This is a genomic window from Rahnella sp. RcJ3, assembly GCF_009498575.1.
Taxonomy (GTDB): Bacteria; Pseudomonadota; Gammaproteobacteria; order Enterobacterales; family Enterobacteriaceae; genus Rahnella; species Rahnella aceris.
Window position 1 is genome coordinate 1 of sequence record NZ_QSNX01000019.1, and the last position, 57,671, is coordinate 57,671.

At 50.5% G+C, this 57,671-nt stretch carries 52 protein-coding genes (1 of these 52 running past the window's edge); 23 read left to right on the plus strand and 29 right to left on the minus strand.

The genetic code is table 11. The features are described from left to right. Positions 1-99: 99 nt before the first annotated feature. Positions 100-633 carry a molybdopterin-guanine dinucleotide biosynthesis protein MobB gene (gene mobB, locus DXU84_RS20355; protein ID WP_013577663.1) on the minus strand — a complete coding sequence of 178 codons (534 nt, stop codon included), beginning with the start codon at positions 631-633 and terminating at the stop codon, positions 100-102. Next, positions 630-1,217 (minus strand): molybdenum cofactor guanylyltransferase MobA, encoded by a 588-nt coding sequence (mobA, locus tag DXU84_RS20360; RefSeq protein ID WP_013577662.1) that lies wholly within the window; start codon positions 1,215-1,217, stop codon positions 630-632. Before mobA ends, mobB begins: the two co-directional genes overlap by 4 nt. A 153-nt stretch (positions 1,218-1,370) precedes the next feature. On the opposite strand from mobA, the gene DXU84_RS20365 reads away from it, so the two are divergent. The 4 genes from DXU84_RS20365 to polA all read left to right on the plus strand — a co-directional run bounded on the left by DXU84_RS20365 (position 1,371) and on the right by polA (position 6,580). After that, complete coding sequence (locus DXU84_RS20365; RefSeq protein ID WP_013577661.1) at positions 1,371-1,640, plus strand: YihD family protein; 270 nt, start codon at positions 1,371-1,373, stop codon at positions 1,638-1,640. Between the two features lie 92 nt (positions 1,641-1,732). Then, positions 1,733-2,719, plus strand: coding sequence for a serine/threonine protein kinase (locus DXU84_RS20370; protein WP_037035574.1), 987 nt, complete (start codon positions 1,733-1,735; stop codon positions 2,717-2,719). 45 nt (positions 2,720-2,764) lie between these two features. After that, positions 2,765-3,388: a thiol:disulfide interchange protein DsbA gene (gene dsbA / locus DXU84_RS20375; protein ID WP_013577659.1), complete on the plus strand. Its 624-nt coding sequence runs from the start codon at positions 2,765-2,767 to the stop codon at positions 3,386-3,388. A 387-nt stretch (positions 3,389-3,775) separates the two neighbouring features. Further along, a complete protein-coding gene (gene polA / locus DXU84_RS20380) occupies positions 3,776-6,580 on the plus strand; it encodes a DNA polymerase I (RefSeq protein ID WP_153376594.1) in 2,805 nt (934 codons plus the stop codon). Between the two features lie 350 nt (positions 6,581-6,930). On the opposite strand, the gene yihA is transcribed toward polA, so the two are convergent. Beyond that, on the minus strand, positions 6,931-7,581 hold the full coding sequence (gene yihA / locus DXU84_RS20385; RefSeq protein WP_013577657.1) for a ribosome biogenesis GTP-binding protein YihA/YsxC: 651 nt from the start codon (positions 7,579-7,581) through the stop codon (positions 6,931-6,933). 579 nt (positions 7,582-8,160) lie between these two features. On the opposite strand from yihA, the gene yihI reads away from it, so the two are divergent. Then, on the plus strand, positions 8,161-8,712 hold the full coding sequence (yihI, locus tag DXU84_RS20390; protein ID WP_013577656.1) for a Der GTPase-activating protein YihI: 552 nt from the start codon (positions 8,161-8,163) through the stop codon (positions 8,710-8,712). A 187-nt stretch (positions 8,713-8,899) separates the two neighbouring features. Beyond that, positions 8,900-10,273, plus strand: a complete 1,374-nt coding sequence (hemN, locus tag DXU84_RS20395) for an oxygen-independent coproporphyrinogen III oxidase (protein ID WP_153376595.1) — start codon at positions 8,900-8,902, stop codon at positions 10,271-10,273. A gap of 64 nt (positions 10,274-10,337) precedes the next feature. Here the strand turns inward: hemN and glnG are convergent, their stop codons facing one another. From glnG to glnA, 3 genes are all read right to left on the minus strand, one after another. Beyond that, positions 10,338-11,750, minus strand: coding sequence for a nitrogen regulation protein NR(I) (gene glnG, locus DXU84_RS20400; RefSeq protein WP_013577654.1), 1,413 nt, complete (start codon positions 11,748-11,750; stop codon positions 10,338-10,340). 7 nt (positions 11,751-11,757) lie between these two features. Next, positions 11,758-12,807 carry a nitrogen regulation protein NR(II) gene (glnL, locus tag DXU84_RS20405; RefSeq protein ID WP_013577653.1) on the minus strand — a complete coding sequence of 350 codons (1,050 nt, stop codon included), beginning with the start codon at positions 12,805-12,807 and terminating at the stop codon, positions 11,758-11,760. 252 nt (positions 12,808-13,059) lie between these two features. Continuing rightward, on the minus strand, positions 13,060-14,469 hold the full coding sequence (gene glnA / locus DXU84_RS20410; RefSeq protein WP_013577652.1) for a glutamate--ammonia ligase: 1,410 nt from the start codon (positions 14,467-14,469) through the stop codon (positions 13,060-13,062). Between the two features lie 471 nt (positions 14,470-14,940). Here glnA and typA point away from each other — a divergent pair, with 471 nt between their 5' ends. The 5 genes from typA (at position 14,941) to fabY (ending at position 19,819) form a co-directional block, all read left to right on the plus strand. After that, positions 14,941-16,764: a ribosome-dependent GTPase TypA gene (gene typA / locus DXU84_RS20415; protein WP_013577651.1), complete on the plus strand. Its 1,824-nt coding sequence runs from the start codon at positions 14,941-14,943 to the stop codon at positions 16,762-16,764. Positions 16,765-16,928: 164 nt separating this feature from the next. After that, positions 16,929-17,516 carry a glucose-1-phosphatase gene (yihX, locus tag DXU84_RS20420; RefSeq protein WP_013577650.1) on the plus strand — a complete coding sequence of 196 codons (588 nt, stop codon included), beginning with the start codon at positions 16,929-16,931 and terminating at the stop codon, positions 17,514-17,516. Positions 17,517-17,527: 11 nt separating this feature from the next. After that, on the plus strand, positions 17,528-18,397 hold the full coding sequence (locus tag DXU84_RS20425; protein ID WP_013577649.1) for a virulence factor BrkB family protein: 870 nt from the start codon (positions 17,528-17,530) through the stop codon (positions 18,395-18,397). A gap of 18 nt (positions 18,398-18,415) precedes the next feature. After that, entirely contained in the window at positions 18,416-18,853 is a 438-nt protein-coding gene (gene dtd, locus DXU84_RS20430; protein ID WP_015699247.1) for a D-aminoacyl-tRNA deacylase, read from the plus strand. Between the two features lie 33 nt (positions 18,854-18,886). Further along, positions 18,887-19,819: a fatty acid biosynthesis protein FabY gene (fabY, locus tag DXU84_RS20435; RefSeq protein ID WP_013577647.1), complete on the plus strand. Its 933-nt coding sequence runs from the start codon at positions 18,887-18,889 to the stop codon at positions 19,817-19,819. A 67-nt stretch (positions 19,820-19,886) separates the two neighbouring features. Here fabY and DXU84_RS20440 read toward each other — a convergent pair whose 3' ends face one another. Continuing rightward, positions 19,887-21,581, minus strand: a complete 1,695-nt coding sequence (locus DXU84_RS20440) for an AsmA family protein (RefSeq protein ID WP_112197357.1) — start codon at positions 21,579-21,581, stop codon at positions 19,887-19,889. 153 nt (positions 21,582-21,734) lie between these two features. Continuing rightward, positions 21,735-23,126 carry an NCS2 family protein gene (locus DXU84_RS20445; RefSeq protein WP_013577645.1) on the minus strand — a complete coding sequence of 464 codons (1,392 nt, stop codon included), beginning with the start codon at positions 23,124-23,126 and terminating at the stop codon, positions 21,735-21,737. A 238-nt stretch (positions 23,127-23,364) separates the two neighbouring features. Here DXU84_RS20445 and gltS point away from each other — a divergent pair, with 238 nt between their 5' ends. Beyond that, a complete protein-coding gene (gene gltS / locus DXU84_RS20450; protein ID WP_037035567.1) occupies positions 23,365-24,576 on the plus strand; it encodes a sodium/glutamate symporter in 1,212 nt (403 codons plus the stop codon). A gap of 54 nt (positions 24,577-24,630) precedes the next feature. On the opposite strand, the gene DXU84_RS20455 is transcribed toward gltS, so the two are convergent. From DXU84_RS20455 to gmk, 6 genes are all read right to left on the minus strand, one after another. After that, positions 24,631-25,956: a PTS sugar transporter subunit IIC gene (locus tag DXU84_RS20455; RefSeq protein WP_037035566.1), complete on the minus strand. Its 1,326-nt coding sequence runs from the start codon at positions 25,954-25,956 to the stop codon at positions 24,631-24,633. Between the two features lie 231 nt (positions 25,957-26,187). Then, the gene (recG, locus tag DXU84_RS20460) at positions 26,188-28,269 is read right to left on the minus strand and encodes an ATP-dependent DNA helicase RecG (RefSeq protein ID WP_153376596.1); all 2,082 of its coding nucleotides are present in this window, start codon (positions 28,267-28,269) and stop codon (positions 26,188-26,190) included. Continuing rightward, positions 28,266-28,964: a tRNA (guanosine(18)-2'-O)-methyltransferase TrmH gene (trmH, locus tag DXU84_RS20465; RefSeq protein WP_013577641.1), complete on the minus strand. Its 699-nt coding sequence runs from the start codon at positions 28,962-28,964 to the stop codon at positions 28,266-28,268. Before trmH ends, recG begins: the two co-directional genes overlap by 4 nt. A gap of 5 nt (positions 28,965-28,969) precedes the next feature. Beyond that, entirely contained in the window at positions 28,970-31,078 is a 2,109-nt protein-coding gene (gene spoT, locus DXU84_RS20470; RefSeq protein WP_013577640.1) for a bifunctional GTP diphosphokinase/guanosine-3',5'-bis pyrophosphate 3'-pyrophosphohydrolase, read from the minus strand. A gap of 19 nt (positions 31,079-31,097) precedes the next feature. Then, positions 31,098-31,373: a DNA-directed RNA polymerase subunit omega gene (gene rpoZ, locus DXU84_RS20475; RefSeq protein WP_013577639.1), complete on the minus strand. Its 276-nt coding sequence runs from the start codon at positions 31,371-31,373 to the stop codon at positions 31,098-31,100. A 54-nt stretch (positions 31,374-31,427) separates the two neighbouring features. After that, complete coding sequence (gene gmk / locus DXU84_RS20480; RefSeq protein ID WP_013577638.1) at positions 31,428-32,051, minus strand: guanylate kinase; 624 nt, start codon at positions 32,049-32,051, stop codon at positions 31,428-31,430. A 278-nt stretch (positions 32,052-32,329) separates the two neighbouring features. Here gmk and ligB point away from each other — a divergent pair, with 278 nt between their 5' ends. Next, a complete protein-coding gene (gene ligB / locus DXU84_RS20485; protein WP_153376597.1) occupies positions 32,330-34,039 on the plus strand; it encodes an NAD-dependent DNA ligase LigB in 1,710 nt (569 codons plus the stop codon). Positions 34,040-34,059: 20 nt separating this feature from the next. On the opposite strand, the gene DXU84_RS20490 is transcribed toward ligB, so the two are convergent. After that, a complete protein-coding gene (locus DXU84_RS20490; RefSeq protein WP_013577636.1) occupies positions 34,060-34,677 on the minus strand; it encodes a trimeric intracellular cation channel family protein in 618 nt (205 codons plus the stop codon). Positions 34,678-35,020: 343 nt separating this feature from the next. Here DXU84_RS20490 and DXU84_RS20495 point away from each other — a divergent pair, with 343 nt between their 5' ends. Further along, entirely contained in the window at positions 35,021-35,641 is a 621-nt protein-coding gene (locus DXU84_RS20495; RefSeq protein ID WP_013577635.1) for a TetR/AcrR family transcriptional regulator, read from the plus strand. A 145-nt stretch (positions 35,642-35,786) separates the two neighbouring features. Beyond that, a complete protein-coding gene (gene fabF / locus DXU84_RS20500; RefSeq protein ID WP_013577634.1) occupies positions 35,787-37,061 on the plus strand; it encodes a beta-ketoacyl-ACP synthase II in 1,275 nt (424 codons plus the stop codon). A 79-nt stretch (positions 37,062-37,140) separates the two neighbouring features. Here fabF and DXU84_RS20505 read toward each other — a convergent pair whose 3' ends face one another. Beyond that, positions 37,141-38,004 (minus strand): YicC/YloC family endoribonuclease, encoded by an 864-nt coding sequence (locus DXU84_RS20505; protein WP_013577633.1) that lies wholly within the window; start codon positions 38,002-38,004, stop codon positions 37,141-37,143. Between the two features lie 248 nt (positions 38,005-38,252). Here DXU84_RS20505 and rph point away from each other — a divergent pair, with 248 nt between their 5' ends. The 4 genes from rph to DXU84_RS20525 all read left to right on the plus strand — a co-directional run bounded on the left by rph (position 38,253) and on the right by DXU84_RS20525 (position 42,456). Then, positions 38,253-38,969 (plus strand): ribonuclease PH, encoded by a 717-nt coding sequence (gene rph, locus DXU84_RS20510; RefSeq protein WP_153376598.1) that lies wholly within the window; start codon positions 38,253-38,255, stop codon positions 38,967-38,969. 83 nt (positions 38,970-39,052) lie between these two features. Then, complete coding sequence (pyrE, locus tag DXU84_RS20515) at positions 39,053-39,694, plus strand: orotate phosphoribosyltransferase (RefSeq protein ID WP_037035354.1); 642 nt, start codon at positions 39,053-39,055, stop codon at positions 39,692-39,694. A 31-nt stretch (positions 39,695-39,725) separates the two neighbouring features. After that, entirely contained in the window at positions 39,726-41,933 is a 2,208-nt protein-coding gene (locus tag DXU84_RS20520) for a DUF2157 domain-containing protein (RefSeq protein WP_153376599.1), read from the plus strand. Next, positions 41,920-42,456, plus strand: a complete 537-nt coding sequence (locus tag DXU84_RS20525) for a GDYXXLXY domain-containing protein (protein ID WP_013577629.1) — start codon at positions 41,920-41,922, stop codon at positions 42,454-42,456. The genes DXU84_RS20520 and DXU84_RS20525 overlap by 14 nt, the downstream gene beginning before the upstream one ends. Before the next feature lie 54 nt (positions 42,457-42,510). Here DXU84_RS20525 and slmA read toward each other — a convergent pair whose 3' ends face one another. The 3 genes from slmA to coaBC form a co-directional block, all read right to left on the minus strand. Beyond that, positions 42,511-43,107 (minus strand): nucleoid occlusion factor SlmA, encoded by a 597-nt coding sequence (gene slmA, locus DXU84_RS20530; protein ID WP_013577628.1) that lies wholly within the window; start codon positions 43,105-43,107, stop codon positions 42,511-42,513. Positions 43,108-43,278: 171 nt separating this feature from the next. Next, on the minus strand, positions 43,279-43,737 hold the full coding sequence (gene dut / locus DXU84_RS20535; RefSeq protein WP_013577627.1) for a dUTP diphosphatase: 459 nt from the start codon (positions 43,735-43,737) through the stop codon (positions 43,279-43,281). Further along, positions 43,715-44,932, minus strand: coding sequence for a bifunctional phosphopantothenoylcysteine decarboxylase/phosphopantothenate--cysteine ligase CoaBC (coaBC, locus tag DXU84_RS20540; RefSeq protein ID WP_013577626.1), 1,218 nt, complete (start codon positions 44,930-44,932; stop codon positions 43,715-43,717). The genes dut and coaBC overlap by 23 nt, the downstream gene beginning before the upstream one ends. A gap of 184 nt (positions 44,933-45,116) precedes the next feature. On the opposite strand from coaBC, the gene radC reads away from it, so the two are divergent. The 4 genes from radC (at position 45,117) to mutM (ending at position 47,429) form a co-directional block, all read left to right on the plus strand. Next, positions 45,117-45,797 carry a DNA repair protein RadC gene (gene radC / locus DXU84_RS20545; RefSeq protein ID WP_013577625.1) on the plus strand — a complete coding sequence of 227 codons (681 nt, stop codon included), beginning with the start codon at positions 45,117-45,119 and terminating at the stop codon, positions 45,795-45,797. 266 nt (positions 45,798-46,063) lie between these two features. Further along, positions 46,064-46,300 carry a 50S ribosomal protein L28 gene (rpmB, locus tag DXU84_RS20550; protein WP_004931195.1) on the plus strand — a complete coding sequence of 79 codons (237 nt, stop codon included), beginning with the start codon at positions 46,064-46,066 and terminating at the stop codon, positions 46,298-46,300. An 11-nt stretch (positions 46,301-46,311) separates the two neighbouring features. Continuing rightward, positions 46,312-46,479, plus strand: coding sequence for a 50S ribosomal protein L33 (gene rpmG / locus DXU84_RS20555; RefSeq protein WP_004392084.1), 168 nt, complete (start codon positions 46,312-46,314; stop codon positions 46,477-46,479). Between the two features lie 140 nt (positions 46,480-46,619). Then, a complete protein-coding gene (gene mutM, locus DXU84_RS20560; RefSeq protein ID WP_013577624.1) occupies positions 46,620-47,429 on the plus strand; it encodes a bifunctional DNA-formamidopyrimidine glycosylase/DNA-(apurinic or apyrimidinic site) lyase in 810 nt (269 codons plus the stop codon). Between the two features lie 8 nt (positions 47,430-47,437). Here mutM and coaD read toward each other — a convergent pair whose 3' ends face one another. From coaD to rfaC, 10 genes are all read right to left on the minus strand, one after another. Continuing rightward, complete coding sequence (gene coaD / locus DXU84_RS20565) at positions 47,438-47,920, minus strand: pantetheine-phosphate adenylyltransferase (RefSeq protein ID WP_013577623.1); 483 nt, start codon at positions 47,918-47,920, stop codon at positions 47,438-47,440. 6 nt (positions 47,921-47,926) lie between these two features. Beyond that, on the minus strand, positions 47,927-48,694 hold the full coding sequence (locus tag DXU84_RS20570) for a glycosyltransferase family 2 protein (RefSeq protein ID WP_112197351.1): 768 nt from the start codon (positions 48,692-48,694) through the stop codon (positions 47,927-47,929). Continuing rightward, positions 48,694-49,968 (minus strand): lipid IV(A) 3-deoxy-D-manno-octulosonic acid transferase, encoded by a 1,275-nt coding sequence (gene waaA / locus DXU84_RS20575; RefSeq protein ID WP_013577621.1) that lies wholly within the window; start codon positions 49,966-49,968, stop codon positions 48,694-48,696. Before waaA ends, DXU84_RS20570 begins: the two co-directional genes overlap by 1 nt. 120 nt (positions 49,969-50,088) lie before the next feature. Beyond that, positions 50,089-51,234, minus strand: coding sequence for a glycosyltransferase family 4 protein (locus DXU84_RS20580; RefSeq protein ID WP_013577620.1), 1,146 nt, complete (start codon positions 51,232-51,234; stop codon positions 50,089-50,091). Further along, complete coding sequence (gene rfaQ, locus DXU84_RS20585; RefSeq protein ID WP_013577619.1) at positions 51,227-52,309, minus strand: putative lipopolysaccharide heptosyltransferase III; 1,083 nt, start codon at positions 52,307-52,309, stop codon at positions 51,227-51,229. Before rfaQ ends, DXU84_RS20580 begins: the two co-directional genes overlap by 8 nt. Positions 52,310-52,469: 160 nt before the next feature. Continuing rightward, positions 52,470-53,477, minus strand: coding sequence for a glycosyltransferase (locus DXU84_RS20590; protein ID WP_126125272.1), 1,008 nt, complete (start codon positions 53,475-53,477; stop codon positions 52,470-52,472). A 69-nt stretch (positions 53,478-53,546) separates the two neighbouring features. Then, on the minus strand, positions 53,547-54,833 hold the full coding sequence (locus DXU84_RS20595) for an O-antigen ligase (protein WP_037035344.1): 1,287 nt from the start codon (positions 54,831-54,833) through the stop codon (positions 53,547-53,549). Further along, complete coding sequence (locus DXU84_RS20600) at positions 54,830-55,834, minus strand: glycosyltransferase family 8 protein (protein WP_126125270.1); 1,005 nt, start codon at positions 55,832-55,834, stop codon at positions 54,830-54,832. The genes DXU84_RS20595 and DXU84_RS20600 overlap by 4 nt, the downstream gene beginning before the upstream one ends. Then, positions 55,827-56,924, minus strand: coding sequence for a glycosyltransferase family 9 protein (locus tag DXU84_RS20605; protein WP_126125269.1), 1,098 nt, complete (start codon positions 56,922-56,924; stop codon positions 55,827-55,829). Before DXU84_RS20605 ends, DXU84_RS20600 begins: the two co-directional genes overlap by 8 nt. 2 nt (positions 56,925-56,926) lie before the next feature. Beyond that, positions 56,927-57,671: the 3' portion of a lipopolysaccharide heptosyltransferase RfaC gene (gene rfaC / locus DXU84_RS20610; protein WP_121020207.1), read on the minus strand. 239 nt of this gene lie beyond the right edge of the window; the window shows 745 of its 984 coding nt (coding positions 240-984); its start codon lies beyond the right edge, outside the window; it ends in the stop codon at positions 56,927-56,929.

Sequence of the window (57,671 nt, forward strand, 5' to 3'; positions counted from 1 at the left end):
GAGTAGGGAACTGCCAGGCATCAAATTAGTGGAAAGCCCCGTACGAAAGTACGGGGCTTTTTGCTATGCGGAATTTGGATAATGGCAGAAGATCGAAAACTACTGTTTTTGCTGATTTTCCAGCCACCTGATAACAAATTCTCCAACGTCTTCTATCTTATTTATATTCAAGACGCTAATTGTCGTTGAAATAGTCTCTGATAGACAATCACTAGCCACAGCAACAGCATGAATATCAATTAACTGTTCCAATATTCCCCCTGTTCCTTCCCTGTGCAGCACAATTTTGTCGATCTCTTCATGCTTGAACCCTTCAACGAAGATCATATCCAGTTTATTGCGGTCAAAACGCGTCGCAAGATAGTCTAGGTTTAGATGATCCTGCTCGGGCATTTCTGTCATTAATGCCCATCGGCTGCTGCTGGCAACCATAGTCTGGTCTGCACCCGCTTTACGTAGCTCAAAGCTATCTTTCCCTGGAGTATCTACATCCACATCATGATGTGTATGCTTTATCAGACCGGTTCGTATACCACGTTGACGCAAATAGGGGATAAGCTGCTTCAGCAATGTTGTTTTTCCTGTTCCGCTGTGAGCGACGATCCCAAGCAAGGGAATTTGTTGATTTATCATATGAAAATATCGTGGTGATTAGCTTTCCAATGTGACACATCTTCAGGCGTGTTGAGATTGGAAAACGCTGTGGATTCGTTGAACAATACTGCTTTTGCGTCAATCTGATGAAAGAAAATCATTAATTTCCTGTCGCCATTTGCGAGATAGGTTTCCAGTACTGGAATCAGATTACGGTTCAGCAGACAAAGTGTCGGATGCCCGCGTTCAGGGTCACAGGCAAAAACTGCCCGTTGCCCGGCCGCGTTGGCTAAAAAGGCTTCGGTAAGATTTAACGGAAAGGCTGGTACGTCACAGGGAACGAACAGTACCCACTCGGTTTTACTGGCAGATAATGCGGCAAGCATTCCTGCAAGGGGGCCCTGAAAATCCTGTGTAATGTCAGGGACCGTCTGGAAATTTCGGCCATATCGTTTCGTGTTTCGGTTACAGCTGATGAGAATATCTCCGACTTGTGGGCGTAATCTTTCGGCAATATGTTCAAATAAGGGTTTACCATTAATTTCGACCAGCCCTTTGTCTTCACCCATCCTGCTCGAACGACCACCCGCTAAAATCACGCCGGTAATGTTATCCTGCCCCATAATATTTACCTGTAAAAATGTCTATATTCCGTTCATTGTAACGCCTTACCTTGCGGTCAGGCAGGTTTAACTGTTACCCGGTCAGCTTGTCCTTTCCCTGAAGAAATAACCCTGTTATTTTTAGGGTCTGCAACTACGTTGAAAGGGAATATCATGAAAGAACATCGCGTAAATGAGTTGATCGAACTGCTGCATCCTGCATGGAAAGAAGATTGCGATCTTAACCTGATGGAGTTTATTCAGAAGCTGGCGACAGAATGTGGTTATCAGGGACCTTTGGGAGAACTGAGTGATGACATGTTGATTTATCACCTGAAAATGCGCGGAACTGACAGCACGACTGAAATCCCAGGCTTAAAGAAAGATTATGAGGATGACTTTAAAACTGCACTTTTACGTGCCCGTGGCGTGATTAAAGATTGATGTAAACTTATGTGAACTTCATGCGAACCGCCAAAAATAGATGATACTATTTCCCATTGTCACTTTTCTGTGCGGCTAACCCGAATGAAGTTATGAACAATTCTGCTTTTAATTTTCAGGCATTGTCGCCGGATCTTATCCTTGATGCGTTAGAGAGTATCGGTCTGATTGCTGAGTCCGGCCTCACTGCCTTAAACAGCTATGAGAATCGTGTCTACCAGTTTCTGGGAGAAGACAGAAAACGTTATGTAGTGAAGTTCTACCGGCCGGAGCGCTGGAGTGAAGAACAAATCCACGAAGAGCACCAGTTTTCTCGTGATATGGCTGATGCTGAAATCCCTGCTGTTGCCCCTCTTTCTATTAATAAAGATACACTTCATCACTACCAGGGTTATATGTTCACCGTATTTCCAAGCGTCGGTGGCCGTCAGTATGAAATAGATAATCTCGATCAGCTGGAATGGGTGGGGCGTTTCCTCGGGCGTATCCATCAGGTTGGCAGTGAAAGTCTCTTCACCGCACGCCCGACAATTGGCCTCGATGAATACCTTTCCCGACCACGTGATGTCCTGGCGCAGTGTCCTCTGATCCCCAAAAGCCTGCGAGAGCCTTTTTTAACTGCGACAGATAAACTGATCACGACGACCCGGGAATTCTGGCATACCGACTGGCAGCCTTTGCGCTTACATGGGGATTGCCATCCGGGGAATATTCTCTGGCGAGATGGCCCGCTGTTTGTGGATATGGATGATGCCCGTAATGGTCCGGCAATCCAGGATCTCTGGATGTTGTTACATGGCGACCAAAGTGAGCAAAGGCTTCAGTTAGATATCTTGCTGGAAGCTTATGGAGAGTTTGCTGATTTAGATACCAGTGAACTGTCTTTGATGGAGCCGCTGCGTGCTATGCGCATGGTTTATTATCTGGCCTGGGTCGCCCGTCGCTGGGACGATCCTGCATTTCCTAAGAGCTTCCCCTGGATGCAGGACGAAGATTTTTGGCGTGGTCAGATAGCGGCTTTCACTGAGCAAATTAAGAAATTACAGGCACCTCCTTTACGGCTGATGCCAATGTATTGAGTCACGATTAACGTTCAAGTTTAATTAAATGGAGATAGGCTTTATATGAAAAAGATATTCCTGGCACTGGTTGGTATGGTTATGGCCTTCAGTGTATCTGCAGCGCAATTTTCTGATGGCGCGCAATACGTTACTTTAGATAAAACCGTAGCTAATGAGCCACAGGTACTCGAGTTTTTCTCATTTTATTGCCCGCACTGCTACCAGTTTGAACAAGTCTGGCATGTCTCTGACAGCATCCGTAAGAACCTGCCAAAAGATGTGAAATACACTAAATACCACGTTGAGTTCCTGGGGCCGTTAGGTAAGCAACTAACTCAGGCATGGGCTGTGGCTATTGCTCTGGGTGTTGAAGAAAAAGTCAGCCCGCTGATGTTTGATGCTGTGCAGAAACAGCAGTCGGTACAAAATGCTGATGATATCCGTAAAGTCTTTATTCAGGCGGGTGTTAAGGGCGAAGATTATGATGCCGCACTTAACAGCTTCGTCGTGAAATCACTGGTTGTTCAGCAGGAAAAAGCCGCTGCTGATTTGGGTCTGCAAGGCGTCCCTTCTGTATTTGTGAATGGGAAATACATGGTTAAAAATGACGGACTTGATACCAGCTCAATGGATATGTATGTCAAACAATATTCTGATGTGATCAATTTCTTAGCGACCAAAAAATAAGAATTCCTGATCTCGGCGCCAGCTTTCGGGCTGGCGTTATATTTTCTGAAAAAAATAACAACCAAAATGAGTACTCTATGAAATATAAATAATTTATGCCCGGAATGTTTCCTGTAAATATTACTATCCACAATAGCTATTAAGCTTCTATTACACGACTATTTCATAAAAAAACCGATAACCTGATGAAACCAGTAGTTAAAATTCTGGAGTATTTTCCAGATATGATCAGATAATAATTTACTATAAAAACTATTCACAAAGTTATCCACAGGATGATCCTTCGAGATCCCTCGCAACTTCGCAATGAATTTCCCTCTCAAGGTTCGTCTTTCCCGCTGGCTATGGCATCCTTAGAGCATGTCTGATCACGAATAAAGAAGAGTTATGGCCCAGATAGCAGAAAACCCCTTAATCCTGGTAGACGGTTCGTCTTACCTTTATCGCGCCTATCATGCGTTTCCTCCGCTGACCAACTCTGCGGGTGAACCGACCGGTGCGATGTACGGTGTGCTTAACATGTTGCGCAGTTTATTGCTGCAATACACACCAAGCCATGTCGCTGTGGTTTTTGACGCGAAAGGCAAAACCTTCCGTGACGAACTTTTCGAACAGTACAAATCTCACCGTCCTCCGATGCCGGATGACCTGCGCTCTCAAATTGAGCCTCTTCACCAAATGGTCAAAGCAATGGGGTTGCCTTTGCTGGTGGTCTCTGGTGTAGAAGCGGACGACGTAATCGGTACGCTGGCACTCGAAGCTGAACAGGCGGGTCATGCTGTTCTGATCAGCACCGGTGATAAAGATATGGCGCAGCTCGTGACACCGGGCGTGACATTAATTAATACCATGAACAACGCGATTCTGGGGCCAGATGAAGTTGTCGAGAAGTACGGTGTTCCGCCTTCGCTGATCATCGATTTCCTCGCCCTGATGGGCGACTCCTCGGACAATATTCCAGGCGTGCCGGGCGTGGGGGAGAAAACCGCACAAGCCTTGTTACAAGGCATTGGTGGTCTTGATGCGTTGTATGCCGATCTTGATAAAGTATCGACACTCAGTTTCCGCGGCGCCAAAACCATGGCCGCCAAACTCGCTGATAATAAAGACGTCGCCTATCTCTCTTACCAGCTGGCGACCATTAAAACTGACGTGAAGCTGGATTTAACCTGTGCAGAGCTGACGGTTTCTGAACCTGATGCTGATGAACTGCACAAGCTTTTTGGTCGCTATGAATTCAAACGCTGGCTGGCTGATGTTGAATCCGGTACCTGGCTGAGCGGTAAAAAATCAGCAGGTAAAGCGCCGGCAGCAGCGAAGAAAAGCGCACAGGCTGAAGACACAACTTCAGCAGCAGTGATCGAACCTAACCAGCTTTCTCAGGACGGTTACGTCACCATTTTGGATCAGGCGACGCTGGATGAATGGATCGGTTATCTGAAAGGCTCTGAGGTGTTTTCATTCGATACAGAAACGGATGGTCTGGATACGCTGACCGCCAATCTGATTGGCTTATCTTTTGCTACAGAAGCAGGTAAAGCAGCCTATTTACCGGTTGCTCATGATTATCTGGATGCGCCGGTACAGTTGGATCGTGATGAAGTATTGAAACAGCTCAAGCCGATACTCGAAGATGAAAAGCAGCTGAAAGTGGGTCAGAACCTGAAATTCGACCGCGGCGTGTTACTGCGTTATGACATCGAATTAAAAGGCATTGCCTTTGATACCATGCTCGAGTCCTATGTGCTCGACAGCGTATCTGGCCGCCATGATATGGACAGCCTGGCCGATCGCTATCTCGGCCATAAGACCGTCAGTTTTGAAGAGATCGCAGGTAAAGGCAAGAACCAGCTGACCTTCAACCAAATCGCGCTGGAGCAAGCGGCGCCCTATGCGGCAGAAGATGCTGATGTCACATTACAATTGCATCAGGCACTGTGGCCTCGGATTGCGGAAAGCGAATCCCTGAAGACTGTTTTCACGGATATCGAAATGCCGCTGGTACCTGTGCTGTCTCATATCGAGCGCACTGGCGTTCTGATTGATCAGAATATCCTCGCCGCCCACTCAAAAGAACTGGCTATCCGTCTGAATGAGCTGGAAAACAAGGCACATGAACTGGCAGAAGAACCTTTCAACCTGTCTTCGACCAAACAATTGCAGGCCATTCTGTATGAAAAACAGAAATTACCGATTCTGAAGAAAACGCCGGGTGGCGCGCCATCGACTAATGAAGAAGTTCTGGCTGAGCTGGCTCTGGATTACCCGCTGCCAAAAGTCATTCTTGAATATCGTGGTCTGGCAAAACTGAAATCGACCTATACCGATAAACTGCCATTGATGATCAATCCGCAGTCCGGACGTGTGCACACGTCTTATCATCAGGCAGTGACTGCAACCGGGCGTCTATCTTCCAGTGATCCAAACCTGCAAAACATTCCGGTGCGTAATGACGAAGGTCGCCGCATCCGTCAGGCGTTTATCGCGCCGAAAGACTACATCATTCTGGCTGCCGACTACTCGCAGATTGAACTGCGTATCATGGCGCATTTATCTAAGGATGAAGGTTTGCTGAAAGCGTTCGCCGAGGGGAAAGATATCCACCGCGCGACTGCCGCAGAAGTCTTCGGTACGCCGCTGGAGAAAGTATCCGGTGAGCAACGCCGCAGTGCGAAAGCGATTAACTTCGGTCTGATTTATGGCATGAGCGCATTTGGTCTGTCGCGCCAGCTAAATATTCCGCGCAAAGAATCCCAGCGTTATATGGATTTGTACTTTGAGCGCTATCCGGGCGTGCTGGAATACATGGAACGCACCCGCACTCAGGCGTCTGAGCAGGGTTACGTTGAAACGCTGGATGGTCGCCGTCTGTATCTGCCAGACATTAAGTCCAGTAACGCCATGCGCCGTAAAGGTGCGGAGCGTGCAGCGATCAACGCCCCGATGCAAGGAACGGCTGCGGATATTATCAAGCGTGCGATGATAAACGTCGCTGACTGGCTGAAACAACCGGATGCGCCGCGTGCTCGCATTATCATGCAAGTACACGATGAACTGGTGTTTGAAGTGCATAAAGATGATGTGGAAGTGGCAAGCGAAAAAATCCGTAATCTTATGGAAGCAAGCATGACGCTGGCCGTTCCACTGAAAGTAGATGTGGGCACTGGCGAAAACTGGGATCAGGCTCACTAAGTGAATAGTTATTAAGCTTTTTTTGTAATTAAGCTACAGGATTATGTGCTCATACCATGAGAGTGATCGCATAATCCGCGATTTTTGTGTAAGTAAACTACAAAAACTTCTTTTTCCCCGTCAGAAAATAGGGTAAAGTTTCTCTCGTAGGGTACAGAGGTAAGATGTTCTATCTTTCAGACCTTTTACTTCACGTAATCGGATTTGGCTGAATATTTTAGCCGCCCCAGGCATTTATGTCTGGGGCGTTTTTTATTGGATTTTTCATAGCGTTATACCCATAAAAAAGGGCAACCTTGCGGTCACCCCTTTCTGTTCTTTACTTACATTTCCCCGTTCCCGGGGCGCTACTATTCGCCTTCGTTAGAAAGCTCTTCTTCCTGCACTTCCGGCGGGATTTCGCTGAACCAGGTGTTCAGTTTGTCACTCAGTTTATCCACGCCCATTTTCTTCGGTGAGGAAAATGCTTCTACCTGAATATCACCCATGAATTCTTTCACCGCTTCACGGACCATTTTTATCTGCGCCTGACGTGCGCCTGAAGCCAGTTTGTCGGCTTTAGTCAGCAGCAACATGACCGGCGTACCCACATCAACTGCCCACTGAATCATTTGTTGATCGAGATCTTTAAGCGGATGGCGGATATCCATCAACACAACCAGACCTTTGAGGGAGTTACGCATTTGCAGATATTCGCCCAGCGCGCGCTGCCATTTACGCTTCATTTCTTCCGGTACTTCCGCGTAGCCATAACCCGGCAAGTCGACCAGGCGGATGCCCGGCTTCACTTCGAACAGGTTGATGAGCTGAGTACGGCCAGGCGTTTTACTGGTACGTGCGAGGCTTTTCTGCTGTGTCAGGGTATTCAGCGCACTGGATTTGCCGGCGTTTGAACGACCAGCAAATGCGACTTCAATGCCTGCGTCAGATGGCAAATGCCGGATATCCGGGGCGCTCATGACGAAATGGGTCATATGATAGTTGTAAGTTTGGCTGGTCAAAGCGTGCGTCTCCGTGAGGCATGAGTATCTGGCTGGCGATTATAACTGCAACACAGCCGAGATGCGTTCGTGTTTTTAAAATCCGAATGATGAGGCGAAGGGACCACAGAGATGAAGGCGGGGGAAATTGCCTTCATGATGTAAGACATTTGCTATTCATGATGCGGGTTATTTCGCTTGTTTTGTCGCCGAATTTTTTAATGTTATTCAATTTCAATAAGATAAAATTGATGTCGTTATGAAATCGACAAGACGGCTGGCGGGTATCTTGAGCCTTTGTGCCAGTCGGGTAAAGTATTTCTTACGCGGTGAAGGCGAGAACGGAAACAGGGACGAAAATTGCATTCAGGGATCACGGGAAATGCATCGCGATTTAAGGATGAACGGAGCCGGAGGCTCTGAAAGGCAAAGGAAAAACCGGGACGTTGATGCTATACAGGGAAAGTATTTGATGAATATCCTTCTGAGGAAGGAAAGAAAAAGGCAGCAAGGTTACCTTGCTGCCTTTTTTCTTTGCCCGCTTTCTGCTAGATTCCGGCGCAAATCTATACTAAATGTACACACCTAAGAGCAGATGCCATGAAACAGCCAGCGAAAGCACCGCGCGCCAATACCGCGACAGCTAAAACGAAGAAGAAAAGTCGTGTCGAGCTTGATATCGAAGCGCGCGAACGCAAGCGTGACAACAAGCGCCGTGGCCATAAAGCAGGCTCACGCGCCAATCCGGATGCGGCCCAGAACCAAAGCGGCGCGGGCACGAAAAAAGCCGATCCGCGTATCGGTAGCAAAAAAGCCGTGCCTTTGATCGTTGAGACCGTTACGAACAATGCAGCGAAAGCTAAAAAAGCCGCACAGCCGAAGCAAGATGCAAAACCTAAGATGACACCGGAAGAAGAACTGACGTTACTCGAAAATGATGAGCGTCTGGATTCTTTGCTGGATCTCATCGACGATGGCAAAGCATTAAGCGCAGAAGATCAGGCTTATGTTGATCAGACACTTGATCGCATCGATGTTCTGATGGAAATCCTCGGCATCGAACTCGGCGAAGATGAAGATGACGAAGAAGAAGTGAAAAACGAAGACATGATGCAGTTGCTCAAGCGCGGAAATCCAAAAGAGGGTTTCTAATCCATGCGCTGGGTCATCCCGGCAATAGCCTTACTCTTTGCATGTTATCTGCTTTGGTTATTCGGTAAACTACGCCGGTTATCGAAAACCAAAGCACGTTTGCGCAGAGCGACCTTTGCACGGCAGGCTCAAAGCCTGCCTGTAAAGCGAACCGGTCGCATCCGACGCCGGAAGGAGTGAGTACCCCATGTCAGAACAGACTACCGTCTGGGATTTAGCGCTGATCCAGAAATACAATTATTCGGGTCCGCGATACACATCCTATCCAACAGCACTTGAGTTCAGTGAACGCTACGATAATACCGCTTTCGAAAATGCGGCTGCCCGTTATCCGGCACGCTCGCTCTCATTGTACGTGCACATTCCTTTCTGCCATAAGCTCTGCTACTTCTGCGGCTGCAATAAACTGGTGACCCGCCAGCAGCATAAAGCCGAAGAATATCTCAACGTGCTTGAAAAAGAGATCAGTCACCGTGCACCGCTCTTTAAAGGTCGTCAGGTCAGTCAGCTGCATTGGGGCGGTGGTACTCCGACTTACCTCGATAAAGCGCAGATAAGCCGTCTGATGGGCCTTCTGAGGGCATACTTTGATATCCTGCCCGACGCAGAAATGTCACTGGAGGTAGATCCACGTGAAATTGAGCTTGATGTGCTTGACCATCTGCGCAGCGAAGGCTTTAACCGCCTGAGTATGGGGGTCCAGGATTTCAACAAAGAAGTGCAGCTTCTGGTTAACCGTGAGCAGGATGAAGATTTCATCTTTGCCCTCATTGCACGCGCCCGGGCGCTGGGTTTCAACTCGACTAATATCGATCTGATTTACGGTCTGCCGAAACAGACGGCAGAAAGTTTTGCTTACACGCTGCAGCGTGTGGCAGAGCTCAACCCTGATCGTCTGAGTGTGTTCAATTATGCGCACATGCCAAAATTGTTCGCCGCTCAGCGCAAAATCAAAGATGCTGATTTGCCTGGTGCGGAAGAGAAATTGAAAATTTTGCAGGAAACCATCGCTTCACTGACCGGTTTCGGCTATCGCTTTATCGGGATGGATCACTTTGCTCGCCCTGATGACGAACTGGCGATCGCCCAGCGCGAAGGCAAATTGCACCGCAATTTCCAGGGCTACACCACGCAGGGCGACAGTGATTTGCTGGGAATGGGCGTTTCGGCCATCAGCATGCTCGGCGATACCTACGCGCAGAACGAAAAAGATATCAAAACCTATTACGCTCATGTGGAAGAGCAGGGACATGCCTTATGGCGCGGTCTGGAAATGACGAATGATGACTGCCTTCGTCGCGATGTCATTAAATCTCTGATCTGCCATTTTGAGCTGAATTTTGCTGATATCGAACAGCGTTACGACATTCGTTTTACCGATTATTTTGCTGATGATCTGGCACTGCTGAAGCCGCTGGCTGAAGACGGGCTGGTTGAGGTGAGTGGCACGCATATTCAGGTGACACCGCGCGGGCGTTTGCTGATCCGTAATATCTGTATGTGCTTTGATATTTATCTGCGACGTCAGGTGCGCCAGCAACAATTCTCCCGCGTTATCTGACAGTCTGCTCTGCAAATAAAAACAGCCGCATAAGCGGCTGTTTTGCTGTCTGGTGCGAGGACTTTTATTCCATGCCCAGTTCTTTCAGTTTGCGGGTCAGGGTATTTCGCCCCCAGCCCAGCAACCGTGCCGCTTCCTGTTTATGTCCCTGTGTATGGCGCAGCGCCGTGGTCAGTAATGTACGTTCCATTTCAGGTTGCGCTTCTGACAGCAGGTTTTGATGACCGGAACGCAGCGCACGGTCTGCCCATTGTGCCAGCAATGTCGCCCAACTGTCTGGCAGACTCTGACCACCGGTTTCAGGGGCCGAGGTCTCAAACAGTTCGCTGGGTAAATCCTGAATCAGCACTTCCTGACCCGCCGCCATGACGGTGAGCCAGCGGCAGGTGTTTTCCAGCTGGCGCACGTTGCCCTGCCATGGCAATCGCGTCAGTGCCGTTTCTGTTTCCGGATGCAGGTTTTTTGCTTCCACACCCAGCTCTTTAGCCGCGACTTGCAGGAAGTAACGCGCCAGACGCGGGATGTCTTCACGACGTTCACGCAGCGGCGGCAGATGGACGCGGATAACGTTCAGGCGGTGGAATAAATCCTCGCGGAATTTCCCTTCCTGAACCCGTAGCTCCAGATTCTGGTGAGTCGCAGCGATAATACGCACGTCCACTTTCACCGGCGCATAACCGCCAACACGATAGAACTGGCCATCTGCCAGCACGCGAAGCAGACGGGTTTGCACATCAAGCGGCATATCCCCGATTTCATCGAGGAACAGCGTGCCGTTATCGGCTTGTTCAAAACGTCCCTGACGGACGGTGTTGGCGCCGGTAAACGCCCCTTTCTCGTGGCCGAATAATTCGGACTCAATCAGGTCTTTCGGGATAGCAGCCATATTCAGCGCGATAAAGGGCGCTTTGGCGCGCGGGCTGTGGCGGTGTAAGGCGTGAGCGACCAGCTCTTTACCGGTACCGGATTCCCCATTAATCAGCACGCTGATTGAAGAACGGGACAAACGGCCGATGATGCGAAATACGTCCTGCATAGCGGGCGCTTCACCGATAATGTCTGCGGTCGGGCCACTCGCAGGCTGGCTGCGTGCCGGTTGCTGTTGTTCCTGATAATGACTGATGGCTCGTTCAACCAGTGCCACGGCTTCATCAATGTCGAACGGTTTTGGCAGATAATCAAACGCACCTTGCTGATAGGCGCTGACTGCAGCATCCAGATCGGAGTGTGCTGTCATTATGATGACCGGAAGCATCGGGTGACGTTGTTTAATCTGCTTTAACAGCGCTAAACCGTCCATCCCGGGCATACGGATATCTGATAACAAAACGTCAGGGGTTTGAGTCGCAATGGCATCAAGCACTTCATTGCCGCTGTCAAACGTGGTGCACGTTAAACCGGCTCCAGTGAGCGCACGTTCAAGTACCCAGCGGATGGAGCTATCGTCATCGACGATCCAGACTATCCCTCGTTGCATAAGAACCTCACTGGCGAATAGGCAGGAATACCGAGAATTCGGTATGTCCTGGCCAACTGTTAAATTCAACTTTACCCGAATGCTGATCAATCAAACTGCGCGCGATGGACAGGCCCAAACCGGTGCCCCCTTCGCGGCCACTGACCATGGGGTAAAAAAGGGTGTCCTGCAAATGCGCCGGTACGCCGGGGCCATCATCTTCAATATCGATACGGGCCACCAGACGATAACGCACGCCGTGTAACGTAATCTGGAAAGCAGTACGCGTGCGTAATGTAATTGTGCCGCCTTCCTCCCCCAGCGCCTGTAATGCGTTGCGGGTGATGTTTAACAAAATCTGTTCTATCTGATCGGGGTCGTGCGCCAGTTCAGGCAGGCTCGGATCATAGTCCCGCACCAGCTGAACGTTATCCGGCTTCTCCATCGAGACCAGTTGGCAAACCCGTTCCGCAACCTGGTGAATACTTTGTGTCACATGCTGGCTCGGACGTTGCGGGCCCAGCAATCTGTCGACCAGATTACGCAGACGGTCAGCCTGCTCAATAATGACTTTCGTATATTCCAGCAAGGCCGGATCGGGCAGCGCTCTGGATAATAATTGTGCTGCGCCACGCAACCCGCCGAGCGGATTCTTGATTTCATGTGCCAGACCGCGGATCAAATCACGCGCAGCAACCTGTTGAGCGTGCTGTAATTGTTCCTGGCTCAGGCGGCGCTGATTATCCATCGGCGCCAGTTCCACCAGAATGAAACCTTCTGGCAGCATCTGTGCGGTCAGCGACAACACATGCGCGCGGCCGTCTACGACCAGCGTCACTTCACTGTCTGTAAAGCCTTGTCCGGCTGTCAGACTTTCACGCATTAATTCGATGTTCAGCGAAAAATATCCCACCAGTTCTGGCAAAGGGGTGCCAAAAAGCTTTCGGGAACTTTGCGCCAGTAACTGCTGAGCTGCCGGATTGGCATAATGCACAGCCAATTCGTCGTCTAACAGCAGAACGCTGTTGATTAAGGAATTCAGGATCTGCCCAGCATCGGGCAGTTTGCCAGTTGCCATACCGCAGTCTCCCGCACCTGATTGGTGCATTTTATCTCGCTACCCGGTGAAATCACGGGTCAGAGGGGTTGAGCAGGAAAGAGTGTGGAGAAAAAAGCCCATCCGGAGATGGGCTGAAAGTTTCCACGGCAACAAATATAAATCGTCTTACTTAATTTTGACGCTGAAGGGTTTGTGAACACAGGCCTTCAGTCGGGTATTACCCTCAGCGCCAGCCCGAAGACGAGCGCTGAGTCCGGTTTAATCGAAAAATTAAACGCTGTAGTACAGTTCGAACTCAACCGGATGCGGAGTCATGCGCACGCGGTCCATTTCTTCTTTACGCAGACCGATATAAGCATCGATAGCGTCGTCAGTGAACACGCCACCACGGGTCAGGAACTCGCGGTCTTCGTTCAGTGCGTTCAGGGCTTCTTCCAGTGAACCTGCAACTTTTGGAATTTCTGCTTCTTCTTCCGGTGGCAGGTCATACAGGTTTTTGTCCATCGCATCGCCAGGGTGGATCTTGTTGATGATACCGTCCAGGCCAGCCATCATCAGTGCAGCAAACGCCAGGTATGGGTTAGCCGCTGGATCAGGGAAACGTGCTTCGATACGCATCGCTTTAGGCGTTGATACGTGTGGAATACGGATGGATGCAGAACGGTTACGCGCAGAGTAAGCCAGCATTACTGGCGCTTCGTAGCCCGGGACCAGACGCTTGTAGGAGTTGGTGGTCGGGTTAGCGTAGGCGTTGATTGCTTTAGCGTGCTTAATGATACCGCCGATGTAGAACAGTGCCATTTCAGACAGGCCGCCGTATTTGTCGCCAGCGAACAGGTTGTTACCGTTCTTGGACAGAGACATGTGGCAGTGCATACCTGAACCGTTATCGCCAAACATTGGTTTTGGCATGAAGGTCGCAGTTTTGCCAAATGCGTGAGCCACGTTGTGAACCACGTATTTGTAGATTTGGATTTCGTCAGCTTTTTTAGTCAGGGTGTTGAAGCGGGTTGCCACTTCGTTCTGACCAGCGGTTGCCACTTCGTGGTGGTGAGCTTCAACAACCAGACCCATTTCTTCCATGGTCAGACACATGGTAGAACGCAGATCCTGAGAGGAGTCGACCGGAGGAACCGGGAAGTAACCGCCTTTTACTGCAGGACGGTGGCCTTTGTTGCCGCCTTCGTATTTGGTGCTTGAGTTCCATGCGCCTTCGATATCATCGATAGCGACGTGAGAACCGGAGATGCTGCTGCCGAAGCGCACATCATCAAACAGGAAGAATTCTGGCTCTGGCCCGAACAGAACGGTGTCCGCAATACCGGAAGAGCGCAGGAAATCTTCTGCACGTTTTGCGGTAGAACGTGGATCGCGGTCATAACCTTGCAGCGTGGTTGGCTCAAGGATGTCGCAACGAATGATCAGGGTAGTTTCTTCGTAGAATGGGTCAAGAACAGCAGTGCTCGCATCTGGCATCAAGACCATGTCAGATTCGTTAATGCCTTTCCAGCCACCGATTGAAGAGCCGTCAAACATTTTGCCTTCTTCGAAGAAGTCAGCGCTAACCTGGTGCGCAGGAATGGTGACGTGCTGTTCTTTGCCTTTGGTATCAGTGAAGCGTAAATCTACGAATTTCACTTCATGCTCATTCAGCATCGTCAAAACGTGTTCAGCGGACATACTAGTTCTCCCGAATTTCTCATTATCGTCGTGGAACGAATAACCATTTTTGGTCTTTAGTTGGAAATAACAGCCTTACTGGAACTGGCGTGTAGACTGAACAGCGCTATTATTTGTCTGGTCAGGCTCTTCACCCTGTAAAAAATTTTTTACCCTAAAAAACTTTTACTCTAAAAACTATTAGCGAAAACTGTGCCAACTTTGAGAAAATGCAAACAACGCCATTTTACAGGGCTTTTGCACTCGACAAGTATGCACCATAACGGAATTCTCGCACTAAAATGGTGCTAACTGTGAGAGTGAAAGCACTATAATGGTGCGTCATAATGGTTCAGTGGTCTTTTTGCACCGTGAAAGGGATCACAAAGTAGCCATCCATAAGTTGTTTCAACAAGATCCTTGTGATCTTGTTTAGAACCTCGCTTAATACGTGTACAATAGCGCGCTATTTCTAATGCCTGAGGCAAAGCTGTGATCGAAAATTTGCGTAACATCGCCATTATTGCCCACGTTGACCATGGTAAAACCACCCTGGTCGACAAGCTGCTGCAACAATCCGGTACTTTCGGAGAGCGTGTAGAAGCCACTGAACGCGTAATGGACTCCAACGATTTGGAGAAAGAGCGTGGGATTACCATCCTCGCAAAAAACACCGCCATTAATTGGAAAGACTACCGCATCAACATCGTGGATACCCCAGGACACGCCGACTTCGGCGGTGAGGTAGAGCGTGTGATGTCAATGGTCGACTCGGTGCTGCTGGTTGTGGATGCAATGGATGGCCCAATGCCGCAAACCCGTTTCGTGACCAAAAAAGCCTTCGCTAATGGTCTGAAACCGATCGTGGTAATCAACAAGGTTGACCGCCCTGGCGCGCGTCCTGACTGGGTTGTCGATCAGGTCTTCGACCTGTTTGTAAACCTGGACGCAACCGACGAACAACTCGATTTCCCAATCATCTATGCATCAGCACTGATGGGTATCGCGGGTAACGACCATAACGATATGGCCGAAGACATGACCCCGCTGTACCAGGCGATCGTTGACCACGTATCTCCGCCACAAGTTGAGATGGAAGCACCGTTCCAGATGCAAATCTCTCAGCTGGACTACAACAACTATGTTGGCGTCATCGGCATCGGCCGCATCAAACGCGGTACCGTTAAGCCTAACCAGCAAATCACTGTCATCGACAGCGAAGGCAAAACCCGCAACGGTAAAGTCGGTAAAGTTCTGACCCACATGGGTCTTGAGCGTATCGAAGCCACCGTTGCTGAAGCGGGCGACATCATCGCAATCACCGGCCTGGGCGAACTGAACATTTCCGACACAATCTGTGATCCGGCGAATGTTGAAGCTCTGCCTGCGCTGAGCGTTGATGAACCAACAGTAACCATGTACTTCAACGTAAACACCTCTCCGTTCTGTGGTAAAGAAGGTAAGTATGTGACTTCACGTCAGATCCTTGACCGTCTGAACAAAGAGCTGGTGCACAACGTTGCATTGCGTGTTGAAGAAACTGAAGATGCTGATGCATTCCGTGTTTCAGGCCGTGGTGAACTTCACCTGTCGGTTCTGATCGAAAATATGCGTCGTGAAGGTTTCGAGCTGGCGGTTTCCCGTCCTAAAGTAATCAACCGTAAAATCGATGGCCGCATGCAAGAGCCATTCGAGAACGTGACACTGGATATCGAAGAGCAACACCAGGGTTCTGTTATGCAGGCCATGGGTGAGCGTAAAGGCGATGTCAAAGACATGATCCCAGACGGCAAAGGTCGTATCCGTCTTGATTACCTGATCCCAGCACGTGGCCTGATCGGCTTCCGTACCGAATTCATGACCATGACTTCCGGTACCGGTCTGCTGTACTCCACGTTCAGCCACTACGATGACGTTCGTCCGGGCGAAATCGGCCAGCGTCAGAACGGCGTGCTGATCTCCAACGGTCAGGGTAAAGCTGTTGCGTTCGCACTGTTCAGCTTGCAAGACCGCGGTAAATTGTTCCTGGGCCACGGCGCAGAAGTGTATGAAGGCCAGATTATCGGTATTCACTCACGTTCTAACGACCTGACCGTGAACTGCCTGACCGGTAAGAAACTGACTAACATGCGTGCGTCCGGTACTGACGAAGCAACGACTCTGGTTCCTGCTATCAAAATGTCTCTGGAGCAAGCTCTGGAATTCATCGATGATGACGAACTGGTCGAAGTGACTCCTCTGTCTGTGCGTATCCGTAAACGTCACCTGACCGAGAACGATCGTAAACGTGCAATGCGTGGTCCTAAAGAAGGTTAATCTTCTTTAACGTTTGCCGTTACACAGAAACAGGGTGCCTTCGGGTACCCTGTTTTTTTTATGTTTTTTTCTCCTCCGTTCGTTACGCCCCGTCGCGTTGCCCCTGTTCACTTGTACGTTTTACCGCTAAAGTTAACTGTCATCTTTGAAATCAGGAGCGTGCAATGCTGTACATTTTTGATATGGGAAACGTCATTATTGATATTGATTTCAAACGAGTGCTTGGGGTGTGGAGCCATCTGAGTGGCACCCCGCTGGCGACGCTGACCGAGCGGTTTTCAATGGGCGAGGTGTTCCAGAAACACGAGCGTGGTGAAATCAGCGACGAACAGTTTGCTGCCGATTTATGTCATGAAATGGGTATCGCACTAAGCTTTGAACAATTCAGTGCGGGCTGGCATGCGGTGTTTGTTGGTCTGCGTCCTGAGGTCATTGCCCTGTTTCAGAAACTGCGCGAAGAAGGTCATCGTGTCGTCGTGCTTTCTAATACCAACCGCTTACATCTGGATTTCTGGCCTCATCATTATCCTGAAATCGAAGCCAATACCGACGCGATGTACCTCTCGCAAAATTTGGGTATGCGCAAACCGGAGCCCGAAATTTTCCGGCATGTTCTGGAGAAAGAAGGATTCACCGCCGACCAGGCCGTGTTCTTTGATGATGTTGCTGAAAATATCGAAGCCGCCCGGAATGCTGGCATTGAGGCTGTATGGGTAGAAGATAACCAGACGGTACCGAAATACTTTTCCTGAAGGATGTAAGGATGCAGAAAAGGGCACTGAGCCACTACCTAAAATCGTTGTGGAAATTTACGCGCCTGCTTTTAAAGCGTTCGGATAAAGATGGCCTGACGCTTCTGGCGGGCCATCTGGCCTATGTCTCTTTGCTATCGCTCGTGCCGCTGATCGCCGTGGTATTTTCACTTTTTGCATTATTCCCCGTTTTTTCAGAAATCAGCATGCAGCTGAAAACATTCATTTTTTCCAACTTCATGCCAGCGACCGGGAATACAATCCAGCGTTATCTGGAACAGTTTGTTGCCAACTCCAGCAAAATGACGGCCGTGGGCACCTGTGGATTAATCGTCACCGCGCTACTTCTGATAGCCTCGGTAGACAGCGTGCTGAACAAAATCTGGGACAGCAAAACCACGCGTCCGATTGTGTTTTCTTTCGCTGTGTACTGGATGGTGTTAACGCTCGGGCCAATTCTGCTGGTGGCCAGCGTGGCTGTCAGCTCATATCTGCTCTCCCTGAACTGGCTGAACATCAGCGGTGTGCATTCGGTGATCGACCACGCGCTGCGCATTCTGCCCTTGCTGATCTCCTGGGTGACATTCTGGCTGCTCTATCAGGTAGTCCCGACGGTCAGAGTGCCGGCAAAAGATGCCCTGATCGGCGCGCTGGTCTCCGGCGTATTATTCGAGTTGAGTAAAAAAATCTTCACCTTATACATTCAGCTTTTCCCGTCATATCAGTTGATTTACGGTGTACTGGCGGTGATCCCCATTTTATTTCTCTGGGTCTATGTCAGCTGGTGTATCGTTCTTCTTGGGGCGGAAATTACCGTCACGCTGGGCGAGTACCGTTCTCTAAGAAAATTGCAGTCTGCTCAACATAGGGCAGAAGAATAATCAGTCCGAAGGATTTGTATGATTGCGTTAATTCAGCGGGTATTGAATGCCAGCGTTACGATCGATGGCGAAATCTGTGGCCAGATAGGACCGGGGTTACTGGTTTTACTGGGCGTTGAACAGGGCGATGACGAACAAAAAGCCAAACGCCTTTGTGAACGGGTGATCGGGTACCGAATCTTCGGTGACGAAAATGACAAGATGAATCTGAACGTGCAGCAGGCCGGTGGCAGCCTGCTGGTGGTGTCGCAGTTCACGCTGGCGGCGGACACACAAAAAGGCATGCGTCCTGGGTTCTCGCGCGGGGCTGAGCCACAGGAAGCGGATCGGTTATATCAGTATTTTTGCGGGCAGTGCCGGGAAAAGGGCATTGCTACCGAAACCGGACGCTTTGCAGCGGATATGAAAGTGGCACTGGTGAACGACGGGCCGGTGACCTTCTGGCTACAAGTCTGATCTATAAGGCATAACGCCGGAGAGAAAGCATCTATGTATCATCTGAGAGTACCAACGACCGAAAAAGAACTGGCCGCCTATTACCGATTCCGTTGGGAAATGCTGCGTAAACCGTTGCATCAGCCGGAGGGTTCAGAGCGTGATGCCTACGATTCCATCGCACATCACCAGATGGTGGTTGATGAGGAGGGCGAACCGGTGGCGGTTGGCCGTTTATACATCAATGCCGATAATGAAGCCTCTATCCGCTTTCTGGCGGTTGATCCAAATGTACAAGACAAAGGGCTGGGAACGCTGGTCGCGATGACCCTGGAGTCTGTGGCGCGTCAGGAAGGGGTGAAACGAGTGGTCTGTAGCGCCCGCGAAGATGCCGTGGATTTCTTTGCCAAACTGGGTTTTGTGAATCAGGGCGAAATCACCACGCCGCAAACAACCCCGGTTCGCCACTTCCTGATGATAAAACCCATCGAAACGCTGGATGATATTCTGCATCGCCCTGACTGGTGCGGTCAGCTTCAGCAGGCCTGGTATGACCACATCCCGCTCAGTGAAAAAATGGGCGTGCGTATCAGTCAGTACACCGGCCAGCGATTTGTCACCACGATGCCGGAAACGGGCAACCAGAATCCGCACCATACATTGTTCGCTGGCAGTTTGTTTTCGCTGGCAACGCTGACCGGCTGGGGGCTGATCTGGCTGCTGCTGCGTGAGCGCCATCTGGGCGGCACCATTGTGCTGGCGGATGCGCATATCCGTTACAGCATGCCGGTGACCGGCAGGCCGCGTGCCGTTGCCGACCTGGGCTCTGTCCGCGGTGATCTCGACCGTCTGGCTCGCGGGCGGAAAGCACGCGTGCAACTCGAAGTGAATTTATACGGCGATGAGACAGACGGCGCGGTGTTTGAAGGCACCTATCTGGTATTGCCCGCCGCGCCCGGCGCACCGCTGGAGCCTGAAATTAACTGATTGGTTTCTACCCAAAATAAAAGGCACCGCCATTGCGGTGCCTTTTGCATTTTTGGTGATGCCTGGATTAAGGAGTAGCAGATGCTGGCGTACCGGAAACCAACCCGTTTACCATTCTCTGGTCAATTGTCTGGCTGCCGTTTATCTGCAATGTCCCGCTGAGCGTGGGTTTGTAATCCACGTTTGCCGGCATCTGTCCTTGCAGATTCAGCTGCATATTAGCGTTACCTTCCAGCGCCACATGTGGCCATCCCCAGTTTTCCAGCTGATTCGCCGGTACTGAGCGGGCGGTCATCTTCACAGAGAAATGACGCTGCGGCTGCTGATCAACCGTCGCACTGGCTTCCAGCAATCCTTCTTTGGTAAAGGCGCTCAGCTCAGAAATATTCACCTGACGGTCGTTCGCCTCCAGGGTGATGGAAGGACGGCGCACGTCATTGCGGTTAAATGTGGCTTCACTTGCATTCAGATTCAGCTTACCGCTCCAGATCCCCCACTGATGATTACGCGCCAGCAACAGGTTATTGCCGAGGCCATCAAGTGCCGTCAGCTGGAAGGGGAACTGCGGATTGATATCAATAATCAGGTTCCGGTTAGCAATGAACCGGCTGATAAAGACTTCAGACAGCGAATCCGGCAGTGCCTGATTCCAGAGTTGTTTCCAGTTTTCCGGCAAGGTGTATTCCAGCCCCGCAACAGACACTTCATCAAGCTGAAGGCGTTTGTTGGCGCGCAGCCAGTTGCCGGTCGTGCGCAATAAACTGCGCTCCCAGCGCGCCGTAGCTTGTTTGATCGCAATGCCCTGCGGCGAAAGGTCGAGGCTGATGATCGGATCCTGAATATGCAGGTTTCCATCAATCATATCCGTCGCATTCAGGGTGATTTCGCCGTCATCACTTTGCCAGTCGCCTTTTTCGAGCGTCAGATCCTGCACGGACAAATCAACGTCGCTGAATGCCCAGTCTGTTCCCTGCAAACGCGCGTCGATCAGATCAAGTCGCTGAATAGTCACTTTTGGCAGGGTCTGGAAGTCGTCGAAGAAAGCAGAAAGCGGTTTCGAGGTTTGCAGACGCACATTGCTCAGTCGCAGGTTTTCTATGTTCCAGCTGCCATCGGCGGCCTGCGTCGCTTTACCCGTTAACTGACCGCGAGCCAGATCGCCGCCAAAATTACTCAGCGTCAGATTCTTATTATTGATGTTGCCCTGAATCAGCACATTTTCGGCCGGCAGTCCGTTGACCGTCAGGCTGGCGGCGCTCAGCTGGAAGTCTGCCTTATCGCCTAAAAGCTGATTGGGTTTTGGCTGCCACGGCGAAATACCGGCGTTAATCTGCTGACCCTGAATGTCTAAGCCAGCGGTATTGCCGGTGAGCGCCATTTTACTCAGTTGCAGGGTATTGGCCTGCAATGGCAAATTCATTGACGAAGGACTGACATTGAGGCGTCCGCTGACCAGCACGACGCGATCGAAAAAGCGTGGCTCGGTGATCTGACGCCAGCTTAAATCCAGATCAACTTCACCGGCATTCAGCACTTCCGGCTGATTCTTCTGCCCGAAGATGACATTGGTTAACGTCACCCGACCCGGCGACGACCAGTTATGGTCGAGTTTCTCCACGGAGAGACGGTACTCGCTGTTATTGCTGACCCAGCGGCTGACCCAGCCAGCAGCCCAGCGGGTTTGTAATAGGACGTACACCAGCACGATCGCCAGCACCAGAAGTAAGGCGAACGTCAGCAAAATTTTACCGATAAATCTCATCGTCTGGAGCCCTGTAACGGGAAAATGGAAAAAGATTCTTTGTTTATGCCGCAAACAGCGAATTTTCTCAACAGGTTAGCCAAATGGAGGCAATAAAAAGCGGCAGAGGTTCCAGACCCTCTGCCGCTGTTGCACGCGGATTACATCCTGCTTTTACTTCTCGTGAGGGAAAACCAGATTCAGAACAATCGCAGTAATGCCGCCCGCTGCAATGCCAGAAGAGAGAAGGGTTTTCAGCCAGTCCGGTGCGAATTGCAGGATCAGCGGCTGCTGAGAAACACCCATACCGACGGCGAGAGAAAGCGCCATGATCATAATCGCGCGGCGATTCAGACGCTCGCGGGAAACAATGCGCACACCCGAAGCGGCAATGGTACCGAACATCACGATGGTCGCGCCGCCCAGTACCGGTTCAGGAATATGCTGCACAAATCCCGCAACAGCCGGGAACAGCCCGAGGATGATCAGCATCAGCGCGACCACAAAACCGACATAGCGGCTGGCAACGCCGGTCAGTTGAATGACGCCGTTGTTCTGCCCGAAGCAGGAATTCGGGAAGGTGTTAAATACAGCAGAAAGCATCGAGTTCAGGCCATTGGCCAGAACGCCGCCTTTGATGCGCTTCATGTACAGCGGGCCGCTGACCGGTTGCTCAGAAACGTCCGAGGTTGCGGTAATATCACCGATGGTTTCCAGCGATGTCACCATGAAAATCAGCATCAGCGGGATCAGCAAATTCCAGTCAAAACCCAGTCCGTAATACAGCGGCGTTGGTAATGTTATCCAGTTGCTTTGCGCGGCTGGCGCAACGGTTGGCAACATGCCCGTCATCCAGGCCACCAGATAACCCACCGCCATGGCGATAACCAGAGAGGCGACACGCAGGTAAGGGTTACGTTGACGGTTCAGCAGAACAATCACTACCAGCACGACGGCAGCCAGCAGCAGATTTTTCGGTGCCCCGAATGTGTGATCGCTCATGGCCGCATAACCGCCGCCGATAGACGTCAGACCGACCTGAATCAGCGACAGCCCGATAATCATCACCACGATGCCGGAAACCAGCGGCGTAATGATGCGACGTGCGAGATGCAGGAAACGGGAAAGAATGATTTCAGTGCAGGAAGCCAGCATCAGGGTGCCGAACAGCGCCGCCATCATGGTCGGCACATCCGCACCGCCATTTTTCAGCGCCATTCCGCCCATGATCAGCGGCGCAACAAAGTTAAAGCTGGTGCCCTGAATCGAGAGTAAACCCGAGCCGACCGGTCCCCAGGTTTTAATCTGCAAAATAGAAGCCAGGCCGGAGGCGAACAGCGACATGCTGATGATGTGCTGCGTGTCCTGCGCGGGCAAACCCAGCGCCTGGCAAATCAGTAGTGCTGGTGTGATTACCGCAACAAACATCGCCAGCAAATGCTGACAGGCGGCGAATAACGTTTGAGGTAATGGCGGGCGGTCCTCGAGCCGGTAAATCAGTTCACTTTTTTGCTGGCGGGAAAGATCGGGTTGCTGTGTTTCTTGTTCTGCGGTTTGCGAACTCATGCTGTGGCATTCCAATAAGCGGCAAAGCGGGCATTTTTATTGAAATTAACGACAAAAGCAATCGTTTGCTAATGGCAATATTCCTCGACTGGTTTTGGATTGGACGGGATTTATGGCCTGTTTTTCTTGCCTGACGCAGCTTGAATGACTTCTAATTCAGCTTCTGGGAAAAAACATGTCAGTGAAGTTTTTATAACTCGATAATTTTATTGGATTTATTTTAAAATGGAGTTCGTCAATGATTCAACTCGATACCTACGGCACCCTGGTTGCCGCCACGTTGGTGCTCCTTTTAGGACGGAAATGCGTCCAGTCGGTCAAATTCCTCAAAAAATACACCATTCCTGAACCCGTTGCCGGTGGTTTGCTGGTCGCTTTATTGTTACTGATCGCCAACCAGATATTCGGCTGGGAAGTCGGTTTCGACATGTCTTTAAAAGAGCCACTGATGCTGGCATTTTTTGCCACGATCGGTCTTAACGCCAATCTGGCAAGTCTGCGGGCAGGCGGCAAATCGCTGTTTCTGCTGGTGTTTGTCGTCGTGGGCTTACTGCTTTTGCAAAATGCCATCGGTATCGGAATGGCGAAAATGCTCGGGCTGGATCCGCTGATGGGGTTGCTGGCGGGGTCGATTACCCTTTCAGGTGGCCACGGCACCGGCGCGGCATGGAGCAAGCTGTTTATCGAGCGTTATGGCTTTGAAAATGCGACGGAAGTCGCGATGGCTTGCGCAACTTTTGGTCTGGTGCTCGGCGGTATTATTGGGGGGCCGGTAGCGCGCTATCTGGTCAGCCATTCTTCCACCCCCAACGGAAACCCCGAGGATATGGTCGATCCGAGCGCATTTGAGAAACCGTCGATTGGCAGGATGATTACACCACTGGTGATGGTTGAAACCATTGCCCTGATCGCGATTTGCCTGATGGCAGGGACATATACCGCCAGTCTGTTGCAAGGCTCGGCATTTGAAATCCCAACCTTTGTCTGCGTGCTCTTCGTTGGTGTGATCCTGAGTAATATGCTGGCATGGCTCGGTTTTTATCGTGTCTTCGACCGTGCGGTATCCGTGCTGGGTAACGTCAGTTTGTCACTGTTCCTTGCCATGGCATTGATGAGCCTTAAGTTGTGGGAGATGGCGGCACTTGCCTTGCCGATGATGGCAATTCTTATCGTTCAAGCCCTCGCGATGGCGCTTTACGCGATTTTCGTGACTTATCGCGTGATGGGGAAAAACTACGATGCGGCGGTGTTGGCGGCAGGACACTGTGGTTTCGGGCTGGGTGCCACCCCGACGGCCATTGCCAATATGCAGGCGATCACCAACCAGTTTGGCCCTTCGCATCTGGCGTTTCTGGTGGTGCCGATGGTGGGCGCATTCTTCATCGATATCGCCAATGCGATTGTGATTAAACTCTATCTGATGCTGCCTGTATTCCCGGCTATCAGCTAAAAAAACAGGCACAGAAACATCGCTTCTGTGCCTGACGATTCCTTCCCGTCGGGTTTATTGTGCCGCGTCCGCCTTCTCAGTGAACACCTGTTCGGCCTCAGCGGCTTTTTCCTGCGTCAGTAACTGCTTCTCGTAGACTTTGAAGAATGGATAATAAATTACCATCGACAGTGCCATCAGCAGGATAACCAGAACCGACACTTTGAAATCCCAGCCCATCGCCCAGGCCGCCCCGATCGGTGCCGGCGATGTCCAGGGGACCAGTGAAATCATATGCGGGAGCAGATCCGTCGATACGGCCAGATAGGCGATAACGGCATTGACCATCGGTGCCAGCAGGAAGGGGATGAAAAATACCGGATTCATGACGATAGGTGTGCCAAAAATCACCGGCTCATTGATATTGAAACAGCTTGGCACCAGACTGAGTTTCCCCATGGTGCGCAGATGCGCTGACTTACTGCGACAAAACAGCAGGACCAGTCCCATTGTCGCGCCGGACCCGCCAATCACGATCAGGAAATTCCAGAATGCCTCGGTCATGATGTGCGTCATGGGTAAACCGGCAGCGAGATCTGTCTGATTCAGCCCGAGATTGGTTAACCAAAAAGCCTGCAACATGCCAGATACAATGGCCGAGCCATGAATGCCGGCGAACCACAACAGGTGGCAAATCAGCACGGCGAGAAGTACAGCAGGCAGCGAGTCTGCGGCAGAAATCAGGGGTTCGAACAGCGCCATAATCGCCTGTGGCAGCAACATATCAAACCCTGACTGGACCAGTAAGCTCAGTGGGAAAAGTGTAATCACCACGGCCACAATCGGGATCAGCAAATCAAACGAATGCTTAATGTTTGAAGGTACCTGTTCGGGTAAACGGATACCGATATTGTATTTTTTCAATAACCGCGTCAGTTCGGTGACATAAATCGCCACCAGAATAGCCGTAAAGATCCCCACGCCGCCCAGCGCCGCCGTCGACATCTTTTCATCAATCTGCGGTGCTGCGACCAGCAGGAAAGACATCAGCGCCAGCATTGCGGTCATGAACGGGTCTAGCTTGTAACTTCTTGCCAGATTGTAGGCAATCGATGCCGAGATGTAGATGGACATAATGCCCATCGTCATATTGAACGGCGTCAGGATCTGCACTTCATATTTTGCCGAGAGCGCCAGCCAGCTTCTGGCGAAGCCCCATGAAGATTCGGGCGAAAATGGCGGGTGAACAAAAACCAGTAAAAACGAACCAACAATCATAAAGGGCATTGCTGAGATGAAGCCATCACGCACTGCCATGACATGTCGCTGTGAGGATAATCGTGCGGCGAAGGGGCTGATTTTCTGTTCTATAAAAGTGAAGAGGGATTGGCTGATACTCATGATGATTTGGCCTTATGTTGAGGACATCAGACAGGGTTGCCTTAATTATCATCAGTGTAGTGACGGAAGGTGAAACCGGTTACCGGCTTTTCCCCACTCTGTGAAGGTTATCAAATAACCAGTGCGGAGAGTGGTTTTGGGGGCACAATAGGGAAAAGAGAAGAGAATATGTTGGAAACAAAACATCATTTTTAATAATGATTTGATGAAGTTAATGAGCGAAAAGAGAGATCAGGCGTTGGTGTAACGGACTCTTTCTGGCAGCCAGCGCTCAATCAGGGCTTTGGCATGATCAGGGAATTGTTGCTGCAGATAACGCGCAATGCGCTGTACATCCGGGATCATCGCCTGATCACGTAATAAATCAGCGACTTTAAATTCAGCGCTGCCGGTCTGGCGCGTGCCCAGTAGTTCACCCGGCCCGCGGATTTCCAAATCCTGCTGTGCGATAACGAAGCCATCGTTGCTGTCGCGTAAAACCTGCAAACGTTTCTGCGCTGTTTTGCTGAGCGGCGTTTTGTAGAGCAGTACACAGTGAGAAGCAACGGCACCACGTCCAACGCGCCCACGTAACTGGTGCAACTGCGCCAGCCCTAAACGCTCCGGGTTTTCGATAATCATCAGGCTGGCATTCGGTACGTCAACGCCGACTTCAATGACAGTCGTTGCCACCAGAAGCTGCACTTCACCCTGTTTGAATGCCTGCATAACGGCCTGCTTTTCCTGGGCTTTCATACGACCGTGAACCAGTCCAATATTCAGCGCCGGGAGTGCCTCCTTCAGGCCTTCCCATGTGGCTTCAGCGGCCTGCGCTTCCAGCATTTCCGATTCTTCAATCAGCGTACACACCCAATAAGCCTGACGATTTTCCTGCTCGCAGGCACTTTTGACGCGGCTGATAATATCACTGCGGCGGGTGTCCGGAATGGCGACAGTAGTCACCGGCGTGCGGCCTGGCGGGAGTTCGTCGATCACAGAGGTATCAAGATCAGCGTAAGCCGTCATTGCCAGTGTGCGTGGGATCGGCGTGGCGGTCATGATCAACTGATGTGGATGGAAGCCCTGTTGCAGACCTTTTTCCCACAACGCCAGACGCTGATGCACACCGAAACGGTGCTGTTCATCGATAATGACCAGCGACAGTGACGAGAACAAAACCTGTTCCTGGAAGATAGCGTGCGTTCCCACCACCATCGACACCTGTCCGCTGGCGATCGCATCCTGCTGTGCCTGCCGGGCTTTACCCTTTTGTTTGCCCGCCAGCCAGCCGACCTGAATACCCAGTGGCTCAAACCACTGACGGAAATTATTGGCATGCTGTTCGGCCAGCAATTCTGTCGGCGCCATTAATCCGACCTGTTGGCCCTGAGCAATAGCGCAAAGTGCGGCGAGGGCGGCTACCAGCGTTTTACCTGATCCCACGTCGCCCTGCACCAGACGCATCATGGGATAACTTTTTGCCAGGTCCTGTTCAATTTCTGCCACAACCCGTGCTTGCGCACCGGTCGGGCTGAAAGGAAGCGACGCGAGGAACTGATTTTTCAGGCGGTCGTCATGATGCAACGGCAGAGCTTTATAACTCTGCGTACCGGCGCGGACAGCCAGCATACTGAGATTATGTGCCAGAAGTTCTTCCATAATCAGGCGGCGTTGAGCCGGATGATGACCTTTTTCAAGGTCTGCAAGCTGGATATCTGGCGGCGGGCGGTGCAGCAAATGCAGCGCCTGAGGAAGCGGGATCAGCGAACGACTCAGTTCCTCTGGCAACAGTTCGGCGACAGGTACGGTGTCGAGCAGTTCAAGTGCCTGATCCGTCAGTTTACGCAAGGTCGCCTGGCGGATACCTTCCGTTGTCGGATAAACCGGCGTCAGTGATTCCTGCAGAACGACTTCGCTGTTTTCACCCTGAATGCGGTATTCCGGATGAATGATTTCAGCACCGATCGTGCCGCGTTTGATTTCACCATAAGCGGTAACACGGCGACCTGTTGCCAGGCTGTTTTTCATCGCGGCGTTAAAGTTGAAGAAGCGCAACGTCGCCATGTCAGTGCCGTCACTTATCTGACAGGTCAGCATTCTGCGGCGGCCAAAACTGATATCACTACGCAACACTTCGCCTTCTATGGTGGCGAAAATGCCGGGCTGTAAATCATTGATGGTGTAAAGGCGGGTACGATCTTCATAGCGTAAAGGAAGATGAAGCAGTAAATCCTGAATAGTTTCAAGGCCGAGTTTGGCGAGCTTGTCTGCCTGACTGGCTCCGACGCCGGAAAGCGACGTCAGCGGGATGGCGTCGAGCAGGCGGCCTTTCATCTTTTTTTGACCGTCATTTGCATCGCCGACCACCATTCATCATCGGCAATGATTTGCCCGTGATCGTCAATGAAAGGGCGGGGAAGCTTCTTTCGCTTCGCCACATTGGACAGAACGGGATAGCCGCCTTCAAACAGCAGTCGCTGCTGTTCCTTCTCGCTCAGCAGACTGCTGTCGCGGCGATACATACCGGCGTTTTCGCGCTGGCGCTGTGCTTCGTACAGGATAAGCGCCGAGGCAACGGAGACGTTCAGAGATTGCACCATACCGATCATCGGAATGATGATATCGCTGTCAGCCAGCGCTAACGCTTCAGGTGTGATACCGGTTTTCTCCTGACCCAGCAATATGCAGGTCGGGCGGGTGTAATCAATCGCGCGGAAGTCGACGGCTTTCTCTGACAAGTTGGTTGCCAGGATTTGCATGCCCTTCGCCTTCATTTTGGCGACGGCATCCTGAATGGTTTTGTGTGTTTTGACCTGAACCCAGCTGTTGCTGCCTGCCGCCGAAGAGACCAGTGTCTTCATTCGGGTCGTAGGCCAGACAGCGTGGATTTCGTGAACGCCGACGGCGTCTGCCGTACGGATGACGGCAGAAACGTTATGTGGTTTATGCACCTGTTCCATACAGACCGTCAGGTCTGGCTGTCGGGCCGCAAGCATTTCGCGGATGCGGGCATAACGTTCTGGGGTCATAACAATCAGTTTCGGTTGCGGGTAACTTTGATGACGTCCGGCATGATACGGATTTTACGCATGATATTCGCCAGATGAACGCGATCGCGGGTCGTCAGGCGGATAAAGGCGCTGTAGACGCGACCGTCTTTTTCTTCGGTGCTCAGATTCTGAATGTTCGACTGCGCGGCATTAATTGCAGCGGTCAGGTTCGCCAGTGCGCCCTGATGGTTGAACATATCAACTTTGATTTCAGCGATAAATTCCTGATCAGTTTCCTGGTGGTTATCCCAGTCAACGGCCATGAATTTCTCAGGTTCTTTCTGATAACCGCGAATATTACGGCAGGATTCATGATGGATCACCAGCCCTTTGCCCGGACTGACGTGGGCAATAATCGGGTCACCCGGAATCGGACGGCAACATTTCGCGAACGTGATCAGCACGCCATCTGCGCCTTTAATCGGCAGATTACGGGTACCTGACGATGCCATTGAAGACTGGTCACCCATCAGGTTTTTGGCAACCACAACGCTCATGGCATTGCCGAGACCGATTTCCGCCAGCAGGTCATCCATCGCGGCGAGCTTCATACGATCCAGCTCGTTTTTGATGTTTTCCGGCGGAATGTCTGACAGTTTTTTACCGGCACCCAGCGCATGATTCAGCAGGCGACGGCCAAGTGAAACCGAATCATCACGTTTCAGGTTCTTCAGCATCTGGCGGATTTTGGCGCGTGCACGTGAGCTGACGACAAAGTTCAGCCAGGCAGCATTCGGGCGGGCGCCCGGTGCGGTAATGATTTCGATAGTTTGTCCGCTGGTCAGCGGTTGCGAGAGCGGATACGGCTGGCGGTCAACGCGCGCGCCAACGCAGGCATGGCCGATATCGGTATGCACAGCATAAGCAAAGTCGACCGGTGTCGCGCCCGCAGGCAATTCGACGATACGACCTTCCGGCGTAAAGACGTAAATCTCGTCCGGGAACAGATCCGATTTCACGCTCTCAATAAATTCAAAGGAGTTGCCTGCACTTTGTTGCAGCTCAAGCAGACTCTGTAACCAACGCTGAGCACGGATCTGTGCGGTGGTGCTGGTTTCACTGTTCTCTTTATAAGCCCAGTGAGCCGCAACCCCCATCTCCGCCATCTGATCCATATCTTCCGTACGGATCTGTACTTCAACCGGCACACCATGCGGACCGATTAGTGATGTATGCAAAGATTGATAGCCGTTGGCTTTTGGGATGGCGATGTAATCTTTAACCCGACCCGGACGCGGTTTGTACAGGCTATGTGCCTGTCCTAACACGCGATAACAGGTATCGAGTTCTTTAACGATCACCCGGAAGGCGTAGATATCCATAATAGAATGGAAACGCTGTTCCTTCAGGTGCATTTTGCAATAGATAGAATACAGGTGTTTTTCGCGACCACTGACACGGCACTGAATGCCGGCTTCGGTTAAACGGCCTTCAATCTCAGAGAGGATTTTCTGGATCATCTCTTTACGGTTACCACGCGCAGCTTTCACCACTTCTTTGATGACGCGATAACGGTTTGGATAAAGGGCTTCGAAGCCCAGCTCTTCGAGCTCGGTTTTCAGGTGATGAATACCCAAACGGTGTGCCAGCGGGCTGTAAATTTCCAGCGTTTCACGGGCAATGCGGCGACGTTTGTCCGGGCGTAAAGAGCCCAGCGTGCGCATGTTATGAGTACGGTCAGCGAGTTTGATCAAAATGACGCGGATATCTTGCACCATCGCCATGACCATTTTGCGGAAGTTTTCCGCCTGCGCTTCTTTCTTATCACGGAATTTCAGCTTGTCTAACTTTGAAACGCCTTCAACCAGCTCAGCAACGCTTTTGCCAAACAGTTGTTCCATGTCCTGGTAAGTTGCAGGCGTGTCTTCGATAACGTCGTGTAATAACGCCGCCATCAGAGTCTCATGATCGAGCCTCATTTCAGCCAAAATACATGCCACGGCCACCGGGTGAGTAATATACGGCTCACCGCTGGAACGTGTTTGCCCCTCGTGCGCGTCCCGCGCCACGAGGTAAGCCTGCACGAGGCGCTTAATTTGCTCCTCCGGCAGGTATTTTTGAATCAGTTGATTCAGGCTTTCAAAGATATACAAGTGAGATCCGTTTCGTTAATTAACGACGGCCTTCAGCGATGGCAGTCACTGCCTGAATCTCTGCGGCTTCCTGCTCCTGTTGCTCCTGACGGTCACGAACGTCGAGGATCTGATTGGTGATCAGGCCTTCTTCGATTTCGCGCAGGGCAATTACAGTGACTTTATCGTTTTCTTCAGCGACCAGTGGATCTTTACCACCAGATTGCAGCTGGCGTGCGCGACGAGCAGCCACCAACACCAGGTCAAAACGGTTACCAATTTTTTCAACAGCGTCTTGAACAGTTACGCGTGCCATATATGTGCTACTCCACAGGGTGACGAAAGACTGGGCATAATACTGAAAGTGACTTCAGTCTGCCAATAGTTTGGTGATTAATCCGTCATGACGGAGCCGCTGACGGCTCAGACGCAGACGTTCAGCGCGAATAATGGTTTTTAAATCCGATAAAGCCAGATCAAAATCATCATTCACAATTAAATAGTCGTATTCGGCAAAGTGTGTCATTTCAGCTACGGCTTGTGCCATACGTTTTGCGATAACGGCTTCGCTGTCTTGCCCGCGGCCACGCAGGCGACGGTCTAGCTCATCTTTCGATGGCGGTAAGACAAAAATACTGCGTGCCTGCGGCATTTTTTTCCGAATTTGCTGCGCGCCCTGCCAGTCGATATCCAGAAAAACATCCACACCCGACGCTAAAACCTGCTCAATGGTTTCACGCGAAGTCCCGTAATAGTTACCAAAAACTTCTGCGTGTTCTAAAAAGGCATCACGTTCAATCATCTCGCGAAACGCTTCTTTGTCGACAAAGAAGTAATGCTCGCCATCTTTCTCGCCCGGACGTATAGCTCGGGTCGTATGAGAAATAGAAACCTGTGTGTCGTAGAGCGGTTGTGTTTTAAGTAAAGCCTGAATCAGACTTGATTTGCCTGCTCCACTAGGGGCGGAGACAATATATAGCGTGCCTTGAACCATGATGACGTTTCAACTGAATGGGTTGATAGGAAGTATGCGAAGAGTGATCTCTCGCACAGTATACACGCTCGCTGCATTCGGTGCAGCGCCCAGACGTATTTCATCGCAACTTTGCCAGAGAAAATAGCCTTTCCTGACAGATTTACGTGCCGCATTCCAAATTTTTCCTTCGTTGCAGCAACAGATGAAATAACCAGGAAGGTATCTCGCAAGAAGGGGTTATGCCACTGGCAGGAAAAATTACACCGGCGTTTACTTGCCTTCACAAGGAGGTGCCAATGCGCCAGTTTATTTTTCTCATCTGCCTGTTCCCTTTTGCTTTCTCTGTTTACGGTAAGAATATGCCGTCGCCAGACTGCCCTGTCTGGCCATCAGAACGCCTGACACAGGAAACCCACCATCTCACCGCTCAGCTGACCCAGTGGGATGCAGCCTACCATCAGTCTGGCAGCAGCCCGATAGAAGATTCGGTCTATGATCATTTGCGTCAGAAACAACGTCTCTGGCTACAGTGTGCCAGCCAGCCGGTGCCTGAACTAACAGTGCCAGCGAGTGATGATGCTGAATTTACGCATCCGGTGGCTCATACCGGCCTGCATAAAATGAAAGATAAACATGCTGTCGCAAACTGGATGCAAGGGCGAAAGAATCTGTGGGTGCAGCCCAAAATCGATGGCGTAGCGGTGTCGCTGATTTACCGTTATGGGCAGCTGGCCGCACTGGTAAGTCGTGGCGATGGTGAGAAAGGACAAAACTGGACGGTAAAAGCCGCGTCAATTCCGGCGATCCCGCTGCATATCCCGGACATGAGCCCTGAGTTGATATTACAGGGCGAGCTTTATCTGTTGATGACCGGTCATCAACAAAGTGCTGATGGCGGGATGAATGCAAGATCAAAAGTTGCGGGTGCAATGATGCGTGCTTCTGCTTCTGCTTCTGCTTCTGACCTGCTGAAGCAGACGGGTATTTTTATCTGGTCATGGCCGGATGGACCCACGCTTATGGCTGACCACCTGGAGAAGCTGAGCCAGTTCGGTTTTCCGGTTGTGGCTCAGTTCACGCATGCGGTGAGCGCTGTCGAAGATGTGGAAAAGTGGCGTGAAGACTGGTTTCACCAGCCTCTGCCTTTTGTGACGGATGGTGTGGTTGTTCGTCAGCAAGAAGAGCCTGCCGGGAAATACTGGCAAAATAAACCCGCAGTCTGGGCGGTTGCCTGGAAATATCCGCCCGCCAGAGAGCTCACCGATGTCACGGGTATCACCACCACCACAGGACGAAGCGGGAAAGTGACCGTTATCCTCAACCTGAAGCCCCTGAGGCTGGACGATAAGTTAGTCAGTAAGGTGAGTGTGGGATCGGTTAGCCGGTTCAGACAATGGGATGTTCTTCCTGGCGATCAGGTCGCTGTCGCGCTGGCCGGACAGGGGATCCCGCGCCTTGATGAAGTGACATGGCGGGTAAGTAAGCGTACGGAAATGCCTTTGCCTGAACCAACGCGCTATAACGCACTTTCCTGCTTTACGCCTGAACCGGGCTGTATGCAGCAGTTTCTCTCACGTCTGATCTGGCTTAGCGGGCCGGAAGCGTTAGATATGGCGGGGTTCGGCGGGGCCACATGGCAAAAGTTACTGGATGCTTCCCCGGCGGATTCTCTGATCAGTTGGTTAAGCTTTAACGAGAAAGAGCTGGCTGCGGTTCCGGGTATCGGTGTTAAACAGGCGCAAAAACTGATGGCGCAAATTCATCTTGCACGCGAAAGGAGCTTCCGGCGCTGGCTGTCAGCAATAGGATTTCCTTCTTTTGCCTTGGGATTTGCAGAACGCCAGCAAAGCTGGAACAGGTTGAAACAGCTGACGTCTCGCGACTGGGAAATGACTGAGGGGATCGGGAGAAAGCGGGCCGCTCAGGTTTTTGATTTTATTCATCATCCGGACGTCGAGATTTTGACCGAAGCTCTGAGGCAGGCGCAATTGCCTGCATTCCGCTAACGGGCTACAGGAAGGACGCATTAGTGGTCCGAATGCGGGTAATTAAACACAGGCAATCCAAGGCGAAAACGCAGCGCAATAAGACGCGCGGTAAAGCCGATCAGTAACGTGATAATAACCACCAGATTGTGGGGCAGTGAGAAATATTGTAGCCCGATGTAAACCCAGGCTGAGGCAAATGACACGCCGGCATAAATTTCTTTCTGAAAGACCAGCGGGATCTGATTACACATCATGTCCCGCAGCACGCCGCCAAAAACACCGGTAATGACCGCACAAACCGAAGCAATGATAGCGCCATGTCCCATATCGAGGGCCACTTGTGTCCCGATAATGGAAAACACCACCAGCCCCACGGCATCAAGCACTAAAAAGAGCTTTCGCAGATGTTGCATTAAAGGAGCCAGCCAGGTGGTCATTAGCGCGGCCACAGCCACAATCACGATGTACTCCGGATGCTTAACCCATCCCAATGGGTAATGCCCTAAAAGCATGTCGCGAACAGAACCGCCGCCAATGGCCGTCGCTGCAGCAATAATAATGACGCCAAAGGAGTCCATTTTCCGACGTCCGGCAGCCAGAGCACCGGTCATGGCTTCTGCGGTGATCCCAATAATATAAAGAACGGTGAGTAACATGGATGTGCGCCAGACAAATCAGTCAGTGAGGAAACGGTAGCCGCGTAGAGTAATGAGTTTCCCATTAGCTGGCGACTGAGTTTTTCTTTTACATGGCTTTTAACATTACTTTATCTAATGCTGATTTCTCTCGTGTCAGCCATTACTAAAGGGTAAGAGAAAATGTTGCATTATTTTAGATTAGAAAATTGGTGATTACTCGTTTGTTTTGACGGTGCTTTTCCATTTATCCATGACGCCGTTTTTTATCAGAGGTGAATTTTCTTCGCTTATAGGTTACGATTAATTAAAATCGTCACTCATTGACGCACGGCTTAATTGTTTAATCTGCCCGGAGGAGTGTATGAAGCCCGATATTCCGGTTGCGTTAACACAGCGTGGACCTGCCGAGCACGAACGGCGTGAACAAATTATAGATGCGGCATTCGAGCACTTTCGTCTTTATGGCTATGCCAAAACGTCGGTGGCGGATCTTGCCAAGTCGATTGGCGTTTCAAGTGCTTATATTTATAAGTTTTTTGAGTCTAAACAAGCTATTGGCGAAGCCATTTGCTCGCAGCGGGTGGGGCAGATAGATGAAGCGCTCATGGTGATTGCGCAAAGTGACCAAAGTGCGACTCTGCGCCTGAGATCTATTTTTAAAACGCTGCTGACACGTAGTCTGGATCTCTTTTTCCTGGACAGGAAATTACATGATCTGGCCGCGATAGCCTCAGCTCAGCGATGGAAATCCACATTAAATCATCGTGCTATGATATACAGCATTGTTGAGAAAGTGGTTGCCGACGGCCGGGAATCCGGTGAATTTGAGCGTAAAACGCCGCTGGATGAGGTTTGTATGGCGATCACCACGGTGACAACCCCCTTCTCGCATCCGTTATTGCTGGAACAAAAAACACCTGAACAACTGGAAGAACGCGTTCAGGCAATCACCAGCCTGGTGTTGCGTAGCCTCGCAAAGTAGGCACAATAAAATTTTGGGTTACGGGTTTACAAAAACGTAATTCGTCACATACTGTCAGGCTTTATTATCCAGAAACCCGTTTCTGGCCGGTTCATGTAATCGCCTGCAGAAACTTACGTCTTATACAGACAGAGAGGAATGTTTTATGACTCATCGTCGAGTGGTTATTACCGGCATGGGGGCTGTGAGTCCTCTGGGCTGTGATATCGAAACTATCTGGAAGCGTCTGCTGGCCGGTCAGTCTGGTATCCGAGTTTTGCCGGAAGAGATTGTTGAAACGTTGACTGTGAAAATTGGTGGTCAGGTACAAACTAAAGAACAGGACCCTGAGTCAGGATTCGATCCGGATATGTTCGTGGTACCGAAAGACCAGAAAAAAATGGACCGTTTCATTCTGTTTGCGATGGCTGCTGCGGATATGGCTATTGCTGACGCTGGCTGGAAAGCAGAAACGCAGGAACAACAGGAACGTACCGCAACTATCATCGGTTCTGGTATCGGCGGCTTCCCGGCTATTGCCCATGCCGTGCGCACCAATGACAGCCGTGGCGCTAAGCGTTTGTCGCCTTTCACTATACCTTCATTCCTGGTGAATCTGGCGTCTGGCCAGGTTTCGATTAAACATCAGTTCAAAGGCCCGATTGGCGCACCGGTAACGGCTTGCGCGGCAGGTGTTCAGGCGATTGGTGATGCAGTGCGTTTGATTCGCAATGACGAAGCCGATGTTGCGCTTTGTGGCGGCGCAGAAGCGGCGATTGATACCGTGAGCCTGGGCGGTTTTGCTGCAGCGAAGGCCATGTCTACCGGTCATGAAGATCATCCGGAAAAAGCCTCCCGTCCGTTTGACAGCGCGCGTGATGGTTTCATCATGGGCGAAGGCGCAGGCATGCTGGTGATCGAAGAGCTGGAACATGCGAAGGCACGTGGCGCCAAAATTCTGGCTGAGATTGTCGGTTACGGCACCAGCGGTGACGCCTACCACATGACGTCCGGTGCGGAAGATGGCAACGGTGCGGGCCGCGCGATGAAAATCGCCCTGCGTCAGGCGGGTATTCAGCCATCAGACGTGCAACATCTGAATGCTCATGCCACGTCTACACCGGTGGGTGATCTGGGTGAAATCAATGCGATTAAAACCCTGTTTGGCACTGACGGCAAACTGGCTGTTACGTCTACCAAATCTGCGACCGGACACTTGTTGGGCGCGGCTGGCGGGCTGGAGACGATCTTCACCATTCTTGCCGTACGTGACCAAATCGTTCCTCCGACGCTGAATCTGGAAAACAAAGACGAAGCGGCTGCCGGTCTGAACATCGTCGGTAATACTGCGCAGAAACATGACATCACCTATGCCTTATCAAACGGTTTCGGCTTCGGTGGCGTTAATGCCTGTGTCTTGTTGAAACGCTGGGAAGACTAATTTCTTTCTTCGCTGACGCATAAAAAAACGCCTCGGGTTTTATGACCGGAGGCGTTTTTTATTATGCGGGGGAGAGGATTTACTCGATGTTCTGAATCTGCTCGCGCATTTGTTCGATCAACACTTTCAACTCGATGGCTGACGTCGTGACATCAGCATTGATAGATTTAGATGCCAGTGTGTTCGATTCGCGGTTAAATTCCTGCATCATAAAATCAAGACGACGGCCCACGGCTTCTTCTTTCTTCATGATTTTATGTGTTTCTTTGACGTGCGCTTCAAGTCGGTCCAGCTCTTCAGCTACATCGACACGCTGCGCCATTAGAACCAGTTCCTGCTCCAGACGGGTATTTTCCAGCTGAACCTGCGCATCTTCCAGTTTGCTGACCAGGCGCTCGCGCTGCCATTGCAGAATATTTGGCATCTGGGCGCGGACTTTTACCACTTCTGCACTCACACCGTCGAGACGCTGTTCGATCATCGTTTTCAGTGCGGCACCTTCGCTTTCGCGTGCGCTGATGAAATCGTCCAGTGCTGTTTCCAGCGCCAGCAGCAACTCGGTGCTGATGGCATCCAGATCCTGTTCTTCAGCCAGCATCACGCCCGGCCAGCGCAGGACTTCCAGCGGATTAATTTCGCCTTCATCACTTTGCATTTTCACCCATTGCGCGGCTTCAACCAGCTGTTTCGCCAGTTTTTCATTGAGCTGCAACGTGCTTTGTGCGCCCGGATCGAGATCAAAACGCAGATTACATTCGACTTTACCGCGGGTAAGCCGGGCGCGAATGCGCTCACGGACAACCGGCTCCAGGCTGCGGAATTGCTCGGGCAGACGGATGTAGGTTTCGAGATAACGTTGGTTTACCGAGCGGAGTTCCCACGCTGCGCTGCCCCAGTCACCCTTAATTTCGCGTCGGGCATAAGCGGTCATACTTCTGATCATGTATGCGTACCTGTTAATGTAAAGATGCAGCGATTATAGCCGTGCCATGCCAGTCATGATAGGTATAACCTCCTGAAGTCCGTATCCCCGTCACCCTTCAGGCTGCCTCTGCGTTGGCGTCGTTTACTCATTCCGGTCGCTTACGTGAGTAAGCTCGCGGAGTTCATTCACTTGCCGCCTTGATGCAACCTGAATGTTTTTGGGTATAATGCGCAGCCAAACATGATTCGTGACCCGGAGAAGTATCCATGCGTCCAGCAGGCCGAAATGCACAACAAGTGCGCCCCGTAACACTGACCCGCCATTACACTAAACACGCTGAAGGTTCCGTGCTGGTGGAGTTTGGTGATACTAAAGTGCTATGTACCGCGACGGTGGAGGAAGGTGTTCCGCGTTTTCTGAAAGGTCAGGGACAAGGTTGGATCACCGCAGAGTACGGCATGTTGCCGCGTTCTACCCATACGCGTAATGCGCGTGAAGCCGCAAAAGGCAAGCAAGGCGGTCGTACTCTGGAAATTCAGCGTCTGATTGCCCGTTCCCTGCGTGCTGCGGTGGAACTGAAAAAGCTGGGTGAATTCACCATTACGCTCGACTGTGATGTGTTGCAGGCGGACGGCGGCACGCGCACTGCGTCCATTTCTGGTGCTTGCGTTGCTCTGGCGGATGCACTGAATGCGCTGGTAGCTGCAGGTAAACTGAAAGCTAATCCGATGAAAGGCATGGTTGCAGCGGTTTCCGTAGGCATCGTGAAAGGCGAAGCGCTGTGTGATCTCGAGTATGTCGAAGACTCAGCGGCAGAAACCGACATGAACGTGGTGATGATGGAAGATGGCCGCATGATTGAGGTGCAGGGCACCGCAGAAGGTGAGCCATTCAGCCACGAAGAGTTACTCGGTTTACTTGCTCTCGCCAGAGGGGGCATCGACACTATCTTCCAGGCGCAGAAAGCGGCGCTGGCGGAATAATTTTTTAAGGCGACTGAGAAGTCGCCTTTTTTATGGCCTGCGGGCTGACAATAAGAAATAAGACGTTATAGAGGAGACCATCAATGAAAGCCTATCAGCGCCAGTTTATTGAGTTCGCACTGAACAAACAGGTTTTGAAATTCGGTGAATTTACCCTGAAGTCCGGGCGCATCAGCCCTTACTTCTTCAATGCTGGTCTATTTAATACTGGCCGTGATCTGGCGTTACTGGGACGTTTTTATGCCGAAGCATTGGTGGATTCCAAAATTGATTTCGATTTAGTGTTTGGCCCGGCTTACAAAGGTATTCCAATCGCGACGACCACCGCGGTTGCACTGGCTGAGCATCATGAGCGCGATGTGCCATACTGCTTTAACCGCAAAGAAGCCAAAGACCATGGTGAAGGCGGCTTGCTGGTCGGCAGCCCTTTGCAGGGGCGTGTCATGCTGGTCGATGATGTGATCACCGCCGGTACTGCCATCCGTGAATCGATGGAAATCATCAACGCGAACAAAGCCACTCTGGCTGGCGTATTGATTTCTCTGGACCGTCAGGAACGTGGACGCGCAGATATCTCCGCTATTCAGGAGGTTGAGCGCGACTATCATTGCAAAGTGATTTCAATTATTACGCTGGCCGACCTGATTGAGTATCTGGAAGAAAAGGCGGAAATGGCTGACCATCTGGCTGCTGTGCGGGCTTACCGGCAGGAGTATGGTGTTTAATATCGGGTAAAACCTCAAAGGCAGGGATGTCATGACACAAAATGAAGCCGGCAGCAAAGAATGGATGCCTTCGCGGGCGGCAGAGTTTCTCTGTCGCCAGACGGAGCGTCTGGTCAAAAGCGGTAGCCTGACGCCGGCCGCATGTCAGCGTATTTATGACTTTTGTGGCGTCCGGCCGGGTTATCCCGAATGGCAGAAATTTCTGGTTCCCTTACTCTCCCTGCTGGGTCTGTTATCACTGGTGGCCGGTGCCGTATTCTTTGTAGCCTGGAACTGGGCTGATATGCCAAAGATGGCAAAATTTGCGCTGGCCGAGTTACTGATCGTTGCGCTTGCCGTCGTCGTCTGGTGGCGCTGGTATGACGGGATTGCACGCAGTGCCTTGCTGGCTGCGGGTCTCGGCTTTGGTGCTCTGTTTGCCCTTTATGGCCAGATTTATCAGACGGGGGCCGACAGCTGGGAGCTGTTCAGGGCCTGGCTGTTTGTTTTCCTGCCTTTAGCCTTAATCGCCCGACAGAACAGTCTGTGGTTCTGCTCCTGGTTACTTGCCAATCTGACGTTTCAGCTCTATTACGCCACGGTGTCTATGTCCCTGATGGACAGCGCCGTATTCGACGGTCTCGACTATTTTCCCACAACTGCGCTCTACAGCTATCTGATTGCGCAGACGTTGTGCCTGATTATTCGCGAAGTTCTGGCCATACGGGTCATTAAGCACAATCCCCACGCCTGGCTTGCCAGCCGCTGGTTTTCCCGGGTGATGGCTGGCTTCCTGCTATTAGTGCTGACTTGCATTGTTGCCGAAAATATATCCGGTTGGGGATACGATACCCCTCACCCCTTCGTCACCGCTTTATGGCTGGCAGTCTTAGTGGTGAGTTACTTCTTTTATCGTTATCGCTATCCTGATCTCTGCATGCTGACTCTGGGAACCGCCAGCGCAGCGGCAGTGGGATGTGTGCTGATCGTGCAGATGTTCGACAGTTCTTACGATATTGGCGGCCTGTTTATGCTGGGCTGCCTGATGGCTTTATGGCTGCCGGGATGTGGCGCCCTGATGCTCTACTGGCGGCGTAAACTCTATGAGAGCCAGCCGGTCGAGGTTTCTTCCACGGAAATGGCAGTGCTGACGGAACAACTACGCCGAAATGATTTGCTTAGTCAGGTGCAAATTGAAGAGATTCAGCAATACGATCACTCCTCTCATCTTCCCTGGTACCTGCGACTGACACTGGGTATCGGTGGCTGGGTCGCCGCGATGATTATTTTATTTCTGCTGATTCTGGTGCTGTATGTTGTCGACCTGCTCAATGACCCCAATGCAGCCACGGTGATTATCCCTTCTCTGCTCCTTGCAATTGTTGCGGGTGGGCTTTTGCGTATGCAGGGCGTGAGTAAGCATCATATCGGGCTGGCATGGGCGATAGCCGCGACCTGCGGCCTCTGTTTTGGTTTCTATCTTCTCTTTGAACCCGACTGGGAAATGTCCTTCCTGGTGGGCTCGCTCTGTTCATTACCGGTGCTTACGTTGATGGTGCTGGCAATGCGCGATCGTACTTTCCGCTTTATGGCGATAACGGCGCTGACATTTTTGCTGATCCTTTCCGGCAATTTGCTGACAGGGATGTATTTACCGCCGGTCACCCGTTTTTGGGCGGTTTCAGCGCTGGTTGCTGTCATTGTGATTTTCTGGCTGTGGATTATCAGAGAACAAATTAACTTAAAAGCCACATCATGGGCTGAGGCTGTTTTTCCTCTCCTCTGGGGTATTCCTTCCGGCCTGATATTGCAGTGTTTTTCCGCCATTAACACCTCGCTTCTCTTCGATGTTTTCTGGCGGCCAGCGGAGTATTTTCCTCTTTCGGGAGGAACTGGCGCAGGCATTGCCGCAGGTTTAGTACTGGTGTGTTTGTATCAGACTGTGGTGAAAAAGACGCCATCAGCAATGCTGTATCTGGTGGCGGCGGTTGTGTGTGGCGTCGCAGCCTTTTATGCGCCGGGAATTGGCCTGGGGCTGTGGCTATTACTGATGGCGCGTTATCAGGGAAATCAGGGGATTTTAGCCGCGAGCGGCTGTTTCCTCGCGCTGTATGTTATCGACTGGTATTACTTCCTCGGCGTCAGCTTATTACAGAAATCCCTTCTGATGTTTGTCACCGGCGTGGTGTTGCTGGCGCTGGCCTTTGCAGCCAAAAAACTGATCCCCGTGCGTAAGGAGGAAGCTTATGCAAACCCGTAATCTGAGGAAATGGCTGTCAGGAGTAGTGATACTGCTGGCACTGATCGCAGTGAATGCGGGTATCTGGCAAAAAGAGCAGGTGCTTAAACAGGGTGCGGTAATGATATTGCAGCTTGCGCCGGTTGATCCGCGTTCTTTGATGCAGGGGGATTACATGGCTCTCAATTATGCCATCACGCGATCTTTGCAAGAGGAGCTATACCAGCAACGTCAGGGTTGTAATTCTCTTCCACAGACGCCTTGTTTTCCTGTTAGTGGCAAAATTATTGTGGCAGTTAATGAGCACCGGCAGGTCACTCAGGCGCGGTTTGATAGCGGTGACCCGCTGAAGCCCGATGAATTACGGGTTAACTATCATATGAATGCCGGAACACTGATGGTGGGAACTAATGCGTATTTTTTCCAGGAAGGGCAAGGTGAACGTTTCGCCCGTGCGCGTTATGGTGCATTTCGGGTAGGTGATGACGGCACAGCGTTACTGACCGCGATGCTGGATGAAAATGGGAAAATGATTCAGCCATAATATGAAAAAAGGGCCTTTCGGCCCTTTTTAGATTTGACGTTTGTCCCTGCGCGTTTATTGCAGCTGAGCAGAGATAAGTGGCCAGCGGGTATCGAAGTCCTGAGTCGGTTTGTACTTGAATTCAGAACGTACAAAACGTGACAGCATCCCTTCGCAAAATGCCAGTAACTGGCTGGCGAGTAGAGTTTCATCGCTGATGAATCCGCTGCCTTCACGCATTTTCTTTTCCCGCAGTACCTGACGCAGTTGCGCTTCAATCCGCTCGAAAAGTTGGTTGATGCGGCCCTGCAAACGGTCCTGTTCAAACATCAGGGCATGGCCGGTCATAATACGGGTCAATCCCGGATTACGCTCGGCAAACCCTAAAATCAGCAGCAAAATCAGACGTATTCTGTTTAGCGTATCCTTTTCATCCTGCAGGATGAGATTGATACGGGTGATCAGACTGTCTTCGATAAACTCAATTAAGCTGTCAAACATCCGCGTTTTACTGGGAAAATGACGATAAAGAGCTGCTTCTGAAACCCCCACGCTGGCGGCGAGCTTTGCAGTCGTGATCCGCTGGCTGCCGTCGCTGGACTGAAGCATTTGCGCTAATGCCTGCAAAATCTCTTCGCGCCTGTTCCTTTTTGTCGTTTCTTTCTCTGCCATGTCTGAATAGACCCTTGCTAAAAAACGGCTAAAATCATGGAGAAACCGCACAACTGCCGCATGAATCGCTGTGATCCTGCGGCTTATTTCGTTCCCTTCGCGTTGTTACGGTCTGATAGTGATAAGGATCTGTTCAATATCGCGTCAAAATCAGCGGTGCTGAACAGGTTCTTATTGGCGACCTGAGTGGCCAAAGCCCCCTTCGCCGCGTTCACTGGCGTCAAAATCTTCCACCAGATTGAATTCTGCCTGAACGACAGGCACAAACACCATCTGAGCAATGCGCTCGCCCGGTTCGATAACAAATGTTGTCTGACCACGGTTCCAGACGGACACCATAAGTTGGCCCTGATAATCTGAATCGATAAGGCCAACCAGATTGCCCAGTACAACGCCGTGTTTATGACCCAGACCGGAACGTGGCAAAATCACCGCCGCCAGATTAGCATCACCAATATGGATAGCCAGACCTGTTGGCAGCAGTGTGGTTTCGCCCGGTTTCAGTTCTACAGAAGCATCCAGACAGGCGCGTAAATCCAGACCCGCAGACCCCGGTGTCGCGTAAGCCGGTAAAGGGAAAGTCGAACCGATGCGCGGGTCGAGAATTTTAATGTCGATTTTTTTCATCATAACGGCTGACAATCTCTTCTAATAAACGTTGGCCAAGCAGGGACTTATCGCTGAGTGGTAAGATTTTATCCCCGTCCTGCCAAAAAAGATGCAAGGCATTGGAATCGCTGTTGAAACCTTGCCCGGCAAGTGAAACATCGTTGGCGCAGATCAGATCCAGATTCTTACGGATCCTTTTTTGCCGCGCGTATTCTTCCACATTCTGGGTTTCAGCGGCAAACCCCACGACGTAAGGCCGGTTTTCTGTCATGGCCGCGACGCCAGCGACGATGTCAGGGTTTTTAATCATTTTTACAGTGATTTCATCGCCTTGCTTTTTGATCTTCTCATCAGCAATACGTTCTGCGCGATAATCTGCCACGGCAGCGCAGGAAATAAAAATATGCTGAGAAGCTGCCGAAAGCTGGACGGCTTGCTCCATTTCCAGCGCACTTTCCACATCAATACGATGAACACGGGCAGGCGTCGGTTGCGTCACCGGCCCGGCGATCAGCGTTACTTTGGCACCACGTTCAGCGGCGGCTTTGGCAATGGCAAAACCCATTTTGCCGGAACTGTGATTACTGATGAAGCGGACAGGATCCAGCGGCTCACGGGTGGGGCCTGCGGTCACCATAATATTCAGATGCGCCAGATCCTTGCGCGAAGAGAAATGCGCATTGGCCATATCCACAATCACCAGCGGGTCCAGCATACGTCCCGGGCCAACATCGCCGCAGGCCTGACTGCCGCTGTCCGGCCCCCACAACAATGTGCCCCGTGCTGCCAGGCTTTGCAGGTTTTCTTGCGTGATGGCCGCACGATACATTTGCTGGTTCATCGCAGGAAGTACCGCGACCGGTGCCGCTGTCGCCAGACACACCGTCGTCAGCAGATCATTTGCCATGCCAGCATTCATGCGAGCCAGCAAATCCGCTGTGGCAGGCGCGATAATGACTAAATCTGCCCATTTCCCTAACTCGATATGTCCCATTGCCGCTTCGGCCGCCGGATCAAGCAGGTCGTCAGAAACCGGATAGCCAGAAACAGCCTGCAGGCTCAGCGGAGTCACGAAAGATTTCGCCGCTTCTGTCATGACGACGCGAACTTCAGCGCCTCTTTCACGTAAGCGACGTACCAGTTCTGGTGCTTTATAGGCAGCGATACCACCGCTGATACCGAGCACAATATGTTTGCCGGAAAGTCCCGTCATCATCATTGTCCGATTGGTTGAAAGCTGAAAGAAGCGACATTTTAGCATAACGGGGAATGATGACAGCTATTGGCGATGCGTCGAAAGTTGAGGAATAAAAATTCTGCGTAACATCTCGCAAGCTGACATACCGGACGTTATGACAGGGAGAATGCTGTGACACAATCGCCGCAAAAAAGGAGTCAGGATGACGAAACAGCAAAACCAGTGGCCGGGAGTGATGCCACCGCGCGAAAAATTATTGCAGCAAGGGGCAAAAGAGCTGACGGATCAGGAATTGCTGGCGATTTACCTGCGTACAGGATGCCGGGGATTGCATGTGATGGACCTGGCAAAGAATCTGCTGGAAGAGTTCGGTTCATTGCATCAGTTACTGATGGCGGATTTTGACGCCATGGCGCGCACGAAAGGAATGGGGGTTGCCAAGTTTTCGCAACTTGTGGCGGTGTCCGAATTATCCCGCCGCGCTTATCTGCGCCACCTGAGTGCCGAAAATGCGATGCTCAGCCCCAAAGTTATCCGTGAATATTTGCAGAATTTACTCGTTTTTCGGGAAAGAGAGGTGTTCCTGGTACTTTTTCTCGACAACCAGCATCGCGTTATTCGCCATGAGGAGATGTTTGCTGGTACTATTGGGCACGTAGAAGTGTATCCCCGCGAAATTGTTCGTGGTGCGATGAAGGTTAATGCGGCAGCCCTAATTCTGGCGCATAATCACCCATCCGGTCGGGCTGAGCCCAGTCTGATGGACAGAAAAGTAACTGAACAGATTATTCGAGCGTGCCAGTTGCTGGAAATTCGTGTCCTCGACCATTTGGTTGTAGGCCACGGAGAAACGGTATCTTTTGCCGAACGCGGCTGGATTTAACTTCGTTTTTTGAAGATCCTTAGGGATCTTTAGCTGTTCGGGACTTGAGCACTTACGCTACAGAGCGTATACTACGCCACCTTTGAGAATCTTGGGTTTGGCGTTAAGAGCCTATCTCAGCAGGTTTCTGACCTGATGAATTGGTTTTTTACCCGACGACAGTGAGTCGGTTCTCAGTGGAGTTTGCTGAGATGGGCTCTAAAAGCCTGACGAGGCGGCCATACCCTATACGAAGCTCGAGCTGATTTGATTTTTGGAGAATAGACATGTCCCGAGTCTGCCAAGTTACTGGCAAGCGCCCGGTGAGCGGTAACAACCGTTCCCACGCAATGAACGCGACCAAACGCCGTTTTCTGCCGAACCTGCACTCCCACCGTTTTTGGGTTGAGGCTGAGAAGCGCTTTGTAACTCTGCGTGTATCTGCTAAAGGTATGCGTGTTATTGATAAGAAGGGTATTGAGACGGTCTTGGCCGATCTGCGTGCCCGCGGTGAGAAGTATTAAGGAACTGCATCATGGCTAAAGGTGTTCGCGAGAAGATCAAGCTGGTTTCTTCTGCTGGTACTGGTCACTTCTATACCACCACGAAGAACAAGCGTACTAAGCCGGAAAAATTGGAACTGAAGAAATTCGATCCAGTTGTCCGTCAACACGTGATCTATAAAGAAGCTAAAATTAAATAATTTTAGTGGATTGCTAAAACCCGGCTCCGGCCGGGTTTTTTATTGCCTGAATTTCGTGATTTCCATTTAGTGCGACTTTTATTTGCCTGATGTCGGTGTCTGCGACACACTTTGAACACGATTTTGCTCAAGGGGAAATTATGCCGGAATTACCTGAGGTTGAAACCAGCCGCAGAGGGATTGAACCCTATCTGAAAGGTCACACGATACTGCATGCCATTGTGCGTAATCCGCGCCTGCGCTGGCCTGTCTCGGCGGAGATCTTAGCGTTAAGCGATCAGCCGGTTCTGAGTGTGCAGCGTCGGGCAAAATATCTGCTGGTTGAGCTGCGAACCGGATGGATTATCATTCATCTGGGCATGTCCGGCAGTTTGCGGGTATTGCCGGAAGAAACTGAAGCAGGTAAGCATGACCACGTTGATCTGGTGATGGATACCGGCCATGTGCTGCGTTATACCGATCCGCGACGTTTTGGTGCCTGGTTATGGTCTTCTGATCTGGCGGCCAGTAATGTCTTAGCCCATCTGGGGCCGGAACCGCTGAGCGAGGATTTCAACGCAGATTATCTGTTTGAGAAATCCCGTACGAAGAAATCGCCAATCAAACCCTGGCTGATGGATAACAAACTGGTAGTCGGCGTCGGGAATATCTATGCCAGTGAATCCCTGTTTGTTGCCGGTATTTCACCTGACAGACCTGCACATTCGCTCAAACGTGATGAGACGGAATTGCTGGTGAGAACCATCAAAGCGGTATTGCTGCGCTCTATTGAACAGGGCGGGACGACGCTGAAAGACTTTCTACAGTCAGATGGGAAGCCAGGATATTTTGCACAAGAACTGCAGGTATACGGCAGAACGGGCGAGCCTTGCCGCGCATGTGGTACGCCCATTGAGAGTAAGAAACACGCTCAGCGCACCACGTTTTTCTGCCCGCGCTGTCAGCGCTAACGCATGATTCAGGCGCTGATTTTTTCCATCAGTGCCTGAGTAATGATTTGCGGCAGGAAAGGCGTGATATCCCCACCGTGGCGGGCGACTTCTTTGACCAGCGAAGAAGAAATAAACGACCATTCTTTTGAGGGCATCATGAACACGCTTTCCAGCGTTGGCAGCAAATGTCGGTTCATGTTTGCCAGTTGCATCTCATATTCAAAATCAGACACCGCACGTAATCCCCGTACCAGCACGTTTGCGCCCTGATTTTTGGCGAAATTCGCCATCAAATCGCTGAAACCAATGACTTCAACATTATCCAGATGGGATGTGACCTGGGTCGCCAGCGCCACGCGTTCATCCAGCGAAAACATCGGTTTTTTGCTCGGGCTGGCCGCAATCGCAAGAATGACCTGGTCGAACATCAGCGCCGCACGGGTGACGATATCGAGATGCCCGTTGGTCATCGGGTCGAAAGTGCCGGGATAAATTGCCTTAGTGCTCATGACGGCTCACTTTTGCAGTTGGTGGCTGAGTGCCCACAGGGCGGCATATTTATTGAACGTATATTGTGCATTGACGCCTGCCAGGATCAACCCCTGCTTTCCATCCATAAAACCGGCCCGCAGGATCCAGGTTTTGACGAATGCGCCCAGCGTATGCGAAAGAATTGAGGAAAAACTGCAACGGCGGCCTTGCTGATTACGTTGCTCTGCCCATGCCTGCGCATAGCTGAGTTGTTTACGCTGGAAGGCGAAAAGGTCGCGACAGGTGAGATGCAGCAGGTCACCTTGCAAAGCAACGACAGTCGCATTGCCTGTGTTCAGTGATTCATGCACCAGATCGTCGTTGTAGCAGAATGTAGCAGGGTACAGGCGGTTGACCCGATCAGGATACCAGCCGCTGTGGCGCATGAATTTTCCGAGGAACAGATTACTGCGTCCGAGGCTATAAACGGTATTTTCCTGCGGGCAATTCAGCACGGTTTCAATCGACTGTCGTAATTCAGGGGTGACACGCTCGTCGGCATCGATCATCAAAATGTAGTCACCGGTGGCATGACTTTGCGCCAGCTGGCGCTGTTTGCCAAAACCCGGCCACTCTGTGTTCTGGAATACTTTAGCGCCGAAGTGGCGGGCAACATCCTGCGTCGCATCGTTGCTGCCGGAATCGAGCAGAATTATTTCATCTGCCCAGTCTACTGACTTAAGGCATTCCGGCAATAAATCCGCCTCATTACGGGCAATCAGCACGACGGATAAACGTTTTTTATCAGCCATTAATGACTCCGGATGGGCAGATAAGGCTCCAGTAAATGCAGCAGGCGCTGTAACGCCCCCTGATTTTGATGCAGAACTTCAACGGCATGGCGACCGTAATACAAACGGTAGTCTTCATCGGTCAACAGTGTAGAAATTTCTTTCACCAGCGATGCAGTATCAGTGACCGTGATCAGACCGTCGTCCTGAGCCAGCTTGGCGCAGATGTCTTTGAAATTGAAGGTATGGGGTCCCATCAGCACCGGAATTGCGTGGGCTGCCGCTTCCAGGGGATTATGGCCTCCGCGATCGACCAGGCTGCCGCCGACAAACGCCAGGTCAGCAATGCCATACAGCAACATTAATTCGCCCATCGTATCGCCTATCACGACCTGAGTGGCCGAAGAAGGGACTTCCCCTGAGCTGCGCTGAATGAAAGAGAGGCCAGCTTTGCGCGTCAGCTCACAAGCTACCGGGAAACGTTCAGGATGGCGCGGCACCAGAATAAGCAGCAAGTTCGGATGCGCTTTCAGCAGCTCTTTGTGCGCCTCCAGCAGTAAAGTTTCTTCGCCTTCATGCGTACTGGTAGCGATCCACACCTGACGGCGTGATGCCCACTGGCTGCGCAGTGCAATGGCTTTTGCCGCGAGCTCGGGGGTGACCGAGATATCGAATTTCAGGCTACCGGTCACCGCAAGCTGGTTGCGTTTGAGTCCTAAAGATAAGAAGCGTTCACCATCTTCCTGATTCTGTGCGGCGATCAGTGTAATGCGTTGCAAAATGGTACGGATGAATTTGCCTAGCTTCTGGTATCCCTTCGCTGAGCGGGCAGAAAGACGGGCATTGGCGATAACCAGTGGAATTTTGCGACGATGCAATGCACTGATAAGGTTCGGCCAAAGCTCGGTTTCCATAATGATTACCAGCTTGGGGTTAACCTCATCCAGGAAACGATTTACGGATCCGGCCAGATCATAAGGCAGATAGACGTGGTGCACACCCTTGCCAAAAGCGGACTGAACACGCTCTGAGCCTGTCGGTGTCATGGTGGTGACGGTAATTGGCAAGGAAGGATAACGATGACGTAATGCGCGGACTAAAGGGATCGCTGCCAGCGTTTCTCCAACGGAAACGGAATGCAGCATAATGCCGCCGGAGACAACCTTTCCTTTGCAGAAGCCATAACGTTCAGCCCAGCGTTTACGATAGGCGGGCGACTTGCGGCTGCGCAAAAGTAAACGGATCCAAATCAATGGCTGAATTAAATATATGATTATATTATAAAAAATATTCATCTTTTATCAGGCGTTGCATAAGGGAAAGTCAATTTCATAGAGCGAAAATAGTCCCGGCGGATAGATGGGCACATGTTATCAGATAAGTGTGATCGACTCATCATGTCAGCGCCTGCGTCCTCAGACCAGTAACGAGTGATAAAGTGTAACCAACTGTTTTGAAAGGTTTTTAGGGCTGTAAGGTAAAATCCGCTCTCTTGCCGCATTTCCCATCTGGTCATTTTCCTGACGGGAAGGAATTTTATTGACGTATTCGCTAAGTCTTATCACATCCAGGGCATCGCAAACGAAGCCTTCGCGCCCCTGCAGAATAAACTCTGCGCCACCACAGGTTTCGCTGGTGATAACGGGCAATCCGCAGGCCATGGCTTCAAGAATCACGTTCGGGAACGGGTCGTATAATGTCGGCAGAATCATGCCATCAGCCGCATGGTAATAAGGGAGTACATTGTTTTGTACCCCGACAAAGCGGACCCGGTCGGCGCACCCTGATTGCTGAGCCAGCGACGCATATTTTTTCTGGTCTTTATCTTGTCCGACGACAATGAGGTAGCGATCGCCACAAGCGATCGCTTCAATGGCAGGCTTCAGCCCTTTGCGTTCAAAACCTGAACCTACGTAAATCAGTGCCACGGCCTGCGCAGGAATTGAAAGCATTTCACGCGCAGCAAGGCGCTGTGCATCTGTCGCCGGTACGAATTTTTGGGAATCAATGGCGTTATAGATCACTTCAAAACGGCTCTCATCAACTCCGTAACAGCGGATGATATCCCGTTTTACCATCTCAGAATTGCAGATGATTTTTTTCAATGCCGGGGAGTGGAACATCTCTTCTTCGGCTTGCAGGACATAGCGGTGGTAGGGGCTGATTTTTGTAAGAAAACGCTGAAGAGGGGAAATGACACGCGCCCGTTGTTCCAGCCAGACACGATGTGCACCATCGCCGGCCCGGAAAATGTCGCAACCCGGAATACGTTCGTGGCTTTGCACTATGTCGAAATGTTCCTGTTTCCAACATTGTTGCGCAGCAGCGGCAAAACCCTTCTCACGTGAAACACGGCCATACTTTGCCGGATTACACAGGTGAATTTTCCATTGCGGATTTGGCTTGCCTTCCCACTGGCGGGTAATAATATTCAGATCAATATTTTGGTCATCCAGTGCCTCCAGGGCGCGGGAAATAAAACGTTCCGCGCCGCCATCCGGGCGATATTTTTGTCTGACAATCGCTAAACGGATGTTTTTCCCACTGGCGGCATTAGTCATGCAGATAACTCCTGGCTGCATCAATCACATCACTGACAGGGATTGCATGCAGATAACGTTGTTGAGTTTTTGTATCGATCGAATCGGGTGCGGGTAGCGGCGCGTAGTCCCCCGCCCAGAGAGTGGTATTATTTTTGCCCCATGGACGCCAGTGTTGCATTTTCGTCGGGCCGAATAAGGCGACGCAAGGCGTATTAAGCGCGGCGGCCATATGCATCGGCGCAGAATCCACCCCAATAAAGAGTTTTGCACCGTCAATCATTGCAGCCAGCTGGGTCAGTGATAACTGACCGGCGACAGAGATCACCTGCGGATTGTGCGTGAGATCCTGGATTTTGCTCACCATATCCAGCTCTTTCTTATCCGGGCCGGAGGTCATCACGATCGTCAGGCCGGTTTCAGCAAGTCCATCAATCACATTGGCGAATTTGTCATCATCCCAGCATTTGAACGTCCAGCGGGAGGTTGGCTGAATCACAATATATTCGCCGGACACCTGATTTTTCAGAAGTAATTGCTGACAAAATGACTTGTCACTTTCTGAATAATGCATTGATGTCAGAGCGTTATCGGTGGAAATACCAAGCGGTGACAAAATCGACATATTCTGTTCGACAGTATGCAAAATGCTGTGATTTTCGGTCGTCACTAACTGCGTATGACCTGCCCGCCAGAAAGCAGAACGTCGTTTTTTATAGTCGAATCCTAAACGAACTTTCGCGCCACTAAATCGGGAAATCAAAGCACTGCGCCATTGATCGGCAAGATTAATCACCAGATCATAATGTCGGTCGCGAACAGCTTTGAGTAACTGATATTCCTGTTGTAACTGATAGCGGACACCTTGTTTTTTCCATGTTCTGTCAATGACATGGATATGAGATAGCGCTGGATGTTCACTGAGAATAGGGCGAGTTTCTTTATACAGAAGCACATCAATTTCAGCATCGGGGTAATGCTCGCGTAGCCTGTTTATCACCGGCGTGGTCAGCACCATATCTCCATGATGACGGAGTTTCACCAGAAGAATTCTTTGGGGTCTGAACGCTGCGTATTTGGCTTCTGAATTAGGCATTCTATTATCTGATAGTAGAATATAGTGAGTTGATTTTAGGTGAAGAATCGTATGCTGTGAAGTTATTTATCTTCCTGATATAGAAAGATAAATAACTTCATTTATGAAATAGTTAGATTCCACTTAAACGAATAAAGGAATCGTCTCTTTCTGAAACAACTTAACCGAGTTTTTTACGCAGGTTATGGAGACGATACAGCCACAGTAACAGTTGCCACCATTGTTTCGGTCCGCGTGCGTTACGCAGCATTATCCTGCGTGTGCCGGAGGTGTAAATATCGTCGATCATGGCTTTCTGAGCGGCCTGAACAGGCTCGCGGCGAACAGAATGACAAACCGTCAGGGCTTCCCGGGTGACCTGTCTCGGAAACTCCGCATAGATTTTTACCTGGCCTTTATATCGCTCATTTAATTCATCAAGCATTTTTGCAATTTTCAGGTAATGCCGTTGATATTCAACGTTTTTCATTCCGGTTCTTTTTTGGTTACTGATTGACTGACCATGAATGTAATAGCGATAAAGCACCTCTTGGGTGTATTTCACGCGGCGTGCGTTGAACATGAATTCGGTTGTCCAGGGAATATCCTGATGATGCAGGCCGGGTTCAAAATACAGATGATGCTTTTTAATAAGTTCGAGACGATAGACACCTAACCACACTACGTGCAAATAACGGTTTGTTGCCAGCGCCATTTTAAGCCAGTCCGGGCCATCCAGCACGGCAGTCGACGTTAAACGATCGGTAGGGATGATGGGTTTAACTTTTTCTGAGCCGACAAAATAACGTTCACCATTGCATTGTGCGACATCCAGATCATCCTGTTCACACAGTTCAATCAGTGTTTGGTACATGTTCGGATAGAGTATGTCATCGGCATCCGGAAAAGTGACGTACTGACCTTTGGCGATATCCAGGCCAGCATTACGCGCACGCGATACGCCGCCGTTAGCCTGATGAATGACGCGAATATGCGGGTATTTCTCAGCATATTCTTGCGCAACGCACTCGGAACCGTCTGTCGAACCATCATTGACGATAATGATCTCGAAGTTTGTCAGCGTCTGGGCGACGAGCGAATCCATAAAGTTTCGGAACATTTCCCCTGCGTTATACAGAGGGATAATCGCGCTGAGCTTAATGTTGTCGGATGTCGTTGTAAGGGGCATATCACACAATTTCCACTGATAAGGAGGGCAATCAACCGGGCCGGTGTAAGTTTCACAGCCCGGAAAAAATCATTGTTTTTCTATCGGGGGATGTGGCCTCATCCTGAGCATCATCAGGTAGGCAAATACCAGCACAATAAAATACGGTGATTCGCGATTGTAAAACTGGGTATCACCCATGCTGAAGTAAATTACCGGGACCGACAGTAATAAAAATTCGTAACCTTTGGGCACCAGCCTGAAGGGATAGAGCAATAATACGGCGAAGAAAAGTACCATAATCAATGCGCCTAAAATTCCCTGTAATGACATTGTATCGATAATATCATTGTGCAAATGGAACTGAAGATTGCGTAACGCTTCCGGGTTTCCGCCTTCATGCTCATCGATGAACGTGGTGGCAAGTGCATTGCGGCTGTCGGCGGACTGACCAAACGGGTGATGTTTGAAAGCATCCACTCCGGCTCGCCACATTGAGAAACGCGCACCGACTGAAGTATTACGCTCCCCGTCATTGTAAGAGGTAACCTCGTTTTGGAGATTATCGAAGCGGGTGAGGACTTTATTGTAATAAGGATGACCAGAAGTCACGGCGGCAATAATTAAGACCGCAATGGCAAAACCGTAGATGATTTTAGACGTATGCGAGCTTTTGGTGAAATCGTAAATAATGCTGCCTGCACTAATAAGTATAAAGAGTATTATTGCAGAGCGGGTTTCTGTGGCAGCGAGAACCGCAAAAGTTAGCGTCATCACAATCAGACAAATGAGCCTGTAATGCTTTAACGCATGATATTTAAGACTGTACATCACCAGCAAAGAAAAAATAGTAAATGTATAGGCGCCGGAAGTCGGAGCGTCAGAATTTATTTTCATTCTTTCGCCTGTCTTTAAATAAACAATGATTCGTATGACGGATATAACGATAAAAAGAATCGTCATAATAGCTATCCCCGTGCGCACTGTCAGTGCAGGGATTTTCCATTTGTGAATGTTATGTTCAATGGCATACAGAATAAATGAAGCTAATATGAGTCTCTTACCGCTAATTTGGTAATGATAGGCAATGAGCGGATATTGATGGTTTACGGTGAGCATAACCCAAAGCAACTTGCTGATACCCAGAAGTAGAATTGTGCAGGCAACCGGGTAGAATTTAATTTTCTTATCAACACGCAGGGTGACGTAGATGAAATACAGGACAGCAATATACGTTGCGATATAAAAGAAATTCCGGGTTATTTCACCAGAGTACATAAAGAAAGAAATGGAAATGGTAATCAATAAGAATAGTAAAGATGCAAGTTTATCGTCAAAAGACGATTTTTTTATCTGTGCCATCAGATTACTTTTCATAAAGAGCTTTTCCTGAAAATCTTATTATTCATATATTTGGTCATCCAGCGCAAACTGGTCAAATAGCGACCCTTATGCCAGAGTGCCTGGGCATAGCGTTTCATCTCTTTATAGGAAACCGGCACGTCATGTGGGACTGCGTGCCATGGGGATTGCGCATAATATTGATCATAAATATCGGCCAGTTCTCCCATTCCCCAAAGGTGCCAGGGTTTACATTTACCCGTATAATGAATCAGGATGGTATCTTTCGGTATATCAACTCTCTTTCCCACTTTATTTAAAATGATGTCACACACAAAATTATATCTTTTAGGAAGCAGCAGAACTTCATGTTCCAGGACAATATTAAGTGCGTCCTGGTCAGGGAATTTAAATTCACTTTCCTGAAGGCTAAGTGTCCGGATGATCCGCTCAGTTGTATTTTTCTCAAGCCATTGAGGGATATTGATGTATAAGAATCCTGAGTTGAAATAATTTCCCTTTGTCAGACTTAACTGTGAACAAAGTTTATTTCTTGCCCGTTGCGTATCATTGACGGCTGCCAGCGTATAAGGGCTGATATCCATCTCGCTCAGTTCTTTATAACTGCCTAAACATAATGTGTCCGCGTCAAGGTAGAGTAATTTTGATGTGACGCCAGAAAGGATGTAGGGAGTGAATAACCGATAATAAATAGCCTGAGGATAGCGCCCCATCAGCGGTAAAGCAGTGAACGCAGATTCTTTAAAAACGTAACAGGTGATGGCCAGCGGATGATTTGCCGCCAGCTCAAGCAGCCGGGATTTTGATATTTCATCGAGCGCACTGCCAAATATATGAATATGAAAAGCTAAGTCAGGATTGTTTTTCAGAACAGAAAAGACAGTGACCCCCATACCACGGGCATAGGCATTATTTATTCCGAATGCGATATGGACCACAGGGAGTGATGAATCCCCTAAATTATTCACGAGCTCTTCTTTATGCTCGAGATAGCTCATATATTCATGGTCAGACATAGTGTTGTACCTGACTTGTTTTGCTTATAACAAATGAACGTATTTTCTCCAGTTGAGCATCACTGAGTGAAAAAAGTTCTTCAGCACTGTGCCGGAATTGATAAGGTGCTGAGAAAATAAAAGATTCAGGCGCGAGTTTTTTATCTTCAGGCGTCAGGATGAGTGGCGCATAGGTTGGATGCTGCTCGGTTAAGGCACAAGGACCCGCTAAACATACCACTGGGATATTCACCGCATCTGCGATATACACGTTTCCAGAATCTGAGGCGATATACATATCCATCTGAGAAATGGCATGTGGGACTTCATGCAATTTTAGCTTACCGATCAGGTTAATGATGTTTTCGCGAGCACTGAGTTTTTCCAGCAACTGATCAAGGTATTTCTGCTCATTCTCCGGGCCAAAAACATAAAACTGACAAGGAAGGCCAGCCAGGGTATTAAGGATTTTAATCCATACCGCTGTCGGAATTGTTTTAGCTTTATTGCCTGCCGAAATGCTGATACCAATTTTGACCTGCTTGCTTGCCGCCAGCTCCGGCAAGGTTTTTTCAGGTATCCACAAGGGAAGGGTGGCATGTTTAGTATAGCTTTCTGCACTGAGGCTGGGGTCTGCCAGCTTAAGATAACTTTCCAGCGTAAAATCGGTTTTCTGATGCAAACGAACAACGTCGGCCGTCTGATAAAAAATTCCGTGATACCACTTGCGGGTATAAGCGATCAGAAAGGCTTTATGCTTCGCATTACAGAAGGCGGCATAGAAGCCGTTAACGCTGTTAGGTTGCAGCAGATAAATATTGTCGTAGCGGTTGAGCAGGCGAAAGGCGAGACCAATTTTACTGACTAAAGATTTTTTGTAATCTTCAATGAGATAAATAGAATCGATCGTCGAATCGTGTGCAGCCAAAGGCAAAACCGTTTTACTGATCAAGACATCTGATTTTTTTAAATGCTTCAGTAAAGGCGTGATATTGACGAAATCACCAATTTTGGCGGTTTGTATGACCAGATTTCGTCCTTTGCCCTGATGAAAAGGCTTCATCAGCATTTTGAACGGCCACAGCAAGATGAAAATAATCACGTAGCTCATGGTCAGTTCACTTCCTCTTTCGCAGCGGTCAGATCACTCAGACGCTCAAAGACGGTTTTGGCTGGTAAGTTTTCCAGTGAATTGTTCCCGGCTTTGAGGATAAACTGATTCTTTCCATACCCGCCAATCAATCCCGGATCGGTCGGTCCGTAAAGCGTGATATTTGGACGATCCAGCGCGGCAGTCAGATGGCTCAGCCCCGTATCAACAGAAATGACCGCTTTCGCACCGGCTAAAACCTCAGCAACTTTTTCCAGACTCAACTTGGGCAACACCTCGACATAAGGGAAACCTTCCGCCAGACGCAATGCGCGCTGATGTTCATGGTCTGCCCCCCACGGAAGTTTGATGCGGATATCTTGCCCGCCGAACATGCTGATCAGCTCACGCCAGTGTTCTTCCGGCCAATGTTTATCGGCGCGGGTGGTGGCATGAAGAAACACCAGATACCGGCCCGCGTCGGCAGGAAGATGGGAGAGGAAACGTGCTGCAATAGCATAATCTCCCTGGCCTGATGGCTTTTCATAGCCCAGGCTTTTCGCAAACAATTCCCGGGTACGCTCTACCGCGTGCTGCTTTTTATCGATTTCATGACGCTGATTGTAGAACCAGCTGGCGAATGGTTCACGGGCACTTTTACAATCCTGACCGTGTTTTTCACCTTTGGCGACACGGGTGATCAGTGCCGCGCTTTTAATCAGACCCTGAGCATCAATGATCGCATCATAGGTTTGAGACTGAACTTCG

Coding starts and splice junctions, on each gene's coding strand:
- mobB (WP_013577663.1), bottom strand. CDS start 633: ATGATAAATCAACAAATTCCCTTGCTTGGGATCGTCGCTCACAGCGGA.
- mobA (WP_013577662.1), bottom strand. CDS start 1,217: ATGGGGCAGGATAACATTACCGGCGTGATTTTAGCGGGTGGTCGTTCG.
- DXU84_RS20365 (WP_013577661.1), top strand. CDS start 1,371: ATGAAAGAACATCGCGTAAATGAGTTGATCGAACTGCTGCATCCTGCA.
- DXU84_RS20370 (WP_037035574.1), top strand. CDS start 1,733: ATGAACAATTCTGCTTTTAATTTTCAGGCATTGTCGCCGGATCTTATC.
- dsbA (WP_013577659.1), top strand. CDS start 2,765: ATGAAAAAGATATTCCTGGCACTGGTTGGTATGGTTATGGCCTTCAGT.
- polA (WP_153376594.1), top strand. CDS start 3,776: ATGGCCCAGATAGCAGAAAACCCCTTAATCCTGGTAGACGGTTCGTCT.
- yihI (WP_013577656.1), top strand. CDS start 8,161: ATGAAACAGCCAGCGAAAGCACCGCGCGCCAATACCGCGACAGCTAAA.
- hemN (WP_153376595.1), top strand. CDS start 8,900: ATGTCAGAACAGACTACCGTCTGGGATTTAGCGCTGATCCAGAAATAC.
- glnG (WP_013577654.1), bottom strand. CDS start 11,750: ATGCAACGAGGGATAGTCTGGATCGTCGATGACGATAGCTCCATCCGC.
- glnL (WP_013577653.1), bottom strand. CDS start 12,807: ATGGCAACTGGCAAACTGCCCGATGCTGGGCAGATCCTGAATTCCTTA.
- glnA (WP_013577652.1), bottom strand. CDS start 14,469: ATGTCCGCTGAACACGTTTTGACGATGCTGAATGAGCATGAAGTGAAA.
- yihX (WP_013577650.1), top strand. CDS start 16,929: ATGCTGTACATTTTTGATATGGGAAACGTCATTATTGATATTGATTTC.
- DXU84_RS20425 (WP_013577649.1), top strand. CDS start 17,528: ATGCAGAAAAGGGCACTGAGCCACTACCTAAAATCGTTGTGGAAATTT.
- dtd (WP_015699247.1), top strand. CDS start 18,416: ATGATTGCGTTAATTCAGCGGGTATTGAATGCCAGCGTTACGATCGAT.
- fabY (WP_013577647.1), top strand. CDS start 18,887: ATGTATCATCTGAGAGTACCAACGACCGAAAAAGAACTGGCCGCCTAT.
- DXU84_RS20440 (WP_112197357.1), bottom strand. CDS start 21,581: ATGAGATTTATCGGTAAAATTTTGCTGACGTTCGCCTTACTTCTGGTG.
- DXU84_RS20445 (WP_013577645.1), bottom strand. CDS start 23,126: ATGAGTTCGCAAACCGCAGAACAAGAAACACAGCAACCCGATCTTTCC.
- gltS (WP_037035567.1), top strand. CDS start 23,365: ATGATTCAACTCGATACCTACGGCACCCTGGTTGCCGCCACGTTGGTG.
- DXU84_RS20455 (WP_037035566.1), bottom strand. CDS start 25,956: ATGAGTATCAGCCAATCCCTCTTCACTTTTATAGAACAGAAAATCAGC.
- recG (WP_153376596.1), bottom strand. CDS start 28,269: ATGAAAGGCCGCCTGCTCGACGCCATCCCGCTGACGTCGCTTTCCGGC.
- trmH (WP_013577641.1), bottom strand. CDS start 28,964: ATGACCCCAGAACGTTATGCCCGCATCCGCGAAATGCTTGCGGCCCGA.
- rpoZ (WP_013577639.1), bottom strand. CDS start 31,373: ATGGCACGCGTAACTGTTCAAGACGCTGTTGAAAAAATTGGTAACCGT.
- gmk (WP_013577638.1), bottom strand. CDS start 32,051: ATGGTTCAAGGCACGCTATATATTGTCTCCGCCCCTAGTGGAGCAGGC.
- ligB (WP_153376597.1), top strand. CDS start 32,330: ATGCGCCAGTTTATTTTTCTCATCTGCCTGTTCCCTTTTGCTTTCTCT.
- DXU84_RS20490 (WP_013577636.1), bottom strand. CDS start 34,677: ATGTTACTCACCGTTCTTTATATTATTGGGATCACCGCAGAAGCCATG.
- DXU84_RS20495 (WP_013577635.1), top strand. CDS start 35,021: ATGAAGCCCGATATTCCGGTTGCGTTAACACAGCGTGGACCTGCCGAG.
- fabF (WP_013577634.1), top strand. CDS start 35,787: ATGACTCATCGTCGAGTGGTTATTACCGGCATGGGGGCTGTGAGTCCT.
- DXU84_RS20505 (WP_013577633.1), bottom strand. CDS start 38,004: ATGATCAGAAGTATGACCGCTTATGCCCGACGCGAAATTAAGGGTGAC.
- rph (WP_153376598.1), top strand. CDS start 38,253: ATGCGTCCAGCAGGCCGAAATGCACAACAAGTGCGCCCCGTAACACTG.
- pyrE (WP_037035354.1), top strand. CDS start 39,053: ATGAAAGCCTATCAGCGCCAGTTTATTGAGTTCGCACTGAACAAACAG.
- DXU84_RS20520 (WP_153376599.1), top strand. CDS start 39,726: ATGACACAAAATGAAGCCGGCAGCAAAGAATGGATGCCTTCGCGGGCG.
- DXU84_RS20525 (WP_013577629.1), top strand. CDS start 41,920: ATGCAAACCCGTAATCTGAGGAAATGGCTGTCAGGAGTAGTGATACTG.
- slmA (WP_013577628.1), bottom strand. CDS start 43,107: ATGGCAGAGAAAGAAACGACAAAAAGGAACAGGCGCGAAGAGATTTTG.
- dut (WP_013577627.1), bottom strand. CDS start 43,737: ATGATGAAAAAAATCGACATTAAAATTCTCGACCCGCGCATCGGTTCG.
- coaBC (WP_013577626.1), bottom strand. CDS start 44,932: ATGATGACGGGACTTTCCGGCAAACATATTGTGCTCGGTATCAGCGGT.
- radC (WP_013577625.1), top strand. CDS start 45,117: ATGACGAAACAGCAAAACCAGTGGCCGGGAGTGATGCCACCGCGCGAA.
- rpmB (WP_004931195.1), top strand. CDS start 46,064: ATGTCCCGAGTCTGCCAAGTTACTGGCAAGCGCCCGGTGAGCGGTAAC.
- rpmG (WP_004392084.1), top strand. CDS start 46,312: ATGGCTAAAGGTGTTCGCGAGAAGATCAAGCTGGTTTCTTCTGCTGGT.
- mutM (WP_013577624.1), top strand. CDS start 46,620: ATGCCGGAATTACCTGAGGTTGAAACCAGCCGCAGAGGGATTGAACCC.
- coaD (WP_013577623.1), bottom strand. CDS start 47,920: ATGAGCACTAAGGCAATTTATCCCGGCACTTTCGACCCGATGACCAAC.
- DXU84_RS20570 (WP_112197351.1), bottom strand. CDS start 48,694: ATGGCTGATAAAAAACGTTTATCCGTCGTGCTGATTGCCCGTAATGAG.
- waaA (WP_013577621.1), bottom strand. CDS start 49,968: ATGAATATTTTTTATAATATAATCATATATTTAATTCAGCCATTGATT.
- DXU84_RS20580 (WP_013577620.1), bottom strand. CDS start 51,234: ATGACTAATGCCGCCAGTGGGAAAAACATCCGTTTAGCGATTGTCAGA.
- rfaQ (WP_013577619.1), bottom strand. CDS start 52,309: ATGCCTAATTCAGAAGCCAAATACGCAGCGTTCAGACCCCAAAGAATT.
- DXU84_RS20590 (WP_126125272.1), bottom strand. CDS start 53,477: ATGCCCCTTACAACGACATCCGACAACATTAAGCTCAGCGCGATTATC.
- DXU84_RS20595 (WP_037035344.1), bottom strand. CDS start 54,833: ATGAAAAGTAATCTGATGGCACAGATAAAAAAATCGTCTTTTGACGAT.
- DXU84_RS20600 (WP_126125270.1), bottom strand. CDS start 55,834: ATGTCTGACCATGAATATATGAGCTATCTCGAGCATAAAGAAGAGCTC.
- DXU84_RS20605 (WP_126125269.1), bottom strand. CDS start 56,924: ATGAGCTACGTGATTATTTTCATCTTGCTGTGGCCGTTCAAAATGCTG.